Source organism: Kitasatospora sp. NPDC059973 (assembly GCF_042737525.1).
Lineage (GTDB): Bacteria > Actinomycetota > Actinomycetes > Streptomycetales > Streptomycetaceae > Kitasatospora.
In genome coordinates this window covers 1-45,688 of the sequence record NZ_JBHWUI010000059.1, presented here as the reverse complement: position 1 = coordinate 45,688, position 45,688 = coordinate 1, and the positions used below count along the sequence as shown (strand labels likewise).

Annotated in this window: 37 protein-coding genes and 2 pseudogenes; 20 read left to right on the top strand and 19 right to left on the bottom strand. The window is 74.2% G+C overall.

The genetic code is table 11. The annotated features are described in order from the left end of the window. Nucleotides 1-240: 240 nt before the first annotated feature. Both ACFWA9_RS18075 and ACFWA9_RS18070 read left to right on the top strand, forming a co-directional pair. Nucleotides 241-684 carry a universal stress protein gene (locus ACFWA9_RS18075; RefSeq protein WP_352293799.1) on the top strand — a complete coding sequence of 148 codons (444 nt, stop codon included), beginning with the start codon at nucleotides 241-243 and terminating at the stop codon, nucleotides 682-684. A 46-nt stretch (nucleotides 685-730) separates the two neighbouring features. Then, nucleotides 731-1,582, top strand: a complete 852-nt coding sequence (locus tag ACFWA9_RS18070; RefSeq protein ID WP_359807714.1) for a DNA-formamidopyrimidine glycosylase family protein — start codon at nucleotides 731-733, stop codon at nucleotides 1,580-1,582. On the opposite strand, the gene ACFWA9_RS18065 is transcribed toward ACFWA9_RS18070, so the two are convergent. The 3 genes from ACFWA9_RS18065 to ACFWA9_RS18055 all read right to left on the bottom strand — a co-directional run bounded on the left by ACFWA9_RS18065 (nucleotide 1,536) and on the right by ACFWA9_RS18055 (nucleotide 4,015). Then, a complete protein-coding gene (locus tag ACFWA9_RS18065; protein WP_380388190.1) occupies nucleotides 1,536-2,165 on the bottom strand; it encodes a uridine kinase in 630 nt (209 codons plus the stop codon). The two genes, ACFWA9_RS18070 and ACFWA9_RS18065, sit on opposite strands and share 47 nt — an antisense overlap. Before the next feature lie 64 nt (nucleotides 2,166-2,229). Then, the gene (locus tag ACFWA9_RS18060; RefSeq protein ID WP_380388188.1) at nucleotides 2,230-3,546 is read right to left on the bottom strand and encodes a PQQ-binding-like beta-propeller repeat protein; all 1,317 of its coding nucleotides are present in this window, start codon (nucleotides 3,544-3,546) and stop codon (nucleotides 2,230-2,232) included. A 145-nt stretch (nucleotides 3,547-3,691) separates the two neighbouring features. After that, nucleotides 3,692-4,015 (bottom strand): DUF4326 domain-containing protein, encoded by a 324-nt coding sequence (locus ACFWA9_RS18055; protein WP_329491105.1) that lies wholly within the window; start codon nucleotides 4,013-4,015, stop codon nucleotides 3,692-3,694. Between the two features lie 182 nt (nucleotides 4,016-4,197). On the opposite strand from ACFWA9_RS18055, the gene ACFWA9_RS18050 reads away from it, so the two are divergent. From ACFWA9_RS18050 to ACFWA9_RS18040, 3 genes are all read left to right on the top strand, one after another. Continuing rightward, nucleotides 4,198-6,624 (top strand): SpoIIE family protein phosphatase, encoded by a 2,427-nt coding sequence (locus ACFWA9_RS18050; protein ID WP_380388186.1) that lies wholly within the window; start codon nucleotides 4,198-4,200, stop codon nucleotides 6,622-6,624. 116 nt (nucleotides 6,625-6,740) lie between these two features. Continuing rightward, nucleotides 6,741-8,426: a histidine kinase gene (locus tag ACFWA9_RS18045; protein ID WP_380388184.1), complete on the top strand. Its 1,686-nt coding sequence runs from the start codon at nucleotides 6,741-6,743 to the stop codon at nucleotides 8,424-8,426. Nucleotides 8,427-8,530: 104 nt separating this feature from the next. Beyond that, nucleotides 8,531-9,199 carry a response regulator gene (locus ACFWA9_RS18040; protein WP_380388182.1) on the top strand — a complete coding sequence of 223 codons (669 nt, stop codon included), beginning with the start codon at nucleotides 8,531-8,533 and terminating at the stop codon, nucleotides 9,197-9,199. 24 nt (nucleotides 9,200-9,223) lie between these two features. On the opposite strand, the gene ACFWA9_RS18035 is transcribed toward ACFWA9_RS18040, so the two are convergent. Beyond that, nucleotides 9,224-9,655 (bottom strand): Lrp/AsnC family transcriptional regulator, encoded by a 432-nt coding sequence (locus tag ACFWA9_RS18035; protein WP_329491109.1) that lies wholly within the window; start codon nucleotides 9,653-9,655, stop codon nucleotides 9,224-9,226. A 69-nt stretch (nucleotides 9,656-9,724) separates the two neighbouring features. Between ACFWA9_RS18035 and ACFWA9_RS18030 the strand changes: the two genes are divergently transcribed. The 6 genes and pseudogenes from ACFWA9_RS18030 (at nucleotide 9,725) to ACFWA9_RS18005 (ending at nucleotide 14,834) form a co-directional block, all read left to right on the top strand. Beyond that, the gene (locus ACFWA9_RS18030; protein ID WP_380388180.1) at nucleotides 9,725-10,513 is read left to right on the top strand and encodes a LysE family transporter; all 789 of its coding nucleotides are present in this window, start codon (nucleotides 9,725-9,727) and stop codon (nucleotides 10,511-10,513) included. Between the two features lie 527 nt (nucleotides 10,514-11,040). Next, entirely contained in the window at nucleotides 11,041-11,808 is a 768-nt protein-coding gene (locus tag ACFWA9_RS18025) for a transglycosylase family protein (protein ID WP_380388178.1), read from the top strand. 77 nt (nucleotides 11,809-11,885) lie between these two features. Continuing rightward, on the top strand, nucleotides 11,886-12,578 hold the full coding sequence (locus ACFWA9_RS18020; RefSeq protein WP_380388176.1) for a class I SAM-dependent methyltransferase: 693 nt from the start codon (nucleotides 11,886-11,888) through the stop codon (nucleotides 12,576-12,578). A gap of 94 nt (nucleotides 12,579-12,672) precedes the next feature. Then, nucleotides 12,673-13,422 (top strand): SDR family NAD(P)-dependent oxidoreductase, encoded by a 750-nt coding sequence (locus ACFWA9_RS18015; protein ID WP_380388174.1) that lies wholly within the window; start codon nucleotides 12,673-12,675, stop codon nucleotides 13,420-13,422. Between the two features lie 189 nt (nucleotides 13,423-13,611). Further along, nucleotides 13,612-14,208 (top strand): TIGR03086 family metal-binding protein, encoded by a 597-nt coding sequence (locus tag ACFWA9_RS18010; RefSeq protein ID WP_380388172.1) that lies wholly within the window; start codon nucleotides 13,612-13,614, stop codon nucleotides 14,206-14,208. Nucleotides 14,209-14,291: 83 nt separating this feature from the next. Continuing rightward, nucleotides 14,292-14,834 (top strand): annotated as a pseudogene (locus tag ACFWA9_RS18005) (GNAT family N-acetyltransferase). A 234-nt stretch (nucleotides 14,835-15,068) separates the two neighbouring features. Here ACFWA9_RS18005 and ACFWA9_RS18000 read toward each other — a convergent pair. The 9 genes and pseudogenes from ACFWA9_RS18000 to ACFWA9_RS17960 all read right to left on the bottom strand — a co-directional run. Continuing rightward, a pseudogene (locus tag ACFWA9_RS18000) lies at nucleotides 15,069-15,515 on the bottom strand ((2Fe-2S)-binding protein); the annotation flags it as partial. A 73-nt stretch (nucleotides 15,516-15,588) separates the two neighbouring features. Beyond that, a complete protein-coding gene (locus ACFWA9_RS17995; RefSeq protein WP_380388170.1) occupies nucleotides 15,589-17,646 on the bottom strand; it encodes a xanthine dehydrogenase family protein molybdopterin-binding subunit in 2,058 nt (685 codons plus the stop codon). A gap of 608 nt (nucleotides 17,647-18,254) precedes the next feature. Next, nucleotides 18,255-18,920, bottom strand: a complete 666-nt coding sequence (locus tag ACFWA9_RS17990) for a cysteine hydrolase family protein (RefSeq protein ID WP_380388168.1) — start codon at nucleotides 18,918-18,920, stop codon at nucleotides 18,255-18,257. Then, entirely contained in the window at nucleotides 18,917-19,156 is a 240-nt protein-coding gene (locus tag ACFWA9_RS17985; protein ID WP_329491118.1) for an acyl carrier protein, read from the bottom strand. Before ACFWA9_RS17985 ends, ACFWA9_RS17990 begins: the two co-directional genes overlap by 4 nt. A 109-nt stretch (nucleotides 19,157-19,265) precedes the next feature. Further along, entirely contained in the window at nucleotides 19,266-20,279 is a 1,014-nt protein-coding gene (locus tag ACFWA9_RS17980; RefSeq protein ID WP_352293773.1) for a methyltransferase, read from the bottom strand. Nucleotides 20,280-20,283: 4 nt separating this feature from the next. Next, nucleotides 20,284-21,345 (bottom strand): NAD(P)H-dependent flavin oxidoreductase, encoded by a 1,062-nt coding sequence (locus ACFWA9_RS17975; RefSeq protein WP_380388165.1) that lies wholly within the window; start codon nucleotides 21,343-21,345, stop codon nucleotides 20,284-20,286. Beyond that, entirely contained in the window at nucleotides 21,332-22,177 is an 846-nt protein-coding gene (locus tag ACFWA9_RS17970; RefSeq protein WP_352293770.1) for an aminoacyl--tRNA ligase-related protein, read from the bottom strand. The genes ACFWA9_RS17975 and ACFWA9_RS17970 overlap by 14 nt, the downstream gene beginning before the upstream one ends. 133 nt (nucleotides 22,178-22,310) lie before the next feature. Further along, nucleotides 22,311-23,198: a diiron oxygenase gene (locus ACFWA9_RS17965; protein WP_359807746.1), complete on the bottom strand. Its 888-nt coding sequence runs from the start codon at nucleotides 23,196-23,198 to the stop codon at nucleotides 22,311-22,313. A gap of 164 nt (nucleotides 23,199-23,362) precedes the next feature. Then, nucleotides 23,363-24,703 carry a condensation domain-containing protein gene (locus tag ACFWA9_RS17960; protein ID WP_380388163.1) on the bottom strand — a complete coding sequence of 447 codons (1,341 nt, stop codon included), beginning with the start codon at nucleotides 24,701-24,703 and terminating at the stop codon, nucleotides 23,363-23,365. Between the two features lie 1,016 nt (nucleotides 24,704-25,719). Here ACFWA9_RS17960 and ACFWA9_RS17955 point away from each other — a divergent pair. The 9 genes from ACFWA9_RS17955 to htpG all read left to right on the top strand — a co-directional run bounded on the left by ACFWA9_RS17955 (nucleotide 25,720) and on the right by htpG (nucleotide 38,297). Beyond that, complete coding sequence (locus tag ACFWA9_RS17955; RefSeq protein ID WP_380388161.1) at nucleotides 25,720-27,735, top strand: ABC transporter ATP-binding protein; 2,016 nt, start codon at nucleotides 25,720-25,722, stop codon at nucleotides 27,733-27,735. Then, a complete protein-coding gene (locus tag ACFWA9_RS17950; RefSeq protein WP_380388159.1) occupies nucleotides 27,732-29,513 on the top strand; it encodes an ATP-binding cassette domain-containing protein in 1,782 nt (593 codons plus the stop codon). Before ACFWA9_RS17955 ends, ACFWA9_RS17950 begins: the two co-directional genes overlap by 4 nt. A gap of 280 nt (nucleotides 29,514-29,793) precedes the next feature. After that, nucleotides 29,794-31,050: an MFS transporter gene (locus ACFWA9_RS17945; RefSeq protein WP_380388157.1), complete on the top strand. Its 1,257-nt coding sequence runs from the start codon at nucleotides 29,794-29,796 to the stop codon at nucleotides 31,048-31,050. Nucleotides 31,051-31,254: 204 nt separating this feature from the next. Beyond that, nucleotides 31,255-32,862: an alpha/beta hydrolase gene (locus ACFWA9_RS17940; RefSeq protein WP_380388156.1), complete on the top strand. Its 1,608-nt coding sequence runs from the start codon at nucleotides 31,255-31,257 to the stop codon at nucleotides 32,860-32,862. Between the two features lie 167 nt (nucleotides 32,863-33,029). After that, on the top strand, nucleotides 33,030-33,722 hold the full coding sequence (locus tag ACFWA9_RS17935) for an O-methyltransferase (RefSeq protein ID WP_380388154.1): 693 nt from the start codon (nucleotides 33,030-33,032) through the stop codon (nucleotides 33,720-33,722). A 129-nt stretch (nucleotides 33,723-33,851) separates the two neighbouring features. After that, entirely contained in the window at nucleotides 33,852-35,027 is a 1,176-nt protein-coding gene (locus ACFWA9_RS17930) for an alpha-hydroxy-acid oxidizing protein (protein ID WP_380388153.1), read from the top strand. Nucleotides 35,028-35,333: 306 nt separating this feature from the next. After that, nucleotides 35,334-36,020 (top strand): type III effector protein, encoded by a 687-nt coding sequence (locus tag ACFWA9_RS17925; protein ID WP_380388152.1) that lies wholly within the window; start codon nucleotides 35,334-35,336, stop codon nucleotides 36,018-36,020. After that, nucleotides 36,017-36,265 (top strand): hypothetical protein, encoded by a 249-nt coding sequence (locus ACFWA9_RS17920; protein ID WP_380388150.1) that lies wholly within the window; start codon nucleotides 36,017-36,019, stop codon nucleotides 36,263-36,265. The genes ACFWA9_RS17925 and ACFWA9_RS17920 overlap by 4 nt, the downstream gene beginning before the upstream one ends. Before the next feature lie 91 nt (nucleotides 36,266-36,356). Further along, nucleotides 36,357-38,297 carry a molecular chaperone HtpG gene (htpG, locus tag ACFWA9_RS17915; protein WP_380388148.1) on the top strand — a complete coding sequence of 647 codons (1,941 nt, stop codon included), beginning with the start codon at nucleotides 36,357-36,359 and terminating at the stop codon, nucleotides 38,295-38,297. 1,201 nt (nucleotides 38,298-39,498) lie between these two features. Here the strand turns inward: htpG and ACFWA9_RS17910 are convergent. From ACFWA9_RS17910 to ACFWA9_RS17885, 6 genes are all read right to left on the bottom strand, one after another. Beyond that, nucleotides 39,499-40,302, bottom strand: coding sequence for a hemolysin III family protein (locus tag ACFWA9_RS17910; RefSeq protein ID WP_380388146.1), 804 nt, complete (start codon nucleotides 40,300-40,302; stop codon nucleotides 39,499-39,501). Between the two features lie 363 nt (nucleotides 40,303-40,665). Beyond that, nucleotides 40,666-40,944 carry a MerR family transcriptional regulator gene (locus tag ACFWA9_RS17905; RefSeq protein WP_380388192.1) on the bottom strand — a complete coding sequence of 93 codons (279 nt, stop codon included), beginning with the start codon at nucleotides 40,942-40,944 and terminating at the stop codon, nucleotides 40,666-40,668. Nucleotides 40,945-41,866: 922 nt separating this feature from the next. After that, on the bottom strand, nucleotides 41,867-42,292 hold the full coding sequence (locus ACFWA9_RS17900) for an Hsp20/alpha crystallin family protein (protein WP_359807765.1): 426 nt from the start codon (nucleotides 42,290-42,292) through the stop codon (nucleotides 41,867-41,869). Nucleotides 42,293-42,917: 625 nt separating this feature from the next. Then, entirely contained in the window at nucleotides 42,918-44,171 is a 1,254-nt protein-coding gene (locus tag ACFWA9_RS17895; protein ID WP_380388144.1) for an NAD(P)/FAD-dependent oxidoreductase, read from the bottom strand. A gap of 177 nt (nucleotides 44,172-44,348) precedes the next feature. Then, on the bottom strand, nucleotides 44,349-44,786 hold the full coding sequence (locus tag ACFWA9_RS17890; protein ID WP_329491137.1) for a nuclear transport factor 2 family protein: 438 nt from the start codon (nucleotides 44,784-44,786) through the stop codon (nucleotides 44,349-44,351). A 6-nt stretch (nucleotides 44,787-44,792) separates the two neighbouring features. Then, nucleotides 44,793-45,596, bottom strand: a complete 804-nt coding sequence (locus ACFWA9_RS17885; protein ID WP_380388142.1) for an MBL fold metallo-hydrolase — start codon at nucleotides 45,594-45,596, stop codon at nucleotides 44,793-44,795. Nucleotides 45,597-45,688: the final 92 nt, after the last annotated feature.

Below are 45,688 nucleotides of genomic sequence, written 5' to 3'. Positions count from 1 at the left end.
GGCAACGAGGCCCGCGCACCCGCCAGTACCAGTCTCCGCCTCCGGGCCGCCCGTCCACCGGACCCGCGGGCGCGTCACGCTTCTCGGGTCTCGGGTCTCGGGTCTCGGGGCGGGACCGCACAGGGTTCGAAAGTTTTCGACGTCTTCGGCGTGGCAATTAGCGGCCATATGCCCGTATTGATCTATGTTTGCCTGGTCAGCGGCAGGTGAAGCCGGGATCGTCGAACAAGGAGCAGCGGCATGGCCGACAGCGCGGAACCCCTGATCGTCGTCGGCGTGGACGGCTCGCCCGCCTCGGAGCGGGCGCTGCGCTGGGCGATCGACTACGCCAGGCTGGCCGGCGGCGGCGTCCGGGCGATCGCCGCCTGGGAGTACCCGGCGTTCTACGGCTGGGCCGGGCTCGCGATGCCCCCGGCCGAGGGCTTCAACCCCGAGGAGCTGGCCGGGCGGACGCTCTCCGAGACGGTCGCCAAGGTCGCCGGGGCCGACGCCGGGGTCCGGGTCGCCGAGACGGTGATGCCCGGCAATGCCGCGCAGGCCCTGCTGGAGGCGGCCCAGGGCGCCGCCCTGCTGGTGGTCGGCAGCCGGGGCCTCGGCGGATTCTCCGGCGCCCTGCTCGGATCCGTCAGCCGCCACCTCACCGAACACGCCCCCTGCCCGGTCGTCGTGGTGCGCGAGAAGTAGGCCCCGCCGACCGTGTCGGCGCCGGCCGGCGGGGGAGGATGGGGGCATGCCTGAAGGTGACTCCGTCTACCGTGTGGCGGCCCGGTTGCACGAGGAACTGGCCGGCCGGGTGCTGACCGCGGCCGATCTGCGGGTGCCCGCGCACGCCACCGCCGATCTGACCGGGCGGCGGGTGCTGGAGGTCGCCCCGCGCGGCAAGCACCTGCTGACCCGGCTCGACGGCGGCCTCACCCTCCACACCCATCTGCGGATGGACGGCCGCTGGGCGGTCTACCGCCCCGGCGAGCGATGGTCGGGCGGGCCCGCCTGGCAGATCCGGGCCGTCCTCGGCACCGAGCACAGCACGGCGGTCGGCTACCGGCTGCCCGTCGTCGAACTGCTGCGCACCGCCGAGGAGGAACGGGTCGTCGGCCACCTCGGGCCCGACCTGCTCGGCCCCGACTGGGACGCGGGCGAGGCCGTCCGCCGGCTCCTGGCCCAGCCCGGTCGGCCGCTCGCCGAGGCGCTGCTCGACCAGCGCAACCTGGCCGGCATCGGCAACGTCTACGCCAATGAGCTCTGCTTCCTCGCCGGGGTCACCCCGTGGACGCCGGTCGGCGAACTCCCGCGCCCCGAACGGCTGGTGGAGCGCTCCCAGCAGATCCTCGACGCCAACCGGCTGCGCCCCGGGCACGTCACCACCGGCGACACCCGGCCGGGCCGCCGGCACTGGGTGTACGGCCGGGCCGGGCGGCCGTGCGCGCGCTGCGGCACGGTCGTCCGGACGGCGACCCAGGGCACGCCGCCGCAGGAGCGGGTGGCCTTCTGGTGCCCGCACTGCCAGCGCGGGCCGGCCCCCGGGACGCGGACCGCTACTCGACCAGGGCCGGGTGGCGCGGGTCGTCGACCCGGACGGTGAGGTCGGCCGCCTTGGCGGGGACGGTCTCGGCCGCGTAGCGGGCGAACGCGGGCAGCGTCCACTGCTCCTGGGCCGGTGTGCGGCGGGCCAGCGCGGCCGGGGTGAGCGCCAGGTGGACGGTCAGCTCCAGCGGCAGCCAGCGGCCGAGCAGCAGCGCGCCGTCCAGCAGCAGCACGCCGCCGGGCGGCAGCGGCGTGTACGGCGCGCGGGTCGCCCGGTCGGTGACCGGGTCGCGCAGCGACGGCAGGACGAGGCCGGTGCCGCCGGGCTCCAGCGGGTCCAGCACCTCGCGCAGCAGGGCGCCGTCGTCCAGCCAGAGGTCGTGGTAGGCGTCCGGGTCCTGCTTGCCGTACTCCAGCCGGACCGAGGCCGGGCGGAGGAAGGCGGCCGCCGACACCCGCAGGGTGGGGCGGCCGCGCTCCCGCAGCGGCTCCACCAGCGCGTCGGCGAGTGCGTCGGGCCGGGCGGCCGGGGCGCCGTCCACGGCGACCCGCAGCCACCGCTCACCGGCTCCGGGCAGGGCGGTGACGCGGTCGGCGAGGCGCTCGGCGAGCCGGTCGGGCGAGATCGGGTGTACCTGCACGCCGCCATCCTCCCCCGTCGCCGGGGCGGCGGCGGGACCGGGGCCGCGCAGCGGTGACCGCGGGTCAGGCGAGCGGGAGCGCGTGCAGGACGTCGTCGTGGCCGGCGTACAGGCGGGTCGCGTCGTGGGAGAGCGACCAGACGTCCACCCCGGGGCCGGAGTCGCGGAAGGTCCAGCGCTCCTCGCCGGTGGCGGCGTCCAGGGCGCGGACGCCCGCAGCGGCCGGACCGGGCACGTAGAGGACCGGCCCGGCGAGCAGCGGGCTGCTGCGGCGGTCCAGCCGGAACGGCAGGCGGTGCTCCCAGACCTGGGCCCCGGTGTCCGCGGCGTGGGCGGTGACCAGGCCGTTGTCGCGGAACAGGTGGACCAGGGCGCCACCGGCGACCGGCGGCAGCAGCCGCCACTCGTCGGCCGGCCCCGGGACGACCGACCAGTGCGGGCCGCCGTCCGCCACCCGCAGGGCCCGCAGCCCGGCCGGGCCCAGCGGGGCGTAGACGTGCTCCGGGTCGGTGACCGCCCAGCCCGTGCCCCTGTCGGTGGGCACGGTCCAGAGCCGCTTGCCGGTGGCGGCCTCCAGCAGGCGCAGGCCGCCGGCCGAGCCGTCGAAGGCCGGCACCCGGCCCCCGGCCGCGGTGAGCGGGGAGAGCGGCCGCTCCCCCTCGGACGGACGGGACCAGAGCACCCGGCGGTCCGTGACGTGCACCGCGAAGAGCCGGCCGTCCCCGGTGAACGGCCGGGGCTCGAACTCGCCGTACACGACGTCGCCCGCGCAGCCGAACAGCGTGACGGTGCCGTTGCCCAGCACCTCCGGCAGCGGCAGGCTCCACCCGGCGGCCGGGTCGGTGAGGTGGTGGCTGTCGAGGTGGCCGTTGGAGGTGGTGAACACCCGGTCGGGGCCGACCACCACATGGGCGCCCGGCTGCTGCACGTCGTTCGGCCAGTCCGCCTTGGCCGCGGCGAACGACAGCAGCCGCAGCGGCCTGCCGTCGGCCGGGTCGAGCACCTGGAGCCCCTCGCGGGTGAGGAAGACGGGGACGGCCGGGCGGCCGGTCAGCCGCTCGGACGCCATCGCCTCCCGGCCCCGGTACGTCCAGAGGGGCTGCGGTCCGGCGACGCGGGTCGGCAGCGGCCGGGGCGGAGCGGGCGCCGGTTCGTCCGCCGAGCGGGCGAACGCCCAGACCGCGGCGCCCGCCGCGAGCACCCCGGCGCCGGTCAGCAGCGGCCGCCGGGTCAGCCGCGGCCCGCCGCCCGCCTCGGAGCCGCCGCTCAGCACGTCGGCCGGTTCGGCCGGCCGGTCGTCGCTCTCGCCGTCCCACTGCCAGGCGGCGCCGGCCTCCTCGGTCTGCGCCGTTCGGGCACGGTCGGACGGTGCCGGCTGCATGGACGTACTCGTTTCCCCGGGGCAGCCGCTGCGCTGCGCTGTCCGAGTGAGGATATCGAAGCGCGTCCGGACGGTTCGCGGGCGGCCGGTGCCGGGGGCGGCGCCCGGCCACCCGGAGGAGGGCCGCGGGCCCCGGCGGGCCGCCTCAGCTGCCGTGGTCGGCCAGCTCGGCGAGCACCTGGGCGTGGCAGGCGAGCGGGACGCACCAGCAGCCGAGCCGGCGGCCGCGCAGCTCCGGCAGCAGGGCGAGCAGGTCCGGCCGGTCCAGCAGGTAGGCGCGGTACTCGACGAGCATCCGCTCCCGGCTGAGGTCCGGTCCGGGCCGGTAGGGGCAGTGCAGCGGGGACTCGTCGAGGTGCCAGCCGCCGCGGTGCATCGCCCGCCCGACGTAGACGACGTCGGCGTAGTCGGGATCGTCGCGGTGGCCCTTGAGGTTGACCACGGTGGTGCGGCCCGGATCGGTCGGCATGGTGACCATGCTGGCGCGGTCCGGGCCGGGCGGCACGCGGGGCTCGCCTTGACAGTCCCTTGACCCGGGCGTAGCAAGAGAGGATGCGCCAGGGTGTGCCGGCGGACCGGCCCGGTCCGCGTGTGACCGGCGGGACTCGGGCGACGCGACCCGACGCGCGCCGCCCCTGGGAGCGCGATGCCGTGGCCGGGGCGACGCACGAGCGGGACGCGCTGCTCGCGACCGCCGTCCGCAGGGTGCTCGCCGAGACCGACGCGTACGGCGGGATGGTCTACCTGCGGGCCCGGGACCGGCGCTCACTGGTGCTCTGCACCATCGCGGGCGTGCCGCTGTCGATCATCGCCCAGTACCGGCGGATCGCCGCCGCCGGGCCGATGCCGGTGGCGGTCAGCTTCCGGACCGGCCGGGTGATCGCGCTGGCCGACACCGAGGACACCATGCGGCGCTTCCCGCAGATGGCCGTCGGCATGCCCTACGACTTCGCCTCCGCCTGCGTACCCGTCAAGGCGGGCAAGGAGACGTACGGGGTGATCTGCGTGCTCTGGGCCGCCTCGGACGAAGGCGTGCCGCCGGGCGCGCAGCGGCACCTGCGGTCGGTGGCCGACGGGCTGGCCGCCGCGCTGGCGGCGCTGGACGGGAACGGGCGGCTGATCGAACCCAATGGCGAGACCGCCGTGGTCGAGCTGGCGCCACCGTCCCCGCCGACCACCAGGGTCGGCCTGTTCGACTGGAACCTGGCCACCGGGGCGCTCGCCGTCGACGAGCCGTTCTGCGAGATCTTCGGGATGTCGCCCGCCGAGTTCGACGGCCGGGCGGCCACCCTGACCACCCGGATCGCCCCCGGCGACCTGCCCGAGTTCCGGGCCGCCGCCCGGGCCGCGCTGGACGAGGGCCGGATGCTGGCCGCCCGGGTCCGGGTGCTCGACCACGACGGCCACCCCTATCCGGTCGAGCTCTGGGGCCGGGTGCCCGAGACGGCCGGGCCGGAGGGCCGCACCCACCTGGTCGGCGCCGTGCTGGACACCCGGACCGGCACCGCCGCGGCCGAAGCCGTCGAGCGGCTGCGCGACGGCGTCTTCTCGCTGGACCCGGACGGCCGGATCACCTACGCCAACCGCAGCGTCGAGCTGCTGCTGCACGCCCGCCGCGAGGACCTGGTCGGCCACCACCCGTGGGACGTGCTGCCCTGGCTCTCCGACCCGGTCTACGAGAACCGCTACCGCGCCGCGATGGTCTCCCAGCAGCCCACCGCCTTCCTCGCGGCCCGCCCGCCGGACGGCTGGCTGGCGTTCTCGCTCTACCCGGACACCCACGGCGTCACCGGCCGGGTGGTCGCCGCCGAGCCGTCCTCCGGCGCGCCGGAGCCGCCGGCCGAACCCCCGCCCGGCGCCCGGACCAGCGTCGGGGCCATGTACCACCTGCTCCAGCTGGCCAGCGCGCTGAGCGAGGCCGTCACCGTCCGGGAGGTCTGCCGGGCCGTCGCCGACCAGATCCTGCCGGCCTTCGGCGGCCAGGAGCTCGCCATCTACACCGTCCGCGACAAGCGCCTCCACCTGGTCTCCCAGAGCGGCTACCCGGACGGCTTCCTGGACCGCTTCGAGGGCACCCCGATCGGCGCCCGGGTGCCCGGCGCCGAGGCGCTCAGCTCCGGCACACCGATCTTCTTCGAGTCCGTCCACGAACTCGCCGCCGCCTACCCCGGCATCGCCCTGGACGAGATGCGCGCCTGGGCGTTCCTGCCGCTGATCGCCTCCGGCCACCCGGTCGGCAGCTGCATCATCGGCTTCGACGAGTCCCGCGCCTTCACCCTGGAGGAACGCGGGCTGCTCACCGCCCTCGGCGGCTTCATCGCCCAGGCCCTGGAGCGGGCCCGGCTCTACGACGCCGAGTTCGCCCTCGCCCGCGGCCTCCAGCAGGCCCTGCTGCCGCACCGGCTGCCGCGCCTGGAGAACGTCCGGATCACCGCCCGCTACCTGCCCGGCACCCAGGGGATGGAGATCGGCGGCGACTGGTACGACGCCATCGTCACCGGCCACGACCTCAACCTGGTGATCGGCGACGTCGAGGGCCACAGCGTCGGCGCCGCCGCCACCATGGGCCAGCTGCGCAGCGCGGTCCGGGCCTTCGCCGCCAGCGGCCAGCCGCCGGACCAGGTGCTCACGCAGACCAACCGGCTGCTGCTCGACCTCGACCCCGGGCTGCTCGCCAGCTGCTGCCTGATCCGGCTCACCCCCGCCGACGGCACCGCCAGGATCGCCCGGGCCGGCCACCTCCCGCCGGTGCTGCGCCACCCGGACGGCAGCACCGAGGCGCTGTACGTGGCGGGCGGGCCGCTGCTCGGCGTCGACCACTGGGCCGAGTACCCGGTGAGCGAGTTCCGGATGGCGCCGGGCTCGCTGCTCGCGCTCTACACGGACGGGCTGGTCGAGGACCCCGCGGTGGAGATCGACCACGGCGTGGACCGGCTGCGCGACGCCCTCACCGGACCGGCCGGCGCGGCCGGCGACGCGGAGGACGGGCTGGAACGGCTGGCGGAACGGCTGCTCCAGGAGGTCGGCTCCACCGACCGGGTGGACGACGTGGCGCTGATGCTCACCGCCTACGGGTGAGCCGGCCGCAGCCGCCGACGGAGCCCGCGACTTCCGTCGGGCCCGCGACTTTCGTCGGGGCGGGCAACGACGAACGGTGGCGGTGCCCGGGCGGGCCGCTTCGCTAACCTCGCGGCGTGGACGCGATAGCGAAGGCCTGGTCGAGGGCGGTACGAGCGGCGCTGCCCGGGCCCTGGCGGCCCTGGACGGTGGCCCGGGAGGCCGTCGGCGCGCTGCTGGTGGGCGCGCTCGCGGCGCTGATCGAGATGGTCTCCCACACCTGCCTCTGGCCGGTCGTCGGCCTCGGGGCGGCCGTGCTCTTCCTGCTCCGGCGCGCCCTGCCCTCGACCGTGCTGCTGCTCGCGGCCGGCGCCTGCGGCTGGTTCGGCGGGACACTGCCGCTGCTGGTCTTCGCCGGCTGGTCGGCCGGCGCGCGGGTGAAGCGGGTCGGCGTGCTGGCCGGCTCGTTCGCCGGTGCCTTCCTGCTGACGACGGCCGTCAGCGCCGTGAAGGAGGCCGGGTCGACGCCGATCAAGCTGACGATCGGGCTCTCGCTGGGCGGGTTCCTGCTGATCGCCGTGCTGCCCGCGCTCTGGGGCCGCTACCGGGCCCAGCGCCGGGCACTGCTGGACGCGCTGCGCGAGCGCAACGAGCAGCTGCTGCGCGAGCGTGCCATGGTGGCGCACCAGGCCAGGCTGCGCGAGCGGCACCGGATAGCCCAGGACATGCACGACAGCCTGGGCCACCAGCTCGCCCTGATCTCCGTCCACTCCGGCGCGCTGGAGGTCGACCGCACCCTGTCCGACCGGCAGCGGGAGGCGGTCGGCGTGCTGCGGCTGGCCGCCGTCACCGCGATGCGCGAGCTGCGCGAGGTGGTCGGCGTGCTGCACGACGAGTCGAGCGCCCGGGAGCCGGCCCCGGTCGGCGGGCCGGCCGGGGCCACCGTGCGCACCGGTGGCACGGAGGGCATCGAGAAGCTGGTCGAGTCCTCCCGGGCGGCCGGGACGACGGTCTCCTTCGGCGAGGACGGCGAGCGCCGACCCGCGGCCGCCAGCGTCGGCCAGGCCGCGTACCGGATCGTCCAGGAGGCGCTCACCAACGCGCACAAGCACGCCCCCGGCGCGCCCATCTCGGTGGCGCTGCGCTACGAGCCGGACGCCCTGGTGGTCGAGGTGGCCAACCCCCGCGCCCCGGAGCCGGCCGACGTGCCGGCGGGTGGCCGGGTCGCGGCGGTCAGCGGCGGTCAGGGGCTGACCGGACTGCGTGAGCGGGCCCGGCTGGTCGGCGGGATGGTGCACGCCGGGCCGACCGCCGAGGCCGGGTTCCGGCTCGCCGCGGTGCTGCCCTACCAGGGGGCCGGCGGCGATCCGGCCGCCGCCCCGGGCGCGGCCGGGGAGGAGGAGGCCTGGGTGCGGGACGTGCTGCCGGAGGTCGGGAGCGGGTCCGGCGACCGGCGGCGGCGCAGCCCGGCGATCGGCTGCGCGGTCGGCGGGGTGGTGGTGCTGCTCACCGTGCTCGGGCTGCTGGTCTGGGGCGTGGTGGCCTTCATCGGCGCCGCGGGCGACGCGACCGTGCCGCGCGGGCTGTACGACTCGCTCCAGGAGGGCACTCCCGAGGCCGAGGTGGGGGGCCGCCTCCCGATCGGCAACAGCCTCTTCACCCAGGACTACGAGGGCAGCGGCCCGACCCCGCCGGCCGGCTCCTCCTGCCGCTACTTCGTCTACGGGACCACGGGCGGCCTGGGGAGCGAGGAGGAGGTGGCGCGGTTCTGCTTCAAGGACGGCGTGCTGCTGGAGAAGCAGCACTACCCGGCCCGGTCCTGACGCCTCGCCACCGGCGCCGCCCGGGCCGGTGACCGGTCGGCCCGCGAGATGTGAGGATGGTGGCGAGCAGCGCCACCCGCACCACATCGAGGGGATGACCAGCAGTGATCCGAGTCCTCGTCGCCGACGACGAGCCGCTCATCCGGGCCGGGATCAGGATGATCCTGTCCTCCGCCGACGACATCGACGTGGTCGCCGAGGCCGCGGACGGCCGGCAGGCCCTCGACCTCGCGCTGGCCCACCGGGTCGACGTCGTCCTGCTGGACATCCAGATGCCGGTCATGGACGGGCTGACCGCCCTCGGCGAGCTGCGCCGGGTGGTGCCCGGCGCGCGGGCGCTGATCCTCACCACCTTCGGGGAGCGCGACAACGTCCTGCGCGCCGTCACGGAGGGCGGGGCCGGGTTCCTGCTCAAGGACACCGCGCCGGCCGAGCTGATCCAGGCCGTCCGCGCCGCCGCCACCGGGAACGCCTTCCTCTCTCCCGCCGCGACCCGGTACATCGTGGACTCGCTGGCCGGCGCCCGCGGCGGCCCGGCCGCGGCCCGGGGGGCGTCCGCCCGGCAGCGGCTGGAGGTGCTGACCGCGCGCGAGCTGGAGGTGCTGGCCCTGCTGGGCGAGGGGCTCTCCAACGCCGACGCCGGCGCCCGGATCCACATGAGCGAGGCGACGGTGAAGACGTACGTCAGCCGGATCCTGGCCAAGCTGGGCTGCGAGAACCGGGTGCAGGCGGCGCTGCTGGCGCGCGACGCGGGGCTGGGTGGCGGGATCTGACCCGGCCGGGTGCCGGGTCCCCGGTCAGCGGGTGGCGATCCGCAGGGCGAGCCGGGTGTTGGAGTGGGCGACGCCCGCCTCGTGCTTCAGCCGGCGCAGCAGCTGGTCGAGTCCGGCGGCGTCGGCCACCCGGGCGCGCAGCAGGTAGTCGTACTCGCCGGTGACATGGGCGGCCTCGGTGACGCCGGGCAGTCGTAGCGCGGTGGTCTCGAAGGCGTCGCTGTCCGTCTCCGGGCGCAGCCGGACGTCGACGAAGACGGTCAGGCCCGGACGAGCGGTGTCGGCGGCCGGGTCGACCAGGGCGGTGAAGCCCCGGATCACACCGCTGCGGACCAGCCGGCGGACCCGGTCGGCCGTCGCGTTGGCACTCAGGCCCACCCGGGCGCCGAGGTCGCGGTAGGAGATCCGCGCGTCCGCGCGCAGTTCGCCGATGATTTCGCTGTCGAGGGCATCCATACCGCGATTGTCGCGGCCCTGGCCGGTTTCCGGCCGCCGTTGTCGCGGCGGGTGGGCGACGGTGGCCCCATGACTTTCGGGACGGCCCTCGGGGCCGGGGTGACGGCGACGGACCCGATCCAGGCCGCGGCGGCCGCGGCGGGGCCCGCGGCGGCGGCGCTGGCGGGCGTCGGGGCGGGCCTGGGCGTGGCGGTGCCGCTGGGGGCGGTCGGGGTGCTGCTGCTGGAGGAGGGGCGGCGCGGGCGCGCGGCCGCGGTGAGTGCGGCGTGCGCGGTGGCCTGCGTGGACGCGGCGTACGCGGCGCTCGCCACGGCGCTCGGCTCCCGATGGGCAACGACCTCCGCCGGCTGGGAGTCCTGGGCCCGGATCGGCTCGGCGGTGGTGCTGGCGGTGGTGGCGGTCCGGGGGCTGCTCGGGCTGCGGCGGGCACCGGGCGGCCCGGCGGGCCCGGGCAGGGCAGCCCGGGGCGGCAGGGCGGGCCGGGGCAGGGCGAACCGGGGCCGCAGGGCGGGCCGGGGCGGTAGGGCCTTCGTGGGCGCGGCGGGCGTGGGTGGGGCGGGGCCAGCGGGCCCTCCGGTCCGGGCCTTCCTGCGGTTCACCGCCCTGACGGCGGTGAATCCGACCACCGCGCTCTACTTCGCCGCCCTGGTCACGGGCGGTAGCGGCCCGCAGGGCGGCGCGGGTGGCGCGGCCTTCGTCGCCGGGGTGCTGGTGGCCTCGCTGCTCTGGCAGCAGGGGCTGGCGGCGGTGGGCGTCTCGGTGGGCGCGCGACTCTCGCCGCGGGCCCGGGCGCTCAGCTACTGCGTCGGGTACGGACTGGTCGTGTGCTACGCGCTGCGCATGGCGTGGCCACGCTAAGTGACAGGTGTGGGCGACGCCACGGGGGCGGTCCACGGAACCGGGAACTCCGGTGGCGGTGGTGACGGTCCGTCGGCGCGCCATCGCTCTGTGTCGACGGTGTGGGGGGCCTCACAGATGGACAGGTGTGAGCGATGGCACGGAAATTGATCATTCGATCTTGAAAATGCGGTCAAACACGTAAATTTCGGGCACAGTTTCATGATCGATACCGCCGGTAACAGTCAACTGACCTGCGGCGTCCAAGAATTGCTTGAAGCCGCCCCGGTGGGGGCCGTAGCTTCATTGGCGGTGCAACGAGCACCACCCGGGTTCACCCCCGACGCACAGCCCGCCGACTGACCCCCGGCGCGAGGGCCGTGCCCGTTGACGCGACCGGCTCGAACAGGCCGTCGGCGAGCGAGGGTGGCCGGGGCGGCGCGGCACGTCCGACACGTGCCCGGCCGCCCGTCGAGTGAGGTGAGCGCGAAGGCCCTGCCAAGGGTCTGGTTCCGCCTGCCCGCCCGGGGCTTGTCGAGAGGACTTTCATGACGATCCGTAACGAGACCGCCGCTGCCACCACCAACACCACCACCGCCGGGAAGCGCCGCAGCCGTGCCCGTCTGGTGCTGGTCGGCGGGGCCGTCGCGGCCCTCCCGGTGGCCGGCCTCGTCACGGCCACCTCGGCCTCCGCCGCGCCCACCTCGACCTGGGACGCCGTCGCCCAGTGCGAGAGCGGTGGCAACTGGAGCATCAGCACCGGCAACGGCTTCTCCGGCGGACTGCAGTTCACCCCGTCCACCTGGGCCGCGTACGGCGGTACCGCCTACGCCTCGCAGGCCAACCAGGCCACCAAGGCGCAGCAGATCTCGGTCGCCGAGAAGGTGCTCGCCTCGCAGGGGCCCGGCGCCTGGCCGGTCTGCTCGGCGAAGGCCGGTCTGGCGAAGGGCGGCGCCCCGGCGGCCGTCGACACCGCCGCCCAGGCCGCCCCCAAGGCGCAGCAGCCGGCCAAGCCCGCCAAGCCCGCGCAGACCCCGCAGGCGAAGCAGGCCCCGGGCAAGGCCGCGCAGGGCGACCAGGCCCAGAAGCCGCAGAAGACCCAGTCCTGGAAGTCCCAGGACACCGCCAAGCCGGCCAAGCCGGCCGCCGCCGACCGGAACGGCTCCGGCGGCAGCTACACCGTCAAGAGCGGCGACACCCTGAGCGACATCGCGGCCAAGTTCAGCACCGACACCGCGAGCCTGCACGCCAAGAACGTCAAGGCGATCGGCGGCAACCCGGACCTCATCTTCCCGGGTCAGACGCTCAGCGTCTGACGCCCGCCCCGCACCTCGCACCGAGCGGCCGCCCCGTCCAGGGGCGGCCGCTCGGGCGCGTCGGTAGGGTCGACGCCATGCCCCGACTGATCGGTGACGGCGAGTTGACCAGCTCGGACGTGGTCGCCAACAACACCATGAACCGCGAGCGAGGGCTCAGCGGCGTCAACAGCTACACCCGGGAGCTGGGCTTCGACCCGGCCGGGTGGCTGGGCGGCCGCTGCGGCGCCCCCAGCTGGCTGGACCTGTGCAGCGGGGAGGGGCGGGCGCTCGTCGAGGCCGCCCGCCGGCTGCCGACCGCGAGCGTGCTGACCGGTGTCGACCTGGTGGGTCCGTCGGCCCCGCCGGCCGCCCTGCCGGCGGGTGCGGCGCGGCTGGAGCTGGTGACGGCGGCGGTGGCGGACTGGGTGCCGGAGCGCGCCTACGACCTGATCACCTGTGTGCACGGACTGCACTACCTCGGCGACCAGCTCGGTGCGATCGCCCGTGCGGCGGGCCGGCTGGTGCCGGACGGGCGGTTCGCCGCGCACTTCGACCCGGATTCGGTGCGCCGGGCGGACGGATCGAGCGCCGCGCGCGCCGTCCTGACGGCGTTGCGCGCGGCCGGGTTCGAGTACCGGGCCCGGCGGCACCTGCTGGTGCTGGACGGTGCGCGGACCGTGCGCCTGCCGTTCGGGTACCTGGGGGCGGATCCGGCGGCCGGTCCGAACTGGACCGGCCAGCCCGCGGTGGCTTCGTACTACTGGGAACAGCCGATTGTTGAAGATTGAACGCGACGTCCGAATACCGCCGGACTCGTGGGCGGCGCCGGTCGAGGATTGAGTCATGTCCGCGAACGAGTCAAGGAGTTCTGACGATATGACGATGACCCAGCTTGCGAAGCTCGACGGCAAGGTGGCCCTGGTGACCGGCGGCAGCCGGGGGATCGGGGCGGCGGTGGCCCTGCGGCTGGCCGAGGACGGCGCCGACGTCGTGGTCACCTACCAGGGCAGTGCGGAGCGGGCCGAGGCGGTCGCGGCGAAGATCACCGGCATGGGCCGGCGCGGCTGGGCCGTCCGGGCGGACAGTGCCGACCCGCAGGCCGTCCGGGCCGTGGTCGAGGCCGTGGCCGAGCGTTTCGGGCGGCTCGACATCCTGGTCAACAACGCCGGCGTCGGCGTGCTCGGCCCGATCGAGGAGCTCACGCTCGACGACGTGGACCGGGTGCTGGAGGTGAACGTCCGGGCGCCGTTCCTCTACGCCCAGGCGGCCTCGGCCCACCTGACCGAGGGCGGGCGGATCGTCACGATCGGCAGCTGCGTCGCGAAGCACGTGGCCTTCCCCGGTGCCACGCTCTACGGGACGAGCAAGGCCGCGATGATCGGTCTCACCAAGGCGCTCTCGCGCGAGCTGGGCCCGCGGGGGATCACCGCGAACGTCGTCCACCCCGGCCCGATCGACACCGAGCTGAACCCGGCGGACGGTCCGTCGGCGGAGTTCCAGCGCGGGTTGACGGCACTCGGCAGCTACGGCCGGGTCGAGGACGTCGCGGCCACCATCGCGCACCTCGTCGGTGAGGACGGCCGGTACATCACCGGCGCCGAGATCGCCGTGGACGGCGGCCTCGCCGCCTGATCGGGCCCGATCGGGCCTGGTCCGGCGTGGTCCGGCGTGGTCCGGCCCGTTCGGGGTGGCCGGCGGTCGGCGGGCCGGTCGAACGGGGGCGACGGCCGGCCCGGCGCGGTGTTGCGCCGGGCCGGTTGTCGGTCCCCCCGCTTACGATCGGCCGGTCCGACCGCTCGCCCCGAAGCGAAGAGGTGCGCCATGACCGCAACGGAAGATCCGATCGACCTGCTCGCCCGAGCCCTCGCCCAGACCGCCGGGCTGATCGACGGCATCGGTGCCGAGCAGGGCATCCACCCGAGCACCTGCCGCTCCTGGGACGTCACCCAGCTCGTCAGCCACCTCCTGTTCGACCTGCGGCAGTTCACCCTCCGGGCCGAGGGCGGCGACCCGGACTGGTCACAGCCCTTCGACCGGGTCGAGGGCGACTGGCTGCACGCCTTCGAGGCCGGCGCCGAAGAGCTGGTGGCCGCCTGGCGCGCGCCCGGCGACCTGGACGGCGTCATCGAACTCCCCGGGGGGAAGCACCTGCCCGCCCGCTTCCCGCTGGACCAGCAGATCGCCGAGTTCGCCGTGCACGGCTGGGACGTGGCCCGCTCCACCGGCCAGTCCACGGCCGGCCTGGACCAGGAGGTCGGGCGGGCCGCGCTCGACTGGGGGCGCGGCGCGCTGCGCCCCCAGTACCGGGGCAGCGAGGAGGAGCACCACTCCTTCGGCCCCGAGGTGGCCGCGCCCGAGGACGCGCCGGTCTACGACCGGTTGGCCGCCTTCTTCGGCCGGGACCCTGAGGCCCGCTGAGCCGCGGGCGGGGTGGCCGGTGGCCGGCGCCCGGACCAACCGGCTCCGGCTCCCGCCCGTACGGAATCCGGCAGGATCCGCTGATGACCCGATCCGCGGTGACGTTGCGCAAGCCCGTGCTCGACGACTGGCAGGCCGTGCACTCCTGGGCCGGCCTTGAGGAGGCTTGTCGCTACCAGGCGTGGGGGCCGAACACCGAGGACCAGACGCGCGCGTTCGTGCAGACCGCCGTCGACGCCTGGTCGCACGCCCGTCAGCAGCGATACGTCTACGTCGCCCGCTTCGGGGGCGAACTCGTCGGCATGGGTGAGCTGCGCATTCGCAACCGTCGCCATCGGCAGGGCGAAATCGCCTACATCGTGCACCCGGGGGCCTAGGGGCGTGGCGTGGGTACGGCGATCGGACGGGAGCTACTGTCGCGCGGGTTCGGGGAGTTGGGACTCCACCGGATCTACGCGACCTGTGACCCCCGCAACCTCGCGTCGTCCCGGTCGCTGGCCGGGCTCGGCATGACGTACGAAGGGCGGCATCGGCACACCGCGTTGATCCGGGACGGCTGGCGGGACTCCGAGGTGTTCGGCATCCTCGAAGCGGAATGGCGGCCGCACCCCGGCGATGGACGGTGATCTCGCTGGTGCGGGCCCATTCGGGCAAGGGCGCGGCCACCGTTGTCGGCCCGGGCCGGGCCGGGACGTTCCGGTTCGGCAAGGGTGTGGCCGGTCCGTCCCGGGCCGGGCTCAGGGTGTGGGGCGCGCTGCGGGCCCGGCCGCGGCCCGGGTGGTGAACACGGGTACGAGTCCGGGTGCGAAACCGGTCGTCGCCGTGGGTGCGGCGGCCGCCTGGGCGGCGGCCGCCTGGGCGGCGGCGGCCTTCTTGATCGCCTCGCGGATCCGCGGGTAGGTGCCGCAGCGGCAGATGTTCTGGATCCCGTCGATGTCGGCGTCGGTCGGCGCCGGGGTGCGGCGCAGCAGGGCGACGGCCGTCATGATCTGGCCGGGCTGGCAGAAGCCGCACTGGGCGACGTCGCACTCCAGCCAGGCCTCCTGGACGGGATGCAGGACCTCGCCGTCGGCGAGGCCCTCGATGGTGGTGACCGTCCGTCCGGCGCAGTCCTTGACCGCCGCCGTGCACGGCTGGAACTCCTCGCCGTCCAGGTGGCTGGTGCAGGCGCGGCAGACGCCGACCCCGCAGCCGTACTTGGGGCCGGTGACGCCGAGCTTGTCGCGCAGCACCCAGAGCAGTGGCATGTCGTCCGGCGCCTCGACGGTGACCGGCTGCCCGTTGAGGACGAAGGTGTGGCTGGGCATGGGGAGTCGGGCCCTTCGAAGAGGTCGGTGGCGGCGGCGGACCGGGGCCACCGGGGGAGTGCGGGCGGCGGGTTCAGAAGTCGAGCGGGAAGGAGCGCGGGGCGGTTCCGGTCGCGCGGGCGTAGGCGTTGGCGACCGCGGCCGAGGCCGCCGGGACGCCCAGCTCGCCCGCGCCGCCGGGTGGACCGCTCGGCGGCAGCAGGTGGATCTCGACCGAGGGCGGGGTGTCCCGCTGCCGGGCGTAGCGGAAGTCCGAGAAGCTGCCCTCGCGGACGGCGCCGTGGTCGATGTGGTTGCCGGCCCGGAGGATCACCGAGATGCCGTCGATCAGCGCGCCCGTCAACTGGGCCTCCAGACCACTGGGGTTGATCACGCGGCCCACGTCGGCGGCGATCACCGCCCGGGTGACCCGCGGCCGGCGGGGATCGGAGGCGTCCAGCTCGACCAGGTAGGCGACCCGGCCGCCGTTCTCGTCGTGGTAGCCGATGCCCTGGGCCTGGCCGGCGGGCATCGGGCGGCCCCACCGGCCGGCCTGGGCGACCTTGTCCAGGACGGCCCGGCCCTGGGCGTCGCGCAGCCGGGCCCGGCGGAAGGCGACCTGGTCCTGGCCGAGCCGCCGGGCCAGTTCGTCCATCATGATCTCGTCGGCGACCCGGACGGTGCCCGAGTAGACCGAGCGCCAGCTGCCGGTGGGCACCTCCAGCGGCACCTCGGAGAGCAGCTGGGTCGGGACGCCGACGTTGTACGGGTTCTTCTCGCTGAGCAGGAAGAAGGCCTGGGCGAGGCTGATCCCGGCCACCGAGAGGTTGAACCCGGCGGCGGTGAGCGCCTCGCCGAGGCCGTGCCGGAAGTCGGTCCGCACGGTGGCGACCCGGTGTTCGTAGCTGAGCACCTGCCCCAGGCCGTAGGTGGCGCGCACCCGGTGGTGGCTGGCGGGGCGCATCCGGCCGTGGCGCATGTCGTCGTTGCGGGTCCACATCAGCTTGACCGGGCGGCCCGCCGCCCGGGAGATCTGGGCGGCCTCCAGTGCGGCGTCGAAGAACAGCCGCCGCCCGAACGAGCCGCCGCCGCGCACCACATGGACGGTCACGGCGTCCTGCGGCAGGCCGAGTTCGGCGGCGATCGTCTGCTGGGCCACGATCGGGGTCTGCGAGGCGAACCAGATCTCGGCCCGGTGGGGGCGCACGTCGGCGACGGCGGTCAGCACCTCCATGGGCGCGTGGTTGACGAAGGCGAAGTCGAACTCGCCGTCCACGTACTGGGTGAGCAGCGGTGGGACGAGGAACGGGGCGTGGGCGGCGCGGAGTCGGGCCCGGATGTCGGCGTCGGAGAGCGCCGCGACCGGACCGGGGTTCCAGGAGGTGCGGAGCGCGTCGCGGGCCTTGAGCGCCTGGTCGAAGGTTTCTGCCAGGACGGCCACGCCGCTCGGGATCCGCACCACGCCGAGGACGCCGGGCATGGTGCGGGCGGCCGAGGCGTCCAGGGACTTGAGGGTGCCGTTGATGGTGGTCGGGCGGGCGACCACGGTCGGCACCGCGCCGGGGACGGCGAGGTCGCCGGCGTACTTCGCGCGGCCGGTGACGATGTCCCGGGCGTCGATCCGCCCGGTCCGCCGGCCCACCAGACGCTGCTGGTCGGCCGGCTTCGGGGTGGCGGGCACGGCCGGGACGGCCACGGCGGCGGCCTCGGCGGCGAGTTCGCCGTAACCGGCCCGACGGCCGTCGGGGGCGAGGACGGCGGAGTCGGCGGTGCGCAGCGTGTCGGCCGGCAGCGACCAGCGGCGGGCGGCGGCGGTGACCAGCCGGGCGCGGGCGGCGGCGGCCGCCGCGCGGACCGGGTCGTACAGCGAGCGCACCGAGTTGGAGGCGCCGGTGAGCTGGTTGAACAGCAGGTCGGGGCGGCCGTCGGAGAGCGGGACGTCGACATCGCCGAGCCGGGCGTCGAGTTCGTCGGCGACGAGCATCGCGATGGTGGTGGTGAGGCCCTGGCCGACCTCCAGCCGGGGGAGGTGGAGCGCGGCGCGACCGCCGGGGGTGATCTCCAGGACCAGCAGGTGGGCGGTGGGCAGTCCGGCCACGATCAGCGCGTCGCCGAGGTCCAGGATGTCGGGGATGCCGGGCAGACCGAGCAACTGCGGTGCCTCAGCGGCCCGTTCTGCGGCGGCGGCGGCCCGTTCGGCGGCGGCGTGGGCGGTGGCGGGTGCGGCGGCGTCGAGTCCGGCCCGGGCGGCGACGGTGAGGGTGGGGGCGGCCAGCAGATAGGTGAGGAACCGGCGGCGGCCGGTGGGCCTGGCGGCACGGTCGGCGGCGGCCTGGGCGGCGGTGTCCCGCCCGCTGCCCGGGGATGCGACGGAGGTGCTGATGGCAGGAGCCCTTCGAGCCGGGGTCGGCTCCGGCCGGGCGGCCTCGGCGGCCCCGGCCCCGGTGCCGGATCACGAACGCGGTCGAGCATAGGAGGGGGCTACTGGCCGGTCAACACGGGCACTTCGGGCCGGAACGGGCATCTGCGGGGATGTCGGATGGGGCGGATACGGACGGCACGGCAGGGCGTGGCGGCGGCCGCGGTACCGCTGTCCGGGTGACGGCCGGGCCCAGCCCGTACGGGGGTTCGCCGCTCGGCCGCGGGTCCGGCCCGGGGTGTCCGCGGGCCCGCCGGCGAGCGGGACCGCAAAGCCGCGGGAGGTGGCCGTGCGGGTGGTCGGAGCGGACCGGGGCGGCCCGCTCCGACCACCCGCGGGCGTCAGCCCTCCTCGGGGGCCGGGAACCCGAACCGCGCCAGCAGCTCGGCGGTGTCGAGCAGTTGGACACCGAGCCCGGCGACCTCGGCCAGCCCCTGCTCGCTGGTGCGGGAGATCGCGTCGGGCACGGCCACCACCCGGTAGTCCCGCTCGCTGGCCTGGATCAGGGTGGCCCGGGGGCAGTTCGGGAAGTTGCAGCCGACGAGGACGACGGTATCCACGCCGTGCCCCTCCAGCAGCTCCTGCAGGGCCGTCCGGTAGAACGCGCCCCAGCGCGGTTTGAAGATCGCGTACTCGCTCGGACCCAACTCCTGGGCCCGCCCGGCCAGCAGGAGCTCGGGGTCGAGCGGGGGCGCGCCGAGCGGGGCGAGCGCCGGGGCGAGCCCGCTCCCCTCGGAGCCGGGCGCGACCAGGTTGGTGCCGGAGGCCAGCAGCGTCCGGCGGACCAGGTCGGCGTTGCCGCCGCCCTTCTCGTACAGCCGGACGACGTGGACCACCGGGCGGCCGGCGGCGCGGAAGGCCTCGACCGTCCGGCGCACCTGCGGCAGCACCTCGGTCGTGCCGGGGATGCCGTAGGGGCTCTCGGAGAGGAAGTCCCGCTGCAGGTCGATGGTGACCAGGGCGGAGGACGCCGGGTGCGGGGCGAGGTGCGGGTCGGCCGTCGTCATGCCGCCTCGATCAGGTCGGCGAGGAAGCGCTGCTCGATCCGCTCGACCGTGCGGAAGTCGTCGACGCTGACCTCCTGGAGGTCGATGGTGCGGCCGGAGATGCTCTCCAGCAGGTAGATGAACTCCAGGAAGTCCAGGGAGTCGATGAGGCGGCCCTCGATGAGGTCCTCCTCGCGGTCGATCTCCCGGTCCAGCTCGGGGTTCTTGGCGTTGATCCACTCGATGATCTGCTGCATGACAGCTCCTGGGAGGTTTCGAAGGGTGCGCCGGCGACGCGTCCGTGACGGAGTCCGCGGGGACGGCGCCGGCCCGGCAGGCGGTAGGACGGGCGGGCGGTACCGGCGCTCAGGCGGTGGTGCCCCCGGCGCGGCCCACCAGGAGGCGGGCCGACTGCTCGGCGGTGGGCAGCACCTCGATGTCCGACAGCCCGGCCGCCGTCATCAACTCCGCCATCTCGGCGGTGGTGTAGCTGCGGCCGCCGCTCCAGAGGGCGAGGGCGGAGAGGTTGTGCAGGGTGGTGAAGACCGGCGCGGTGCGGGACTCCTCCAGGAAGTGGCCGTGCACCAGGACCCGGCCGCCGGGGCGCAGCGCCGCCGCCGACCGCCGCAGGATGGAGAGGCAGTTCTCCGGGCTCTCCTGGTGCAGCACGTTGGAGAGCAGCACGACGTCTGCGTCGGTGCCGAAGGCGTCCCGGTAGTAGTCGCCGGTCCGGGCGGTGATCCGGTCGGCCAGACCGGCCTCGCCGATCACCTTGCCCGCCAGCTCGGCCACCGGCGCGAGGTCGACCACCTCGGCCCGCAGCCCCTCCCAGACCCGGCAGAACGCGATGCTGTAGCTGCCCGCGCCGCCGCCGACGTCGATCAGCCGCCGGGCGTCCTCGGGCGGCAGCGCCCGGGCGACGGCCTCCGCCGTCCGGGAGTTGTACTCGTGCATGCCGAGGATGAAGTCCTCGACGTACGCCGGGTCGTCGGTGAGCCGGCCGCTGCGGTCCTCGACCGCGCGGCCCTGCTCCAGGGCCTGGCCGAGCCGGCCCCAGGGCTGGTACCAGCGGCCCATCACCCGGACCCAGCGCACCAGCGACTCCGGCGAGCCGGTGGTGAGCAGGCGCTCGGCGGTGCGGGTGTTGCGGTACCCGCCGTCGGGGTCCCGGGTCAGCAGCCGCAGGGCGGTCGCGGCGTCGAGCAGCCGCAGCGCGGAGTCCGCGGGGACGGCGCAGCGCTCGGCGACCTCGTCGACGCCCAGCGGGCCGTCGGCGAGCGCGTCGAACACCGCGAGTTCGACCGCGGCGATCAGTACCTGGGAGTGCCAGTAGCCGAACGCCAGCTGGCTGACCTGGGTCAGTCCGAGGTCCAGGGCCATGGGGTCACGTCCTTTCGGAGGGTCGGAGGGAGTCGGGGACCGCGTCGCCGGTGCGGGCGGCGTCGCCGGCGAGGGCGGCCCGGAACTCCTCGCGGAGCCGGGCGACCACCCGCCCGGCGGGCTCGACGGCCGTGATCCGCCCGCTGCCGAGGCCGGCGTAGCGGGCCATGGCGTCGATCCGGCCCTCGGCCTCGACGGTGGGGGCGGCCGCGGAGCCGCGCGGCACCGGACGGCGGACCCCCATCACGGTGGTCCAGGCGATCAGGGTGGCCGGCGGCGGCTCGGGCGAATCGGTGACCGGCCCGCGCAGCACCCGGTGCGGACGGCCGGGCCAGCCGATCGAGAAGCGGTCGGTGATCAGGGTGTCCGCACCGGTCGCCGCGACCACGGCCTTCTTGTAGTCGTCGTGCGCGGCGGACTCCGCGGTGGTCACGAAGACCGTGCCGCACAGCGCCCCGCTCGCCCCGGCCCGGAGCGCGGCCAGCAGGCCGGCGCCGTCGGTGACGGCGCCGGACACCAGCGCGGGCGGCTCCTGGTCGTAGGCGGCCAGCAGCTCGGCGAGCGGCCGGGTGCCGAGGTGGTGGCCGCCGGCCTCGGTGCCCTGCAGCACGACGGCGTGGGCGCCCAGCGCCGCGGCGGCGGCCGCGTCCTCGGGCGTGCCGACCTGGACGACCAGCCGGTGGCCGGCGTCGAGCACCCGGCGGGCCTCGGCCTCCGGCGGCAGGCCGTAGCTGTTGAGCACGAGCTGCCGGTCGGCCGCCTCGATCAGCGCGCCGATCTGCTCCGGGAGCAGCCGGCCCGACACCTCGGGGATCAGATTGACGCCGAAGGTGCGCGCCGTGCGGCGGGCGGTGTCGCCGATCAGCTCGACGGCCAGCGCCCGGTCGCCCTTGTAGAGCGCGACCGTGCCCAGCGCGCCCGCCTCGCTGACGGCGGCGGCCAGGGCCGGTCCGGCGATGCCGCCCATACCGGCCTGCACCAGGGGGAACTCCACGCCGAGCGCGGCGGCGCCGCGCTCGGCCGCGGCGAGCACCCGGGCCCGCTCCCCGGTGTCAGGCGCGGACATCGCGCACCCGGGCCAGGGCCTTTTCGGCGGTGCCGTGGGCGAGCAGCATCGCGTGCACCCAGCGCTCGACGCCGAACGCGGTGCAGCTGCTGTGCGCGGTCGCGCCGCCCGAGGTGATGCCGAGCCGCTCGCCGAAGAAGTTGCGGTGGCGGTTGACCGAGGCGATCGCGGTGCCGTCGGTGGCGACGAACTCGTACTTCACCGGGTCCAGGGCCATCAGCTTCGCCCGGGAGCCGGTCCGGTCGTAGAACGGGTCGTTGGCGGGCTGGTACGACAGCTCGACGCCGAGGCGCCCGGCCAGCTCCTCGACGAAGACCCGGGAGGTGGCGAGGTGGTCGCGGGCACCGTCGGCCGAGCCGAAGTACACGACCTCGCGCATGTGGAAGCCCCAGAGCCGGCGCAGGCCGTCGTAGTGGTCCTCGTTGCGGAAGCAGCGGCCGACGGCGGTCAGCCGCAGCTCCTCGCCGACCTCCTGGCCCTCCAGCGAGAGCAGCACGCCGTAGCAGGTGGCCGAGGGCAGCACGTAGCCGGTGGGCTCGACGGGCTGCCGGCCGGCCTCCGCACCGGCCGCCAGCTCGTCGACGGCCTGCTCGGACAGGCGGGCCGCGAGCACCCCGAGGTGGGGGAAGTTCCGGAAGTAGTCGAGCTTGGCCAGGCCCTCGACGGGCAGCAGCGGCGGGCCCACCACGGCGGGCGCGGCGACCTGGTCGGCCAGGCCGGTGAAGAGCGCGTCGAGCTCCAGCAGGAGCGCGGCCCGGTCGGGGTCGAGGGCGACCAGGCCGGGGCCGGGGTCGCGCAGCCGGACGGCGGCGGGCTCTACGGTCGATGTCATGCGAGCGGTACCTCGTTCTCGTGGATGGTTCCGGTGGGGCCGGTGGGGCCGGTGGGCTGGTGGTTCCGGTGGTTCTGGAGTTCTCGTGTGCCGGTGGTTCCGGGGGCCGGTGGGTCCCGGCGGGGCCGAGGGTTCAGGCGGCCTTCGGTGCGAGCACGCCGATCCGGCGGTAGAAGGCGGTGGTGCGGCTGACGATCGCGTCGTGGACCGGCCCCCGGGCCGGGTCGGCCAGCAGCCGGGTGCGGAAGGCGAACGGGTCGGGGATGCCGGCGTCCCGGTAGACGTCCACGCTGTAGAGCTGCTGGATCGAGGCGTTGATGTACTTCTCGATGTACTGCCGGGCGGCGGTCAGCTCCTGCTCGTCGCCGGCCTCGCGCAGCCGGTCCCAGAGCGCGCGGACCAGCTGGGCGCCGAACGCGATGTGCCGGGACTCGTCCTGGTGGTGGACCCGGTTGATCGCCCGGATCGTCTCCGGCAGCGCGGTGTCACCGGCCATCTTGCTGTTGAAGTGGTCCACGATCTGCTCGAAGATCAGGATCCGGCTGAACACGATGAAGTTGTCGAACAGCGCGGAGTGCTTCTGGTCGCCGAAGCTCATCGCCCGGTTGGGGTAGAGCTTCCCGCCGTAGCGCAGGCAGAACTCGGCGAAGAACCACATGTGTTCGTTCTCCTCCCCCAGGAAGTGGTGGAAGAACGGCGTGGGGATCTCGTAGCCCGGGGCGTGGATGCGCGCCACGACCTCCTGCATCAGCTCGCGGATGCCGTGCACGTTCAGGCTGTAGAAGTTGACGCTCTCCCACTTGGCCAGCGTCAGGTACTGCTCGCGGGTGAGCTCGGCGGCCGCGTCGGTGCCGTGGACCGTCATCAGGTCCTCGCTCATCCACAGGGCACCCTCGGGGATGCTCTCCGGCCAGTCGAAGGTCTGGTACGGGTTGTAGTACTCGTTCTCGGCGGCGGTGGTCAGGCGCTCGACGGCGGCGCTGACCTCCTCGTCCCAGATGGCGGGTGCGGTGCTGCTCATGGGTGCGTGCTCCTGTGTGACGGAGGGCTTCTGGGCTACTTCGGGCGTACTTGGGCGATCGTCGGGCGTGCTCCGAGGTACGTGGACGTACTTCGGGCGTGACCGGACCTACGCCGGGCGTACTTCGGCCGGGCGTACTTCGGTGGTGGGGGAGGGAGGTCGGGTCAGGAGCCGGCGACCGGGAGGGTGTCGAGGCCCGGCAGGCCGGCCGCGCTCTCCACGAGCAGCCGCTCGAAGGCGCGCAGCAGGCGCTCGATCTCCGGACGGGGGATCAGCGCGGTGTCGGCCATCAGGTACAGCAGGCAGGTGTCCGGCTCGTAGGTGGTGTGCACGAAGAAGTCGGCGTCCTGGCGTTCCCAGGTGCCGATCAGCGAGACCTCGGTCTTCTCGGTGAGCGCCCGCAGCTGCTCCGCGGAGCCGTCGGTGGCCGGCAGCCGCTCCCAACGGTCGTGCAGGCGGACGTCGTTGAAGAAGGACGCGAGCCGCAGGGCACCGCCGCTCGCCTCCCGGGCCGCGTCGATCACCCCGTCGACCACCAGCGGGTCGTACTGCGCGAAGCGGTAGGCGTTCATGCCGGCGAGGAAGGTGGCGCGGATGACCTCCTCGAAGGTCGGCCGGGCCACGTCCAGCGAGAACAGCGCGTTGGCGGTCATCGCGGCGACCAGGCGGCGGCTGCGCTCGTCGTGCCGGTTGACGGCAATCAACTGCAGGACGGCGGTGCTGTTCCCGGTGTACGCGCCGAGCAGCGCGGCCGTCCCGGCGAGCAGGACGGTACCGGTGCTGACCCCGCAGCGGTCGGCGAGCGCGCTGGCCGCCACCGCGGCGGCGGGCGAGTCCATGCGCAGCCGGACGAACCGCTCGGCGGCGTCCGTGACCGGGGAGGCCTCGCCCGCGACCGGCGGGAACCGTGTGGCCGGGAACATCGTGGGCGGCAGGCCCGCGAGGCTCCGGCGCCAGTAGTCGACCGAGGCGGCGCCGCGGGCGGCGCCCGGGCCCTCGGTCTCGAACCCCGCCTGGTCCAGCGGCTGCCAGGCCGGCGGCTCCGGGTCCTGCCCGGCGAGCAGGGCGCGCAGGTCCTGCTCGACCTGCTGCACGCCCCAGAAGTCGACGCCCAGGTGTGAGAAGACCAGCGCGACCTGGACCGGCTCGCCCTGCTCCGTCACCACGGCGCAGCGGAACGGCCACTCCTCGCGGTGCCGGAAGGGTTCGGCCGCCAGCGCCCGGGACACCTCGTCGGCGACCGTCGCGCCCTCGCCCGGCGGGGCCTCGTGGACGGGGACGGCGAGCTCGCCGGAGGCCGACACGTGCTGCACCGGCCCCTGCCCGGTCTGCTCGAACCGGGTGCGCAGTGCCTCGTGGCGCGAGAGCAACCGGCCCAGCGCGCCTTCGATCTGATGGAGCGTCAGGCCGGGTGGTGCGGACACGACCCGGGGGATGTTGTAGTAGTGGGCGCCTTCGTCGAGCCACTGGATGGACTTCCAGATGGCGCGCTGACCCCAGGTCATCGGGGCGCTCCCGGTCCGGTCCCCGTGGAACCGGAGGGAGCCGACACGACGTTGTTCCATGCCTATGCCTCTCGGGGCTGCGCCGCGTCAGCGGCGCGGTCGGTTGACGGCGTGGTGCGGTGCGGTGATGCGGTGGGGCTGCCGCGTCCTCGGCCGGGCGCCACGGCAGTGGGGCGCCTCGGGGGTGCGGTGCATCGCTCGGGGACGTGCGGGCGGGCCCGGTCGACCGCCGTAGGCGGCCGGCCCGGCGGAACGCGAGGCGGGAGCGGTGCGGCGGTGCGGAGGGCGGACCGGCGGTCGCGGGGACGGTGCGGCGTGAAGTCCGGTGGAGGGTGGGACGCCGCGGAGGGTGGGGCTGGCTGTGGGCCTCGCCCTCGGTCCGGCTTCCAGAGGTGCGGGGCCACCGATCGGGCGGCGGCCCACGTCGACCCCGGTCCGAGGTGAAGGACGGAGACACCGACCCGGCCGGCCGGTTTGCTCCCTTCCGCTTCGGACCCTAGCGACCACCGCTTCGGGTTGTCCAGCACCTTCCGGCGGCCCGCGCCGCTCCTCGGCCGGGCGGGCCGAACCACCCGGCCCGCCCGGAACCGGCAGTTCCACGAATTCCTTGACGTGACCACTGGTCTAGTCCAAGCTGATCGCGGCGCACGATCATGAGCAGCAGCGGAACAAAATCGGTTGTCACCCACGCCCGCCGCTCCGCCGACCGCCCGGGTACCCCGTGGCTCCTGCTCGCGCCGAACCGCACAGCCGCCGGTCCTGCTACGGGGTGTCTTCCAGCACCGGTACGAACGACCGCGGTCGACGTCGCGTCACGCGTCCGCTCCCTTCCTCGCCGGCCCGGCAGTCCGCCGGTTCCGTCCGTCCGCCCTTTCCGGTCCACGTCCTGTCATTCGCCCTGCACGTCGTTCACCCGGCTCGCCGTTCGCCCTGCACGTCGTTCACCCGGCTCGTCGGGCCGGTGCCTCACCGGTCCGCCGGCTTCGTCAGCACACTTGTCCACGGGGGTTTTCAAGGTGTCGTCATCCGTTCCGTCTGCCGGCGCCGGCTGGCTCGGCAGCCGCGTCAGGCGCTGGCGCGCCGTCGTCGAGCTGCTGCGCCATGCCGGCGCCGGCCTGCTCGTGTCGGGCGCCGTGGTCCACCTCGTGGTCGGGCTGCTGCCGATCGCGTTCATCGCCTGGACCAGCCGGGTCATCGCGGACATCCCGGCCGCCGCGGCCGCCGGGGGCACCACGGGAGCGGACTGGGAGAAGGTCGCCGCGGCGCTCGGCATCGCCGTCGGGGCGTTCGTGCTGCAGCAGTTGCTGACCCCGTTCCAGACCGTGGTCAGCGAGGTGGTCACCCGCCGGGTGGACGGCGCCTGCATCGGCCGGCTGATGGACGGCGCGCTGAACGACCTGCCCGCGGCGGAGCTGGAGCGGCAGGACGTGCTCGACCTGCTCTCGGACGCCCGCAGCGCCTTCGACCGGGCCCGGCCCACCCCGGGCGACGCCGCCGCCGGAGCCCTGGCGCTGATCGCCCGCTACGCCCAACTGGCGGGCGCCGCCGTGATGGTGGCGGTCACGCTGGGTGTCCTCCCCGGGGTCATGGTGGCCCTCACCGCCCTGGTCATCCGCTTCGGCCAGCGCGGCTCGCTGGGCCGCTTCGCCACCCTGCTGGGCTCGCTGGCCGGCCCGCGCCGCCGGGTCGGCTATCTGCGGCGGGCCGCCGGCGGGCCCGAACTCGCCAAGGAGACCCGGATGCTGGGGCTGCTGCCCTGGCTGCTCGGCCGTCACGAGCGGGAGGCCCGCGAATACCTCGAACCGCTCTGGACCGGGCGCCGACGGCTGCTCTTCTGGCCCTTCGTCGGCCTCGCGGTGGTCGGTCTGCTCGGCGGCGGCACCGCGCTCGTGGTCCTGGCCCGCAGCGGGGTCGACGGCACGCTGTCGCTGCTCCAGCTCTCGGTGGCGCTCCAGGCCGTGCTGATCCCGATGCGCTTCGGCGTCTACTTCCCGGAGAGCGACGTCCAGACCCAGTACGGGCTGGCGGCCTACGACTCCCTGGTCCGCTTCGAGGCCCTGGCCCGCGCCCGGGTGCCCGCGCGGCCCGGCGTCGGCCCCGCGCCGGACTCCGCCGCCGGGACCTCGCCCGCCGGGGCCTCACCCGCCGGTATGTCGCCCGCAGGGGCCTCGCCCGCGATCGACGGTCCGATCCGCTTCGAGAACGTCGCCTTCCGCTACCAGGAGGACGGCCCCGACGTGCTGCGCGGCCTGGAGCTGGAGCTGCGGCCGGGCCGGTCCACCGCGATCGTCGGCCTCAACGGCTCCGGCAAGACCACCCTGGTCAAGCTGCTGGCCGGGCTCCACGAACCGACCGAGGGCCGGATCACCGCCGGCGGCACCGACCTCGCCGGGCTGCCCGCCGAGGCGTGGCAGCGCCGGATCGCCGTCATCTTCCAGGACTTCACGCGCTACCAGCTCACCGCCGCGGAGAACATCGGGATGGGCCGGCCGGAGCTGCTCGGCGACCGCGAGGCGCTGCTCGCCGCCGCCGAACGGGCCGGGGCGGCCGAGATCGTCGCGCGGCTCCCGAAGGGCCTGGACACCGTCCTGTCCACCCAGTACGAGGGCGGCAGCGACCTCTCCGGCGGGCAGTGGCAGCGCATCGCGCTGTCCCGCGCCCTGCTCGCGGTGGACGCCGGCGCCTCGCTGCTGATCCTCGACGAGCCCACCGCGCAGCTCGACGTGCGCGCCGAAGCGGCCTTCTTCGACCGCTTCCTGGAGATGACCGAGGGCATCACCAGTGTGATCATCGCCCACCGGTTCTCCAGCGTGCGCCGCGCGGACCGGATCGTCGTGCTGGCCGAGGGCGGCGTGGCGGAGAGCGGCACCCACGAGCAGCTGATGGAACTCGACGGCCGCTACGCCGAGCTGTTCAGGATCCAGGCGGAGCGGTTCGCGCGCGACGAGGAATCCGGCGACGGCCCGACCGACGCGCAGGACCCGGACGGACAGGAAGAGGACCGCACCATGCGCCCGGTGGGTGCCCGATGACCACACTGTTCCACGCCGTGCGCCGGCTGCTGCGGCTCGCCGTGCACTGCGATTCCCGCCGGCTGACCCACGCCGTCCTGCTGATGACCGTCGGCTACCTGGCCACACCGCTGATCGCGGTCAGCCTCAAGGAGCTGACCACGGCCGCCATCGACGGCACCGGCTCGGCCGCCACCTGGCTGGCGCTGACCACGGCGCTCCTGCTGGTCGTCGAGCTGACGATAAATCACTTCGCCCACCTCTCCTACTTCGAGCTGGGTGAGCTGGAGGAGCTGAGCCTGCAGGCCGAGGTGATCTCGATCGCCCACGGCGACCGCGGCCTGGAGAAGCTGGACCGCGCCGACGTCGCCGACGCCCTGACCCTGATCCGCGAGGAGCTGCCGCGCACCCGCGCCGCGCTCGAAGCCGTCCTCCAGCTCGGCGGGCTGGGCCTCCAGATGGCCGTCACCGCCGTCCTGCTCGGGCTGCTCAACCCGTGGCTGCTGCTGCTCCCGCTGTTCGCCGTGGTGCCCGTGCTGGTCGGCAACCGGGCCCAACTCCTGGTCGACCGGGGCAAGGAGGCCACCGCGCCGGAGAACCGGCTGGGCCGGCACCTGCTCGAACTCGCCACCACCCACGCCTCCGTGAAGGAGGTGCGGCTGTCCGGCGCCGCGTCGGTGCTCATCGAGCGCCACGGCCGCGACTGGCGGCGCGCCACCGGCACCCTGGCCCGCGCCCACGCCAAGGCCGGACTGCTGCGCGCGGCAGGGCAGTTGGCCTTCGCCGCCGCGTACGGCGGTGCGATCTACCTGGTGGCCCGGCAGACCGTGAACAGCGGCGCCGGCGCCGGCATCGGCGACGTCATCCTGGTCATCACGCTGGCCGCGCAGGTCAGCCTGCAGGTCTCCAGCGCGCTCACGCTGCTCTCGGTGCTCCAGGGCGCCGGCCGCACCCTGCAGCGACTGGACGGGCTCCGCGAGCCGCGCCGGGAGGAGGCGGCGGGCGGCACCGTACCCGAGGCCATGACGGCCGGCATCCGCCTGGAGGGCGTCACCTTCCGGTACCCGGGCCAGCAGCGGGCCGTCCTGGACGACGTCACCCTGGACATCCCGGCGGGCGCCGCGCTCGCCGTCGTCGGCGAGAACGGCGCCGGCAAGAGCACGCTGGTCAAGCTGCTGTGCGGGCTCTACCGGCCCACCTCCGGCCGGATCCTGATCGACGGCGTCGACCTGGAGGAGTGCGACCCGCAGCTCTGGCAGCGCCGGGTGGCCACGTTGTTCCAGGACTTCGCCCGGCTGGAGCTGAGGCTGCGGGACAACGTGGGCATCGGGGACCTGGAGCGGCTGGACGACGACGCGGCGCTCACCCGGGTTCTGGAGAGCGCCGACTGCGGCCCGGCGCTGGCCCGGGTCGACGGCGACCTCGACGGGCTGCTCGGCCGCGGCTACGGCGACGGGGCCGAACTCTCCGGCGGCCAGTGGCAGAAGCTCGGCCTGGCCCGGGCCCTGCTGCGCCGCCGCCCGCTGCTGGTGGCGCTCGACGAACCGGCCTCCGCCCTGGACGCCACCGCCGAGCACGCGCTGTTCGAGCACTTCGCCGACCTCGCGGCCCAGGCCCGGGCGGACACCGGAGCGGTCACCCTGCTGGTGTCGCACCGCTTCTCGACGGTGCGGATGGCGGACCTGATCGTGGTGCTGGAGGGCGGCCGGGTCTCGCAGGTCGGCAGCCATGCCGAACTCGCCGCCGCGGAGGGCCTGTACGCGGAGCTCTACCGACTGCAGGCCCGCGTCTACCGCTGAGCTCTGCCGTCGGCGGGTCCGCGCCCGTCGCTGAGCTCTGCCGTCGGCGGGTCCGCGTTCGCCGCAGGGCTCTGCCGTCGGCGGGTCCGCGTCCGTCGCTGGGCCGACGGCCCGGTCCCGCCCCCTTCGCCGGGGCCGGACCGGGACCGGACCGGCCCCGGCGGCGAAGTGGCCCACTCCCATGCCACACCACTGGCCCTGTTGGCCGGTCCACCCGCTCCCTAGCATTGATCCTGTCAGTGCGACCGAGCGGCCGACGGCCGCCCGACCCGGGAGAGCTGTGTCGATTCGATCCGTCCCACCGGCCGGGGCCCGGCGGACCCTCGCCGCCGCCCAGTTGATCAGCTCGATCGGCGACGGCGCGTACTTCACCTGCTCGGCGCTGTACTTCACCCACGTCGTCGGCCTCTCGGCCGCCCGGCTCGGCCTCGGCCTGGCCGTCGCCTGGGCGATCGGCTCGCTGGCGGGAGTCCCGCTCGGCCACCTCGCCGACCGGCGCGGGCCGCGGGGCACGGCGGTGCTGCTGGCCCTGGCCACCGGTGCGGCCGTCGCCTCCTTCCTGGTCGTCCACTCCTTCGCGGCGTTCCTGCTCGCCGCCTCCGTGTACGCCACGACGCAGTCCGGGCTCACGGCCGCGCGCCAGGCGCTGGTCGGCGGCCTTGTCCCGCGCGAGGAGCGCACCGAACTGCTCGCCCGGCTGCAGTCCACCCTCAACGCGGGACTGGCGCTCGGCGCGGCCCTCGGTGGCGTCGTCCTGACCGTCGGCACGCGGACGGCCTTCCTCGCCGCCTTCCTGGTGACCGCGCTGGGCTTCCTGGGCGCCGGACTGACGCTGCTGCGACTGCCCGAGGTGGCGCCCGGCCGGGACCGGACCGGCGCCGCGCCCCGGCTGGAGGTGCTCTCGGACCGGCCGTTCGCGGTGGTGACCCTGCTCAACACCGTCCTGCTGCTGCGGATGCCCCTGCTCAGCCTGGTGATCCCGCTCTGGATCGCCGAACGGGCGCCCGGGCTCGGCTGGTTGGGGTCGGGCCTGTTCGTCCTCAACACGGTCGGGGTGATGCTCTTCCAGGTGCGGGTGGCCCGCCGGGTCACCGGACTGCGGACCGCCTCGCGGGCCGTGCGCGAGGCCGGCGTCGTCCTGCTCGTCTCCTGCGTGGTCTTCGCCCTGGCCGCCGCCGCGGGCCTGCCGCCCTGGGCGCTGGGCGGGCTGCTGGTCGCCGCCGCGGCGCTCCAGGTGGCCGGTGAGCTGCGGCAGTCGGCCGGCTCCTGGCAGATCGCCTTCGACCTGGCGCCGGCCCATCAGACCGGCCAGTACCAGGGGTTCTTCGGCTCGGGCGTGGCCGTGGCACGCACGGTCGGTCCGCTACTGCTCACCACGCTGCTGCTGAGCTGGGGCACGCCGGGCTGGCTGCTGCTGGGCGCACTGTTCGCGGCGGCCGGCTGGGCGATGGGGCCGGCGGTGCGTTGGGCGGAGCACCGCCGCCCGGGAGCGGTGGCGGTGCCGCAGGCGGCGCAGGCGCTACCCGCGCGCATCTGATGAGCCCTCACCAGCGGGCGGACGCTGTCCGGATGGTGAGGGGTGCGGACGGCCTGCGGTGGATTTTGCGCCAAATCCTGCTCCGATAAAGGAAATTGCCGGACAGATGGCGTCGCACCAGAAGGATCCACGGCGGTACGTGGTCTTCCCCTCCCGAGGAGCGGCTGCCAGGCTGACCGGGTTTGCAGAACCGGAGGAGGTTACGTGTCCCGTATCACCAGTCTCGCGCTGGCGGTCGCCAGCGCGTTCGCGCTCGTCGCCGGCACCACCGCCGCCGCCTCGGCGGCACCCGACCCGGGCGCGGCGGCCGCCGAGGCCCGGGTCGACCCGGTCGCCTGGGCACCGTGCAATCCCGACCCGTCCAAGCCGGACCCCGGGATATACGACTGCGCCGTCTACCCGGTGCCGCTGGACTACGCGCACCCGTCCGGCGAGAAGATCGGCATCGCCATGATGCGCCGGCGCGCGGGTGACCCGGCGAAGCGGATCGGCTCACTGTTCCTCAACCCCGGCGGTCCGGGCGGCAGCGGCTACCTCTGGGCGACCACGACCCGCTTCGAGCCCGAGGTCCAGGCCCGGTTCGACCTGATCGGCTTCGATCCGCGCGGCGTCGGCCTGAGCAACCCGCTGAAGTGCTTCGGCACCGACGAGGAGGCCAACGGCGTCTTCGACCGGCTGACCGGGGTGCCCGTCACCAAGGCCGAGATCGACGGCACGCTGGCCGCCACCCGGGACTACACCGACGCCTGCGACCGCAACGCCGGCCCGCTGATCGAGCACATGTCGACCGAGAACGTGGTCCGTGACCTCGACCGGATGCGCCGCGGGGTCGGCGACCGCCAGCTCTCCTTCGCCGGCTTCTCCTACGGCACGCTGATCGGCGCCACCTACGCCAACATGTACCCCGACAAGGTCCGCGCGGTGATCATCGACGGCAACGTCGACCCGAGCCTGCGGCTGCACGACGGCCTGGAGTACGACCGGGAGCGCGCGAACGGCTTCGAACTCGCCCTGGACGAGTACCTGAAGCGCTGCGAGGCGGCCGGTGCGCCGCGCTGCGCCTTCGGCGCGGGCGACACCCGGGCGAAGTTCGACGCGATCCGCGACCACCTGCGCACCTCCCCGGTCACCCTGCCGAACGGTACCCAGGTGACGCTGTCCAGCTTCACCAGCCAGGTCGCCAACGCGCTCTACGCGCAGAGCCGGCAGGCCCCGCTGGCCACCTCGCTGCAGGCGCTGGACGACGTGCTCCGCCAGCAGAAGGCCCCGTCCCTGGCCGTCCCGAAGAACGCGGCCGACGCCGACCCGCTGGCGGTGACCGTGCCCGCCGCGCTGCGCGAGGCCCCGGCGGACACCCCGTACTCGGCGGACGACTCCTACTACGGCGTCAACTGCCAGGACAAGCCGTACCCGTCCAACCCGCGGGCCTTCGTCAACGCGGCCCGCTCCTGGGAGCGCGACGCGCCGACCTTCGGGCGCTACCAGGCCTTCGACGCGCCCGCCTGCGCGACCTGGCCGGCCCCCGCGCGTGACGTCGAGCGGTACACCGGCCCGTGGAACCGGCGCACCGCCACCCCGGTGATGGTGATCGGCAACCTCTACGACCCGGCCACCCAGTACACCTTCGCCAAGCGCATGCAGCGCCAGCTCGGCAGCGCCGTCCTGGTCAGCGTCGACGTGATCGAGCACTGCGCGGTCGGCCGGAGCAAGGAGCTGAACAAGCTGGTCACCTCCTACCTGGTGGGCCGGCAGGTGCCGGCTCCCGGCCAGCTCCTCAAGCCGGACGCCGAAGCCTTCCCGCCGGTGGCCTGACCCCGCCGGGTCGGCAGGCAGCCGACGGGCGACCGGCCCCCCGCCCGTGCGGCGGGGGGCCGGTGCTCGGTCCGGCCCCGGTCCGGGGTGGGGCCGGTGCTCGGGCCGGCCCGGGCATCGAGTAGGTTTCCCTTCGGAACTGAGTCAGTACTGAAAGGGAACTCGCGATGACCACGGAGACCGGCCGACCGACCCCGCAGCAGACCTGGACCGCCGTCGACGGCTACTTCAACGGCCTGCTGGTCGAGGAGGACGCCGCCCTGCTCGCCGCCGTCGCCGACAGCGAGGCGGCCGGGCTGCCCCCGCACCAGGTGGCACCCAACCAGGGCAAGCTGCTCGCCCTACTGGCCCGCGTGCACGGCGCCCGCCGGGTGCTGGAGATCGGCACCCTCGGCGGCTACAGCAGCATCTGGCTCGCCCGCGCGCTGCCCGAGGGCGGCCGGGTGGTCACCCTGGAGGCCGACGAGCGGTGCGCCGCCGTCGCCACCCGCAACCTCGAACGGGCCGGGCTCGCACCGGTCGTGGACCTGCGCACCGGCCCGGCGCTGGACACCCTGCCGCGACTGGAGCAGGAGGGCGCCGAGCCCTTCGACCTGGTCTTCATCGACGCCGACAAGCCCAGCAACCCCGACTACCTGGAGTGGGCGCTGCGGCTCACCCGGCCCGGCAGCCTGATCATCGGCGACAACGTGGTCCGCGACGGCGCCGTCACCGATGAGACCAGCACGGACCCCCGCGTCCAGGGCGTGCGCCGCTTCACCGAGTTGATCGCCGCGCACCCCCGGCTGACCGCCACCGCCGTCCAGACCGTGGGGGAGAAGGGCTACGACGGCTTCGTCGTCGCGCTGGTCACCGCCTGACCGGCGGGGCCCGTCCGGACGCGCGGGGGTCTCCCCCGGCGGCCCGTGGTTTGGCAGGGTGGGGTCGGCGCGGCCGCCGCCCGGGACCGGCCCGGACGGACCGGCCCCAGGAGAGGACGGCGACCGGTCATGACGGGGCAGCAGTTCGGGGACTACCAGAACGAGATCTACTTCGACGCGCTGTTCGGCAGGCAGCCGAAGCTCCCGATGGCCTTCGCCGAGCTGGCGGCGCGTGCCGAGGCCGCGCTGCCGCCGACGCTGCTGTCCTACGTGGCCGGCGGCGCCGGTGACGAGCGGACCCAGCGCGCCAACGCGGCCGCCTTCGACCGGTGGGGCCTGGTGCCCCGGATGATGGTCGGCGCCGCGCGGCGCGACCTGTCGGTGGACCTCCTCGGAATGCGGTGGCCCGCACCGCTGTTCCTGGCGCCGATCGGCGTGATCGGCCTCTGCGCCGAGGACGGCCACGGCGACCTCGCCACCGCCCGGGCCGCCGCGCGTACCGGCGTGCCGATGGTGGCCTCCACCCTCTCGGTCGACCCGCTGGAGCAGGTCGCCGCCCAACTCGGCGACACCCCAGGCCTGTTCCAGCTCTACACCCCCACCGACCGGGCGCTCGCCGAGAGCCTGGTGCGCCGGGCCGAGGAGGCCGGCTACCGGGGCATCGTGGTCACCCTGGACACCTGGGTCACCGGCTGGCGCCCGCGCGACCTCGCCACCGGCAACTTCCCCCAGCTGCGCGGGCACTGCCTGGCCAACTACACCTCCGACCCGGTCTTCCGGGCCCGCCTCGCCAAGGCCCCGGAGGAGGACCCGGGCGCCGCCGTGCTGGAGTGGGCGGGCGTCTTCGGCAACCCGCTCACCTGGGCCGACCTGCCCTGGCTGCGCTCGCTCACCGAGCTGCCGCTGATCCTCAAGGGACTCTGCCACCCGGAGGACGTCCGCCGCGCCCGGGACGGCGGCGTGGACGGCGTCTACTGCTCCAACCACGGCGGCCGGCAGGCCAACGGCGGCCTGCCGGCGCTGGACGCGCTGCCCGGCGTGGTCGAGGCCGCCGACGGCCTGCCCGTGCTCTTCGACTCCGGTGTGCGCAGCGGCGCCGACGTGGTCAAGGCACTCGCCCTCGGCGCCACGGCGGTCGGCGTCGGCCGCCCGTACGCCTACGGCCTGGCCCTCGGCGGCGAGGACGGCGTGGTGCACGTGCTGCGCTCGCTGCTCGCCGAGGCCGACCTGATCATGGCGGTGGACGGCTACCCGACGCTCGCCGACCTGCACGCCGAGGACGCCCTGCGCCGGGTCGAGCCGTGACCGCCCGCCGCTGCTCCTGCGGGCGGCTGCGGTGATCAACGGGTTCTGTGCCCGGCGGCGCGGGGGCGATCGGTGCCGGCGGGTTCGATGCAGCGGGACTGGACGTGCTCGTAGGCCATGGTGGTCTGGACGTCCACGACCTACCGGCGTTCGGTGAGGGGGTCGATGCAAGGCGGGGGCCTGGCGCCGGCGCTCGGCAAGGGAAGTGCAGCCGGCGCAGGTGCTCGCACCGGTGTGGCGCGAGGCGAATCGTGTACTATGTCATCCCTATGATGACAAGCATCCAGTCATCGAAAGGGTGACAACATGGACAGCCAGGACACCGGCGCGGCCGGGGCGGGGCCGGCCTCGTTCCTGGCCGCCGCCGCCGCGCTGGGCACGATGGACGCCGCCGCCCGCACCGCCCGCCACGCACCCCCGGACGACACCGGACAGAACGATCCGCAGCAGGCCCTTTCCGCACTCCTGCTGCTGCGCCACCTGCGCGCGGAGCTCGCCGACTGGGAGACCGGCCTGATCGAGACCGCCCGCGACGCGGGCGCCACCTGGGCCGAGCTCGCCGAACCGCTGGGCGTCCAGAGCCGCCAGGCCGCCGAACGCCGCTACCTGCGTCTGCGCCCCAACACTGAGGCCGGCACCGAGCCGGGCAGCACCGGCGAGCAGCGCGTCCAGGCCACGCGCAGCCAGCGCGCCGCCGACCGCGCGGTGGCCACCTGGGCCCGCGACAACGCCGCCGACCTGCGCCGCCTCGCCGGACAGATCGGCGCCCTGGACGGCCTCGGCCCCCAGGCAGCCCCCGCCGTCGAACGCCTCCTGGACGCCCTGGGCCACCACGACCCTGCCCGTCTGCTCGCCCCGCTCGCCGAGACCCGCCCCCTCCTGGAGGCGGGCCACCCGAAGCTCACCGACCGCCTCGATCAGCTCACCGCCCGAGCCGACCAGCTGCGGGACGACAGCGCCCGGCAGCGCCGCACACCGCCAGCCGGCCCGTGACCGCGCCGGGCACGCCGCTGCCGGTCCGCGACCCGCACGCCAGTGGCCCCGCACCCACCGGCGACGCGGCCGGCGGGATCGTGCGCGTCGACCGGTACAGCACGCGCCCGGACCCGCCCGCGGTCCGCTACGGCGCGACGCTGGAGTGCCGAGTCGGCTGGAAGCTGTTCCTGTCCTGCGACGGCACCGCCCGGCCCGGCCACCCCCGCCCCGAGCAGCCCTACCAGACCCTCAGCCACATCTGAACAACCCGGGGCCGGCCACGCGGTACACCCGCCGGCCCCAATGGCCTGACCGAATACGAACCCTTTCCACCACTCGAAGGAGAAGCCTCCCGTGGCCAGTCCGACCCAGACGCTGGAGTTCCAGGCGGAGACCCGCCAGCTGCTGCAGCTGGTGATCCACTCGATCTACTCCAACAAGGACATCTTCCTGCGCGAGCTGATCTCCAACGCCTCCGACGCCCTCGACAAGCTCCGCCTGGAATCCCTCACCGACTCCACCCTTGAGGCCTCCGACCCGCACATCGTCCTGGAGGTCGACAAGGACGCCCGCACCCTGACGGTGCGGGACAACGGCATCGGCATGACCCGCGACGACGTCGTCGACCTGATCGGCACCATCGCCAAGTCCGGCACCGCCGGCCTGCTGGCGAAGATCAAGGAGGCGAAGGACGCGGATGCCGCGCAGCACCTGATCGGTCAGTTCGGCGTCGGCTTCTACTCGGCGTTCATGGTCGCCGACAAGGTCACCCTCCACACGCGTCGTGCCGGCACCGAGCAGGGCACCGTGTGGGAGTCCGACGGCGAGGGCACCTACACGATCGCGGAGGTCGAAGGTCTGCCGGTGGGCACCTCGGTCACCCTGCACCTCAAGGCCGAGGACAGTGAGGACGGGCTGGGCGACTACCTGGCCCGGTGGAAGATCCGGCAGGTCGTCAAGCAGTACTCGGACTTCATCCGCTGGCCGATCCGGATGGCCACCGAGCCCGGCAGTACCCCTGCCGACGACAGCGCCGACGCCGACGGTGTGGCTGCGGGCGAGTTGGAGACGCTGAACTCGATGAAGGCGCTGTGGGCCCGTCCTCGCAGCGAGGTGACCGAGGCCGAGTACAGCGAGTTCTACCAGCAGATCAGCCACGACTGGCAGGCCCCGGCCGAGACCGTTCACATGCGCGCCGAGGGTACCTTCGAGTACGAGGCGCTGCTGTTCATCCCCGCCCAAGCCCCGTTCGACCTGTTCTCCCGGGACACGAAGCGGGGCGTGCAGCTGTACGTCAAGCGGGTGTTCATCATGGACGACTGCGACGCGCTGATGCCGAACTACCTGCGGTTCGTCAAGGGCGTGGTGGACGCCCACGACCTGTCGCTGAACGTCTCCCGCGAGATCCTGCAGCACGACCGCCAGATCACCGCCGTGCGCCGGCGCCTCGTCAAGAAGGTCCTCGGCGCTCTCAAGGACATGCGGACCAAGAACGGCGAGACCTACGCGAAGGTGTGGGAGCAGTTCGGCCGGGTCCTCAAGGAGGGCCTGATCGAGGACCGCGACAACACCGACGCCCTGTTGGAACTGGTCAGCGCCGCCTCGACCTATGATGCGGAGAAGCCGACCACGCTGCGCGACTACGTCGCGCGGATGAAGGACGGCCAGGACACCATCTACTACCTGACCGGTGAGAACCGGGCGATGGTGGAGAACTCCCCGCACATGGAGGCCTTCACCGCCAAGGGCTACGAGGTCCTGATCCTCACCGACCCCGTCGACGAGGTCTGGACCGACCAGATCCCCGCCTTCGACGGCCACCGCTTCCAGTCCGTCGCCAAGGGCCAGGTCGACCTCGACGACAACGCCGACGGGGAAGGCAGTGACGAGGCGAAGGCGGAGAAGGCGCAGCGCGAAGAGGACTTCGCCGCCCTCCTCGCCTGGCTCCAGACCACGTTGGCCGAGCACGTCAAGCAGGTCCGACTCTCCACCCGCCTGACCACCTCCGCCGCCTGCCTGGTCGGCGACGCCCACGATCTGACCCCCACCCTGGAGAAGATGTACCGGGCCATGGGCCAGGAACTTCCCCAGGTCAAGCGCATCCTCGAACTCAACCCCAGCCACCCCCTCATCACCGCCCTGCACCAGGCCCACCAGGCCGGAGCGGACAACCCGGCGCTCGCCGAAACCGCCGAACTCGTCCACGGCAGCGCCCTGCTCGCCGAAGGCGGAGACCTGCCCGACCCGGCCCGCTTCACACGCCTCCTGGCCGACCGCCTCACCCACGCCCTGTAGTCCCCGCCGGGGCGCGGCCCGCCGGTCAACCGACCAGCCCGGCAGGCCGCGCCCCGCACCGCGCTCGGCCGTCCCCGCCCGGCGCGCGCCGAAAAGGAAGGACCTTGGGGCGCTGCAGCGGCCGGGCACACCGAGGACGCGGACCGCATCGCTTCGCGCGGACGGCACCCCGTCGATCTGCTGCTGGACCGCTCCCGCGCGCCTGCCGCGGCGGTCCAGGCCGGCCGGGTCACCGTCGTCGGACTCTCCTACCGGCTCGCCGACGGCACCGCCCACCTGGTCACCAGCCTGGCAGGAGTGACCCTGCCTGTGGGGGCCGGACGGGCGGCCGGTGTGGAGGGAACCGCGCAGGGCGTACAGGTCGGCGATGGAGGCCGGTTCGGCGAAGCGGGCCGGCAGTCGGCGGATGGTTCGGCCGCCGCCGCGGACAGCCCTGGTGATCGCCTCGACGAGGGCGGCCTGCCCGTCCCGGGCGGTCTGCGGTGCTCCGGGCGCCAGGCCCTCCACTCCCGCCCCTGCGCGCTACTGCTTGTTCGTCGGCAGGGCGTGGCGGCGGCTCGGGGGGTGCCGCCGCCACGCACCGGAAGAGTACCTCACTCACGGCGAACGCAAAATCTATGCGCGCTGGAGTAGACATTGCTCGCGGGCGGGTCTAGCGTTTCTCTTGTAGACAGCAGTCGGCGATACCGGCCAGACACGAACTGGCCGGGGTTGTTGGACAGAAGTTCGCAGTTCGGTCCGGCAGTGGAGTTCCGAAGCCAGGCAGGTGCAGGACGGCGACGGGGCTGGCTGCCGGACCGGGCGGCCCGCAGGTATCAGGGGCCGCCACCAGCGGTACCGGTTGTGCGTAGTTCAGTGAGTGCAGTACTGGCAGTACGGAAGTGACAGTGCAGTCCAGAGGATGAATGGAGGGCGCAAGCGCCATCGGGATCGCCCGGCCCGTGAAGACTCGCCCGGGCGGACACCGCAGACCCCAAGGCAAGGACGGTGGTTTCCGGTCACGCATACGCGATCCCCGCACACCCCGGCCTCCGGGGTAGCGCGGAACCCAAGGACCGGCCCAGGCCGGTAGATGGTGTTGTACCCCTTCGGGGCCCCGGAGCCGCAAAGGCACCGGGGCCCCTCGCCGCGTCCCCGAGAACCCAGGAAGAGCTGCAGTGACCGCCCGTTGCACCCGTGTCCGCGTGCCCGCGACGACCAGTCATGTGGCTGCAAGAAGAACGGCCGTGTAGTGCGCGCTGAAGGCGGCGACGGTGAGGGCGTGGAAGACCTCGTGGAAGCCGAACCAGTACGGGGACGGGTCTGGACGTTTGAGTCCGTAGACGACACCTCCCGCGGTGTAGAGCAGACCGCCGGCGATGACGAGGACGACGATCGCGATGCCGCCGGTGCGTGCGAAGTCGGGCAGGTAGAGGACGGCTGCCCAGCCCAGGGCGATGTAGCACGGTGTGTACAGCCACCGGGGAGCCCCCATCCACAGCGTACGGAAGGCGATGCCGGCCAGGGCGCCCGCCCACACCACGGTCAGCAGCACCGTCCGGCGCCGTCCGGACAGCAGCAGCACCGCCAGCGGGGTGTAGGTGCCGGCGATGATCAGGAAGATGTTCGCGTGGTCGAGCCGCCGCAGGACCGCCTCCCCGCGCCGGCCCCATGTTCCCCGGTGGTAGACGGCGCTGGTACCGAACAGCAGGCAGGCCGACAGCACGAACACCGAGCAGGCCGCCACCGCGGCGGCCGGGCGCGCCAGGGCGATCAGGACGACGCCGCCGGCCAGTGAGAGGGGGAAGATGCCGGCGTGCAGCCAGCCGCGCATCGCCGGTTTCGGCGCCGCCTCCGCGCACGGCGCGCCGCCGGCCGGGTCGGTGGCTGTCGGTCGGGCAGTCGGCCGGCCGGTCGTGCCGGCGGCCGCATCAAGCGCGGCGGTGTGGAGGGAGCCGGACGTGGTGCGGGGGCCGGGCCGGGACTTTCCTCCGTCTCCCGGCGGCTGGGTGTCTTCGGCGATCATGCGCTCATTCTAGGAAGGGCGGATGACGTGCGGCCGACGCCCGCCGGAAGGCCCGGGTGCCGGCCCGTCGGGCGCAGTGGGAGCGCGGGCCCGGTACAGCCAGCGAGAAGGAGGCCACCGGGCCCACGCCGCGGGGCACGCGTCATGACCCGGGCCGAACGGATAGGGATGAACGACCCGGAAGTGACTTCCGGCGGGGAGGAGAGCTGTCCTACCGGGCGGCGTCGAACCAGCCTGCGCCGGTGAGGCGGGCCGTGCGGGTGGGAGTGGCCGGCCGGCGGTCGGGGGGCTGGTGTCCGGGGCGGCCCTGCGGTGAGCACCTGCCGCTCACCGCGGGCCGGTCTCGTCGGCCTGGTGGGTGGATCAGGTGTCGGCTGCGGGTTCCTGTCCGGCGTCGCGGCGGAGCTGTTCGTTGATGCGCAGGGCTTCTTCGAGCTGGTCTTCGAGGATGATGATGCGGCAGGCGGCGTCGATGGGAGTGCCCTGGTCGACGAGGTCGCGGGCGCGCATGGCGATCCGTAGTTGATAGCGGGAGAAGCGGCGATGGCCGCCGTCGGAGCGCAGGGGGGTGATGAGGCCCTGGTCGCCGAGGGAGCGTAGGAAGCCGGGGGTGGTGCCGGTCATCTCGGCGGCGCGGCCCATGGTGTAGGCGGGGTAGTCGTCGTCGTCGAGGGAATCGGGGGTATGCGGTCGAATGGCTGTCGTAGTCACTGCACCTCTTCTAGTTGTTGTGCCCGGGGACGCGCTGAGGGGCCCCGGGGCCGTTGCGGCTCCCGGGGCCCCGAAGGGTTTTACACCATCTACCGGCTCTGGGGCCGGGTTCCTTATGTCCGCACTGCCCCGGGGGAGGGGGTGCGCGGGGATCGCGTATGCGTGACCGGAAACCACCGTCCTTGCGTGGGGGTCTACGGAGTCCGCCCGGGCTGGTTCCTCACGGGCCGGGCGATCCTGATGGCGCGTTGTCCCTCCATTCATCCTCTGTACGGGCGGGTTACTGCGAACTGCGGTACTTCCCACTGCGTGGTAGTGCCAACTACCCGGTCCTGCTGCGGCGGTCCCTGGCGGTCCCGCCGACTCCGGCAGCCAGCCCCGTCGCCCGTCCTGCTCAACCTGCTCGGCTTGGAACCCCACTGCCGGACTCCCAGTGCGCGCGCCCGCAGCCTGGGCGCCTTCACCGGGATACCGCGTACTGCGACTGCCGGTACTGCCGAACTCAACTTCACCTACGAGTAGTGCACTTGCTGAACTGCGGTACCGCTCGGTGGCGGCCCCTGATACCTGCGGGCCGCCCGGCCCGGCCACCGGCCCCGTCGCCTTACTGCACCATCCCTGGCTTCGGAACCCTGCAACCGTGCCGACCTGCGCACTTCTGAACTGCTGCCCGCCAGTTCGTGTCTGGCGGGTACCGCTTGATCTCGGCTACGAGAGAAACACTAACCACAGTGCGCGGCAATGTCTACTCCAGCGGGCACAGATTTTCCGCACCGGTCGAGTAGAACCCACGATGCCCAGGGGTCAACCGTGCGCGCCCGCGCCCGGGGAGGGGTGGCCCGCATCGTCGCGGTCAGGCGGAGATGGCCTCGCGTTCGCCTTTTGCCGTGATGGCGATCTTGCGGGGGCGGGCCTTCTCGCTGATCGGCACGCGCACGCTCAGCACGCCCTGGTCGTAGTCGGCCTCGATCCGGTCGGTGTCCAATGCGTCGCCCAGGAACACCTGCCGGGAGAAACGGCCCAGCACCCGCTCGTCCGCCAGCACCTCCGCGCCCTGCGGCAGCCCGGACGCGCGCTCCGCGCGCACGGTCAGGACGTTGCGCTCCACGTCCAGGTCGATGGTCTTCGGGTCGATGCCCGGCAGGTCCAGGCGCAGCACGAACACCTCTCCGTCGCGGTAGGCGACCAGCGGCATCCCCGCCGGCTGGGACGCGGTACCGACCAACTGCTGGGTCAGCCGGTCCAGGTCGCGCATTCCGCGCAGGGAGTCGGTACGCATCAACAAAGGGATCAGCTCCTCACGGTCGTGAACGGTCACGGGTGCCCAGAGGCGCCATGGCGCCGGACCTGCCCGGCTCTGTCCTCCTGCCTGGGCACCTCGACGAGAAAGTTATAGCGACGTCAGAGCTTTCTTGACAAGCTGACGCTCAACTTTGGCGAGCTTGGTGCGCGCGACCTTCGGCGTGTCGAGGTCTGATCTGCGCGGCGAGCGTGTCGGACGTCGAGGACATCGCGGGGGTGAGACCCCGATCGAGGCGAGCGACACCGTCGCGGCCGAGATCGGGGGGCTACCGGCAGGCGATGACCTACATCCAGCGCCTCACCGAGGCCGGTGAGGACTTCGCCTACAGCCAGGAACTGCTCAACGCGCCGCACTTCATGATGCGGGGCCACCACCTGCCCAAGCGCCGATACCGCCGCCCACCAGGTCGAGCGGGTGGCGGACGAGGATGGCCGCTCCCCGCCCGTGCGGGACGGACTCGTCCCGGTGCCGGCTGGCCTCGCCCCCCTCATCGAGGGCGTTCACGCCCGCCGGAGGGAGCCCTGGCCACCGAGCCGGTCCCGTTCGTCGCCCGCGGCGATTGATCGGGTGGCTTCTTGTCGGCCAGGGCTCCAGCCGTGCCTCAGAGCTCGCCGAGGGGAACCTTGGGATCCGTCAGGCGGTCGGCGTCCACCACGCGCTTGGCGGCGATCAGTTCGCGGATCGGGTCGGTGACGTCCCAGACGTTGACGTTCATCCCCGCGAGCACCCGGCCGTCGGCGAGCCAGAAGGCGATGAACTCGTTGGCCTTCACATCGCCGCGGAGGACCACCCGGTCGTAGCCGCCGGGCTCGACGTAGCCGGTGTACTCCATGCCGAGGTCGTACTGGTCGGTGAAGAAGTACGGCACCCGGTCGTAGGGCGTGTCCTGGCCGAGCATCGCGCGCGCGGCGGTCTGCGGTTGGTTGAGGGCGTTGGCCCAGTGCTCCACCCGGATGTGGCGGCCGTACAGGGGGTGGAAGGCGTTGGCGACGTCGCCCGCCGCGTGGATGTCCGGGTCGGAGGTGCGCAGGTACTCGTCGGTCTTCACGCCGTTGTCGAGCGCCAGCCCGGCCGATTCGGCCAGCGCGGTGTCGGGGGCGATGCCGATGCCGACGATCACCGCGTCCGCCGCCACCGTCGTGCCGTCGCCGAGCCGGACGCCGGTGACCGTGCCGCCCTCGCCCGTCAACTCCTCGACCTGGGCGCCGAACCGCAGGTCCACGCCGTGGTCGCGGTGCAGGTCGGCGAAGACCTGGGCGACCTCGCGGCCGAGCACCCGCAGCAGCGGGAGCTCGGCGGCCTCCAGCACGGTGACCTCGGCACCCGCCGTCCGGGCCGCCGCCGCCGTCTCCAGGCCGATCCAGCCGGCCCCGATCACCACGACCCGGGCACCCGGTACCAGCGCCGCCCTGATCCGGTCGCTGTCCTCCACCCGGCGCAGGTAGTGCACGCCGTCCTGCTCCGCGCCGGGTACCGGCAGCCGACGCGGCACCGAACCGGTGGTGAGCAGCAGCTTCGCGTACTCGATCCGGCCGTCGTCGGCGAGCGTGACGGTGTGCGCGACCGGGTCGACCGAGGTGACGGCGGTGCCGAGCCGCAGCGTGACGTCGTGGTCGGAGTACCACTGCGGCGGGTGGACGTAGATCTTCTCGCGCGGCGTCTTGCCGAGCAGATAGCCCTTGGAGAGCGGCGGCCGCTCGTACGGGCGCTCGTGCTCGGCGCCGATCAGGACGATGTCGCCCTGGTGGCCGGCCTCGCGCAGGGCCTCGGCCGCCTTCGCGCCGCCGAGGGAGGCGCCGACGATGACGTACGGGCGCCCGCGCCCGTCGGCCGTACCCGCTGTGTCCGTGCTCATGCTGAACTCCTCGCTCTCCGGCCGGAATCACGGACAGCCTGCCGCCGGTCGGAGGGCCTGTCGAGGCCACGCCAGGCGCGCCGCGACAGGCTCCCCCGAACGGGTGAAGCGAGGGCGTTCGGGGTTTGCGGCGGCCAGCAGGCGGACGTGAGGGCGCCCCGAGTCGGGCCGCCCGCGTCACGGCGTGTGCGTCATCGCCTCGCGGACCAGAGCGGTGTCGACGAACTGCTCGAAGCGGACGATCCGGCCGCCGCGCACCGTGAAGTGGTGGGCCACCCGGACGTCGAGCGGTCGGCGGGTGGCCCGGTTGACCGCGGTGTAGCGGGCCAGCACCACGACGTTCTCGCCGGCCACCACGTAGCTGTCGTCGTGGGCCGTCCAGTCCTCCCAGTCGGCGGCCAGCCGCTCCATCACGCCGCCGGTGACGCCCTTCGGCGTCCGGTAGGTGCCGCCCAGCGGGAAGCCGGCCATCTCCGTCCACTCGACGTCCTCGGCCAGGGTGGCCCGCAGCGCGGCCAGATCGCCGCGTGCCGAGGCCAGGTACTGGCGGCGCACCACGTCCGCGGGCGCGTCGGACTCGGCGAACGACATCTCGGACCTCGGGATCTCGATCATCGCGGCTCAGCCCCAGACCATCTCGCCCTTGGCGACCTTCGTACCGAGGTCGACCGCCAGTGCCATGCCCAGCCCCGGGTAGCGGTGCTCCAGCGCCTCCTTGGCGGCGGCCGCGTCGGTGGCCCGGCCGATCTCGGTCTCGAAGGAGCGCAGGTAGTCGCGGGTGTGCGCGATCGCCGTGGTGTCGGTGGGCGCGTCGGCGGTCCGGTGGCCCGCCACCACGAACTCCGGCTCCAGCGCCTCCATGCCGTCCAGCAGGTCGATCCAGGCACCCCGCTGCGCCGGGGTCGGGGTGTCGGCGGTCCAGACGTGCAGGCCCTCGAAGAGCAGGACCCCGCCGAGGAGCGCCCGGTGGTGGTGCTGCCAGAGGTAGTGCCGGTCCGGCAGGTGGAAGTCGGCGCCGCGCAGTTCGAACCGGTGCCCCTCGAAGACGATTTCGTCACCGTGCAGCGGCTCCGGCCGCACCAGGCGGGTCGGCAGCTCCGGTCCGAGGTGCGCCCAGGCCTTGAGCTTGCCCTCGTAGGACTCCTGGATGTGCTCGACGGTGGACGCCGTGGCCAGGAACCGCGCCTGCGGGAAGGCGTCCTGCACCTCCTGCGCGCCGAAGTAGAAGTCCGGGTCGCCGTGGCTGACGAACACCGTGGTCAGCCGCTTGCCCGAGGCCCGGATCCGGTCGACCAGCCGGCGCCCGTCGGAGCGGGTGAACCCGGCGTCCACCAGCAGGGCGTCGTCGGGCCCGGTCACCAGCACGGAGGTCTTGTTGAGCGAGCTGTCGGGGCTGTCGATGACCTCGAAGTCGAGTGAGCTCATGCGGGTGTCCTTCCTCGGGCCGGCCGGCCGCCGTGCAGCGCGCGCGTCGCCGCCCAGCATCGGCGACCGGAGCGCGGCCCGCACCTCGGGCG

What these genes read in the sequence shown, in the direction of transcription:
- ACFWA9_RS17960 (WP_380388163.1), bottom strand. Translation starts at nt 24,703, where the DNA reads ATGACCTGGGGTCAGCGCGCCATCTGGAAGTCCATCCAGTGGCTCGAC.
- ACFWA9_RS17905 (WP_380388192.1), bottom strand. Translation starts at nt 40,944, where the DNA reads ATGGGCCGCGCCGCCGAGATGACCGGCACCACCCCCGGCTTCCTACGC.
- ACFWA9_RS18015 (WP_380388174.1), top strand. Translation starts at nt 12,673, where the DNA reads ATGACCCAGCTTGCGAAGCTCGACGGCAAGGTGGCCCTGGTGACCGGC.
- ACFWA9_RS17900 (WP_359807765.1), bottom strand. Translation starts at nt 42,292, where the DNA reads ATGCGTACCGACTCCCTGCGCGGAATGCGCGACCTGGACCGGCTGACC.
- ACFWA9_RS18020 (WP_380388176.1), top strand. Translation starts at nt 11,886, where the DNA reads ATGCCCCGACTGATCGGTGACGGCGAGTTGACCAGCTCGGACGTGGTC.
- ACFWA9_RS18070 (WP_359807714.1), top strand. Translation starts at nt 731, where the DNA reads ATGCCTGAAGGTGACTCCGTCTACCGTGTGGCGGCCCGGTTGCACGAG.
- ACFWA9_RS17975 (WP_380388165.1), bottom strand. Translation starts at nt 21,345, where the DNA reads ATGTCCGCGCCTGACACCGGGGAGCGGGCCCGGGTGCTCGCCGCGGCC.
- ACFWA9_RS17910 (WP_380388146.1), bottom strand. Translation starts at nt 40,302, where the DNA reads ATGATCGCCGAAGACACCCAGCCGCCGGGAGACGGAGGAAAGTCCCGG.
- ACFWA9_RS17930 (WP_380388153.1), top strand. Translation starts at nt 33,852, where the DNA reads ATGACGGGGCAGCAGTTCGGGGACTACCAGAACGAGATCTACTTCGAC.
- ACFWA9_RS18055 (WP_329491105.1), bottom strand. Translation starts at nt 4,015, where the DNA reads ATGCCGACCGATCCGGGCCGCACCACCGTGGTCAACCTCAAGGGCCAC.
- ACFWA9_RS18035 (WP_329491109.1), bottom strand. Translation starts at nt 9,655, where the DNA reads ATGGATGCCCTCGACAGCGAAATCATCGGCGAACTGCGCGCGGACGCG.
- ACFWA9_RS18030 (WP_380388180.1), top strand. Translation starts at nt 9,725, where the DNA reads ATGACTTTCGGGACGGCCCTCGGGGCCGGGGTGACGGCGACGGACCCG.
- ACFWA9_RS18025 (WP_380388178.1), top strand. Translation starts at nt 11,041, where the DNA reads ATGACGATCCGTAACGAGACCGCCGCTGCCACCACCAACACCACCACC.
- ACFWA9_RS17990 (WP_380388168.1), bottom strand. Translation starts at nt 18,920, where the DNA reads ATGACGACGGCCGACCCGCACCTCGCCCCGCACCCGGCGTCCTCCGCC.
- ACFWA9_RS17970 (WP_352293770.1), bottom strand. Translation starts at nt 22,177, where the DNA reads ATGACATCGACCGTAGAGCCCGCCGCCGTCCGGCTGCGCGACCCCGGC.
- ACFWA9_RS17885 (WP_380388142.1), bottom strand. Translation starts at nt 45,596, where the DNA reads ATGAGCTCACTCGACTTCGAGGTCATCGACAGCCCCGACAGCTCGCTC.
- ACFWA9_RS18010 (WP_380388172.1), top strand. Translation starts at nt 13,612, where the DNA reads ATGACCGCAACGGAAGATCCGATCGACCTGCTCGCCCGAGCCCTCGCC.
- ACFWA9_RS17935 (WP_380388154.1), top strand. Translation starts at nt 33,030, where the DNA reads ATGACCACGGAGACCGGCCGACCGACCCCGCAGCAGACCTGGACCGCC.
- ACFWA9_RS18060 (WP_380388188.1), bottom strand. Translation starts at nt 3,546, where the DNA reads ATGCAGCCGGCACCGTCCGACCGTGCCCGAACGGCGCAGACCGAGGAG.
- ACFWA9_RS17925 (WP_380388152.1), top strand. Translation starts at nt 35,334, where the DNA reads ATGGACAGCCAGGACACCGGCGCGGCCGGGGCGGGGCCGGCCTCGTTC.
- ACFWA9_RS17895 (WP_380388144.1), bottom strand. Translation starts at nt 44,171, where the DNA reads ATGAGCACGGACACAGCGGGTACGGCCGACGGGCGCGGGCGCCCGTAC.
- ACFWA9_RS17980 (WP_352293773.1), bottom strand. Translation starts at nt 20,279, where the DNA reads ATGGCCCTGGACCTCGGACTGACCCAGGTCAGCCAGCTGGCGTTCGGC.
- ACFWA9_RS17890 (WP_329491137.1), bottom strand. Translation starts at nt 44,786, where the DNA reads ATGATCGAGATCCCGAGGTCCGAGATGTCGTTCGCCGAGTCCGACGCG.
- ACFWA9_RS17965 (WP_359807746.1), bottom strand. Translation starts at nt 23,198, where the DNA reads ATGAGCAGCACCGCACCCGCCATCTGGGACGAGGAGGTCAGCGCCGCC.
- ACFWA9_RS18075 (WP_352293799.1), top strand. Translation starts at nt 241, where the DNA reads ATGGCCGACAGCGCGGAACCCCTGATCGTCGTCGGCGTGGACGGCTCG.
- ACFWA9_RS17950 (WP_380388159.1), top strand. Translation starts at nt 27,732, where the DNA reads ATGACCACACTGTTCCACGCCGTGCGCCGGCTGCTGCGGCTCGCCGTG.
- ACFWA9_RS17985 (WP_329491118.1), bottom strand. Translation starts at nt 19,156, where the DNA reads ATGCAGCAGATCATCGAGTGGATCAACGCCAAGAACCCCGAGCTGGAC.